At 31.3% G+C, this 53,974-nt stretch carries 47 protein-coding genes and 1 rRNA gene; 19 read left to right on the top strand and 29 right to left on the bottom strand.

The annotated features are described in order from the left end of the window. Positions 1-5 precede the first annotated feature (5 nt). Positions 6-1,436: a pyridoxal phosphate-dependent decarboxylase family protein gene (locus DPIF8902391_RS12240; protein ID WP_058884945.1), complete on the top strand. Its 1,431-nt coding sequence runs from the start codon at positions 6-8 to the stop codon at positions 1,434-1,436. A 66-nt stretch (positions 1,437-1,502) separates the two neighbouring features. On the opposite strand, the gene DPIF8902391_RS12245 is transcribed toward DPIF8902391_RS12240, so the two are convergent. From DPIF8902391_RS12245 to DPIF8902391_RS12255, 3 genes are all read right to left on the bottom strand, one after another. Continuing rightward, positions 1,503-2,774 (bottom strand): adenylosuccinate synthase, encoded by a 1,272-nt coding sequence (locus tag DPIF8902391_RS12245; RefSeq protein WP_172506002.1) that lies wholly within the window; start codon positions 2,772-2,774, stop codon positions 1,503-1,505. 29 nt (positions 2,775-2,803) lie between these two features. Then, entirely contained in the window at positions 2,804-3,253 is a 450-nt protein-coding gene (locus DPIF8902391_RS12250; protein WP_058884947.1) for a Fur family transcriptional regulator, read from the bottom strand. Positions 3,254-3,328: 75 nt separating this feature from the next. Next, positions 3,329-5,545: a RelA/SpoT family protein gene (locus tag DPIF8902391_RS12255; RefSeq protein WP_172506027.1), complete on the bottom strand. Its 2,217-nt coding sequence runs from the start codon at positions 5,543-5,545 to the stop codon at positions 3,329-3,331. 634 nt (positions 5,546-6,179) lie between these two features. Here DPIF8902391_RS12255 and rpsF point away from each other — a divergent pair. From rpsF to rplI, 3 genes are read left to right on the top strand one after another with little or no spacing between them, the layout of a single operon-like run. Then, positions 6,180-6,521: a 30S ribosomal protein S6 gene (gene rpsF, locus DPIF8902391_RS12260; protein WP_101902032.1), complete on the top strand. Its 342-nt coding sequence runs from the start codon at positions 6,180-6,182 to the stop codon at positions 6,519-6,521. 3 nt (positions 6,522-6,524) lie between these two features. Then, on the top strand, positions 6,525-6,827 hold the full coding sequence (gene rpsR / locus DPIF8902391_RS12265) for a 30S ribosomal protein S18 (RefSeq protein WP_058884950.1): 303 nt from the start codon (positions 6,525-6,527) through the stop codon (positions 6,825-6,827). A gap of 15 nt (positions 6,828-6,842) precedes the next feature. Beyond that, positions 6,843-7,292, top strand: a complete 450-nt coding sequence (gene rplI / locus DPIF8902391_RS12270; RefSeq protein WP_172506003.1) for a 50S ribosomal protein L9 — start codon at positions 6,843-6,845, stop codon at positions 7,290-7,292. Positions 7,293-7,755: 463 nt separating this feature from the next. Here rplI and lysA read toward each other — a convergent pair whose 3' ends face one another. The 4 genes from lysA to DPIF8902391_RS12290 all read right to left on the bottom strand — a co-directional run bounded on the left by lysA (position 7,756) and on the right by DPIF8902391_RS12290 (position 12,181). After that, positions 7,756-8,964, bottom strand: coding sequence for a diaminopimelate decarboxylase (gene lysA / locus DPIF8902391_RS12275; RefSeq protein ID WP_172506004.1), 1,209 nt, complete (start codon positions 8,962-8,964; stop codon positions 7,756-7,758). A 274-nt stretch (positions 8,965-9,238) separates the two neighbouring features. Continuing rightward, complete coding sequence (pepT, locus tag DPIF8902391_RS12280; RefSeq protein ID WP_058884953.1) at positions 9,239-10,477, bottom strand: peptidase T; 1,239 nt, start codon at positions 10,475-10,477, stop codon at positions 9,239-9,241. Positions 10,478-10,521: 44 nt separating this feature from the next. After that, complete coding sequence (locus DPIF8902391_RS12285; RefSeq protein ID WP_172506005.1) at positions 10,522-11,094, bottom strand: hypothetical protein; 573 nt, start codon at positions 11,092-11,094, stop codon at positions 10,522-10,524. Between the two features lie 16 nt (positions 11,095-11,110). Further along, positions 11,111-12,181 (bottom strand): DUF3810 domain-containing protein, encoded by a 1,071-nt coding sequence (locus tag DPIF8902391_RS12290; RefSeq protein ID WP_058884955.1) that lies wholly within the window; start codon positions 12,179-12,181, stop codon positions 11,111-11,113. Between the two features lie 139 nt (positions 12,182-12,320). Between DPIF8902391_RS12290 and dnaB the strand changes: the two genes are divergently transcribed. From dnaB to bshA, 4 genes are all read left to right on the top strand, one after another. Then, positions 12,321-13,847 carry a replicative DNA helicase gene (gene dnaB / locus DPIF8902391_RS12295; RefSeq protein WP_172506006.1) on the top strand — a complete coding sequence of 509 codons (1,527 nt, stop codon included), beginning with the start codon at positions 12,321-12,323 and terminating at the stop codon, positions 13,845-13,847. A gap of 159 nt (positions 13,848-14,006) precedes the next feature. Next, a complete protein-coding gene (locus DPIF8902391_RS12300) occupies positions 14,007-15,191 on the top strand; it encodes an asparagine synthetase B (protein WP_172506028.1) in 1,185 nt (394 codons plus the stop codon). A gap of 76 nt (positions 15,192-15,267) precedes the next feature. Continuing rightward, complete coding sequence (locus DPIF8902391_RS12305) at positions 15,268-16,113, top strand: transketolase (RefSeq protein ID WP_172506007.1); 846 nt, start codon at positions 15,268-15,270, stop codon at positions 16,111-16,113. 118 nt (positions 16,114-16,231) lie between these two features. Then, a complete protein-coding gene (bshA, locus tag DPIF8902391_RS12310; RefSeq protein ID WP_172506008.1) occupies positions 16,232-17,359 on the top strand; it encodes an N-acetyl-alpha-D-glucosaminyl L-malate synthase BshA in 1,128 nt (375 codons plus the stop codon). 95 nt (positions 17,360-17,454) lie between these two features. On the opposite strand, the gene DPIF8902391_RS12315 is transcribed toward bshA, so the two are convergent. The 3 genes from DPIF8902391_RS12315 to DPIF8902391_RS12325 are packed head-to-tail and all read right to left on the bottom strand — an operon-like array spanning position 17,455 to position 21,223. Next, on the bottom strand, positions 17,455-18,342 hold the full coding sequence (locus tag DPIF8902391_RS12315) for a 3-hydroxyacyl-CoA dehydrogenase family protein (RefSeq protein WP_172506009.1): 888 nt from the start codon (positions 18,340-18,342) through the stop codon (positions 17,455-17,457). A 39-nt stretch (positions 18,343-18,381) separates the two neighbouring features. Then, complete coding sequence (locus DPIF8902391_RS12320) at positions 18,382-20,208, bottom strand: fibronectin type III domain-containing protein (RefSeq protein WP_172506010.1); 1,827 nt, start codon at positions 20,206-20,208, stop codon at positions 18,382-18,384. Between the two features lie 49 nt (positions 20,209-20,257). After that, complete coding sequence (locus DPIF8902391_RS12325; protein WP_058884961.1) at positions 20,258-21,223, bottom strand: Gfo/Idh/MocA family protein; 966 nt, start codon at positions 21,221-21,223, stop codon at positions 20,258-20,260. A gap of 318 nt (positions 21,224-21,541) precedes the next feature. Between DPIF8902391_RS12325 and DPIF8902391_RS12330 the strand changes: the two genes are divergently transcribed. After that, positions 21,542-22,183 carry a protein-L-isoaspartate(D-aspartate) O-methyltransferase gene (locus DPIF8902391_RS12330; protein WP_058884962.1) on the top strand — a complete coding sequence of 214 codons (642 nt, stop codon included), beginning with the start codon at positions 21,542-21,544 and terminating at the stop codon, positions 22,181-22,183. A 51-nt stretch (positions 22,184-22,234) separates the two neighbouring features. Here the strand turns inward: DPIF8902391_RS12330 and DPIF8902391_RS12335 are convergent, their stop codons facing one another. The 5 genes from DPIF8902391_RS12335 to DPIF8902391_RS12355 all read right to left on the bottom strand — a co-directional run bounded on the left by DPIF8902391_RS12335 (position 22,235) and on the right by DPIF8902391_RS12355 (position 25,921). After that, positions 22,235-22,399, bottom strand: a complete 165-nt coding sequence (locus DPIF8902391_RS12335) for a hypothetical protein (RefSeq protein WP_158508511.1) — start codon at positions 22,397-22,399, stop codon at positions 22,235-22,237. Positions 22,400-22,427: 28 nt separating this feature from the next. After that, a complete protein-coding gene (locus DPIF8902391_RS12340) occupies positions 22,428-23,288 on the bottom strand; it encodes a substrate-binding domain-containing protein (protein ID WP_058884963.1) in 861 nt (286 codons plus the stop codon). Then, positions 23,289-24,158, bottom strand: a complete 870-nt coding sequence (locus DPIF8902391_RS12345; protein ID WP_172506011.1) for a nucleoside phosphorylase — start codon at positions 24,156-24,158, stop codon at positions 23,289-23,291. 333 nt (positions 24,159-24,491) lie between these two features. Further along, positions 24,492-25,202, bottom strand: coding sequence for a hypothetical protein (locus tag DPIF8902391_RS12350; RefSeq protein WP_172506012.1), 711 nt, complete (start codon positions 25,200-25,202; stop codon positions 24,492-24,494). A gap of 20 nt (positions 25,203-25,222) precedes the next feature. Continuing rightward, entirely contained in the window at positions 25,223-25,921 is a 699-nt protein-coding gene (locus DPIF8902391_RS12355) for an HmuY family protein (protein WP_058884966.1), read from the bottom strand. A 69-nt stretch (positions 25,922-25,990) separates the two neighbouring features. On the opposite strand from DPIF8902391_RS12355, the gene DPIF8902391_RS12360 reads away from it, so the two are divergent. After that, a complete protein-coding gene (locus DPIF8902391_RS12360; RefSeq protein WP_172506013.1) occupies positions 25,991-27,025 on the top strand; it encodes a cytochrome-c peroxidase in 1,035 nt (344 codons plus the stop codon). Between the two features lie 342 nt (positions 27,026-27,367). Here DPIF8902391_RS12360 and DPIF8902391_RS12365 read toward each other — a convergent pair whose 3' ends face one another. From DPIF8902391_RS12365 to DPIF8902391_RS12400, 8 genes are all read right to left on the bottom strand, one after another. Further along, a complete protein-coding gene (locus DPIF8902391_RS12365; protein ID WP_058884968.1) occupies positions 27,368-27,691 on the bottom strand; it encodes a translation initiation factor in 324 nt (107 codons plus the stop codon). Between the two features lie 26 nt (positions 27,692-27,717). After that, on the bottom strand, positions 27,718-28,665 hold the full coding sequence (locus tag DPIF8902391_RS12370; protein ID WP_058884969.1) for an isopenicillin N synthase family dioxygenase: 948 nt from the start codon (positions 28,663-28,665) through the stop codon (positions 27,718-27,720). Positions 28,666-28,727: 62 nt separating this feature from the next. Beyond that, complete coding sequence (locus DPIF8902391_RS12375) at positions 28,728-29,426, bottom strand: DUF6048 family protein (RefSeq protein WP_172506014.1); 699 nt, start codon at positions 29,424-29,426, stop codon at positions 28,728-28,730. Continuing rightward, positions 29,407-29,883: a DUF6452 family protein gene (locus DPIF8902391_RS12380; RefSeq protein WP_058884971.1), complete on the bottom strand. Its 477-nt coding sequence runs from the start codon at positions 29,881-29,883 to the stop codon at positions 29,407-29,409. Before DPIF8902391_RS12380 ends, DPIF8902391_RS12375 begins: the two co-directional genes overlap by 20 nt. 20 nt (positions 29,884-29,903) lie before the next feature. Beyond that, positions 29,904-31,355, bottom strand: coding sequence for a 23S rRNA (uracil(1939)-C(5))-methyltransferase RlmD (gene rlmD / locus DPIF8902391_RS12385; protein WP_172506015.1), 1,452 nt, complete (start codon positions 31,353-31,355; stop codon positions 29,904-29,906). Between the two features lie 102 nt (positions 31,356-31,457). Next, positions 31,458-32,153, bottom strand: a complete 696-nt coding sequence (locus DPIF8902391_RS12390) for an OmpA family protein (protein WP_172506016.1) — start codon at positions 32,151-32,153, stop codon at positions 31,458-31,460. Between the two features lie 67 nt (positions 32,154-32,220). Then, positions 32,221-32,709: a lipocalin family protein gene (locus DPIF8902391_RS12395; RefSeq protein ID WP_172506017.1), complete on the bottom strand. Its 489-nt coding sequence runs from the start codon at positions 32,707-32,709 to the stop codon at positions 32,221-32,223. Positions 32,710-32,927: 218 nt separating this feature from the next. Then, positions 32,928-34,109, bottom strand: coding sequence for a mechanosensitive ion channel (locus DPIF8902391_RS12400; protein WP_158508512.1), 1,182 nt, complete (start codon positions 34,107-34,109; stop codon positions 32,928-32,930). 456 nt (positions 34,110-34,565) lie between these two features. Here DPIF8902391_RS12400 and rocD point away from each other — a divergent pair, with 456 nt between their 5' ends. Continuing rightward, positions 34,566-35,810 (top strand): ornithine--oxo-acid transaminase, encoded by a 1,245-nt coding sequence (gene rocD, locus DPIF8902391_RS12405; RefSeq protein ID WP_058886253.1) that lies wholly within the window; start codon positions 34,566-34,568, stop codon positions 35,808-35,810. Positions 35,811-36,273: 463 nt separating this feature from the next. Here the strand turns inward: rocD and DPIF8902391_RS12410 are convergent, their stop codons facing one another. Next, positions 36,274-39,300, bottom strand: coding sequence for a DEAD/DEAH box helicase (locus tag DPIF8902391_RS12410; protein WP_172506018.1), 3,027 nt, complete (start codon positions 39,298-39,300; stop codon positions 36,274-36,276). A gap of 215 nt (positions 39,301-39,515) precedes the next feature. Between DPIF8902391_RS12410 and DPIF8902391_RS12415 the strand changes: the two genes are divergently transcribed. Then, a complete protein-coding gene (locus tag DPIF8902391_RS12415) occupies positions 39,516-40,328 on the top strand; it encodes a hypothetical protein (RefSeq protein ID WP_172506019.1) in 813 nt (270 codons plus the stop codon). A 209-nt stretch (positions 40,329-40,537) separates the two neighbouring features. On the opposite strand, the gene DPIF8902391_RS12420 is transcribed toward DPIF8902391_RS12415, so the two are convergent. The 3 genes from DPIF8902391_RS12420 to DPIF8902391_RS12430 are packed head-to-tail and all read right to left on the bottom strand — an operon-like array spanning position 40,538 to position 41,512. Beyond that, on the bottom strand, positions 40,538-40,870 hold the full coding sequence (locus DPIF8902391_RS12420; protein WP_172506020.1) for a CCC motif membrane protein: 333 nt from the start codon (positions 40,868-40,870) through the stop codon (positions 40,538-40,540). A gap of 21 nt (positions 40,871-40,891) precedes the next feature. Continuing rightward, a complete protein-coding gene (locus DPIF8902391_RS12425; protein ID WP_232122788.1) occupies positions 40,892-41,185 on the bottom strand; it encodes a DUF2752 domain-containing protein in 294 nt (97 codons plus the stop codon). A gap of 3 nt (positions 41,186-41,188) precedes the next feature. Beyond that, on the bottom strand, positions 41,189-41,512 hold the full coding sequence (locus DPIF8902391_RS12430) for a YbaB/EbfC family nucleoid-associated protein (RefSeq protein ID WP_058884980.1): 324 nt from the start codon (positions 41,510-41,512) through the stop codon (positions 41,189-41,191). A gap of 124 nt (positions 41,513-41,636) precedes the next feature. Here DPIF8902391_RS12430 and DPIF8902391_RS12435 point away from each other — a divergent pair, with 124 nt between their 5' ends. The 4 genes from DPIF8902391_RS12435 (at position 41,637) to DPIF8902391_RS12450 (ending at position 45,919) form a co-directional block, all read left to right on the top strand. Next, positions 41,637-43,823, top strand: coding sequence for a S9 family peptidase (locus tag DPIF8902391_RS12435; protein ID WP_394810791.1), 2,187 nt, complete (start codon positions 41,637-41,639; stop codon positions 43,821-43,823). Between the two features lie 101 nt (positions 43,824-43,924). After that, entirely contained in the window at positions 43,925-44,944 is a 1,020-nt protein-coding gene (locus DPIF8902391_RS12440; protein ID WP_172506021.1) for a PLP-dependent cysteine synthase family protein, read from the top strand. A 39-nt stretch (positions 44,945-44,983) separates the two neighbouring features. After that, entirely contained in the window at positions 44,984-45,382 is a 399-nt protein-coding gene (locus DPIF8902391_RS12445; RefSeq protein ID WP_172506022.1) for a GlcG/HbpS family heme-binding protein, read from the top strand. A 102-nt stretch (positions 45,383-45,484) separates the two neighbouring features. Further along, positions 45,485-45,919, top strand: coding sequence for a hypothetical protein (locus DPIF8902391_RS12450; RefSeq protein WP_058884983.1), 435 nt, complete (start codon positions 45,485-45,487; stop codon positions 45,917-45,919). Positions 45,920-46,614: 695 nt separating this feature from the next. On the opposite strand, the gene DPIF8902391_RS12455 is transcribed toward DPIF8902391_RS12450, so the two are convergent. Continuing rightward, complete coding sequence (locus DPIF8902391_RS12455; RefSeq protein WP_058884984.1) at positions 46,615-47,397, bottom strand: alpha/beta fold hydrolase; 783 nt, start codon at positions 47,395-47,397, stop codon at positions 46,615-46,617. 220 nt (positions 47,398-47,617) lie between these two features. Here DPIF8902391_RS12455 and DPIF8902391_RS12460 point away from each other — a divergent pair, with 220 nt between their 5' ends. Then, positions 47,618-48,931, top strand: coding sequence for a DEAD/DEAH box helicase (locus DPIF8902391_RS12460; RefSeq protein WP_172506023.1), 1,314 nt, complete (start codon positions 47,618-47,620; stop codon positions 48,929-48,931). 382 nt (positions 48,932-49,313) lie between these two features. Here DPIF8902391_RS12460 and DPIF8902391_RS12465 read toward each other — a convergent pair whose 3' ends face one another. Beyond that, positions 49,314-50,267 carry a tRNA dihydrouridine synthase gene (locus DPIF8902391_RS12465; RefSeq protein ID WP_101955866.1) on the bottom strand — a complete coding sequence of 318 codons (954 nt, stop codon included), beginning with the start codon at positions 50,265-50,267 and terminating at the stop codon, positions 49,314-49,316. A gap of 143 nt (positions 50,268-50,410) precedes the next feature. On the opposite strand from DPIF8902391_RS12465, the gene pbpC reads away from it, so the two are divergent. Further along, on the top strand, positions 50,411-52,756 hold the full coding sequence (gene pbpC, locus DPIF8902391_RS12470; protein WP_172506024.1) for a penicillin-binding protein 1C: 2,346 nt from the start codon (positions 50,411-50,413) through the stop codon (positions 52,754-52,756). 1,037 nt (positions 52,757-53,793) lie between these two features. Further along, positions 53,794-53,974: ribosomal RNA gene (locus DPIF8902391_RS12475) — 16S ribosomal RNA — on the top strand; the annotation flags it as partial.

Here is a 53,974-nt window from a genome sequence, read left to right on the forward strand (position 1 = left end):
CATTTATGAGCGCCCATTTTGATTTATCCTTAGAAGAAATGAAATCTTATGGTTATAAGATAGTAGATCTAATTGCTGAACATTGGGATACTTTAGAGAATAAAAAACCTGTAACCTCGGCAACACGTCAAGAAATGGACGATTTGTTTTTAGAGCAAGTTCCTGAAAAAGGCATGAATCCAACAGAAGTTTTAGACTTTGTAATTGATAATGTAATACCGAATAGTACGGTTATTTCGCATCCTAAAGCCTATTCATTTGTGCCAGGACCAAGTAATTTTATTAGCACCATGGCAGATAGTTTGGCTACTGGTTTTAATATTTTTTCAGGAGGTTGGGTAGTTTCTCCTGCGGCTGCAGAATTAGAAATTGTAACGATGAACTGGTTATTAAAAATGTACGATTTTCCTGTTGAAAAAGGTGGTGGTATTTTTACAAGTGGTGGTTCTATGGCAAATTTAACGGCATTAGCAACAGCTAGACGTATAAAATGTGGCGATGATTTTTCGAAAGCAATCATTTATCTGTCTGATCAAGCGCATTCTTCAAATATTAAAGCAATTAGAGTTTTAGGTTTTAAAAAAGAACAAATACGTATTTTACCTACCGATATTGAATTTAGAATAAGTATCAATAAATTAAAAAATGCCATTGCTAAAGATCGTTTAGAAGGGTTACAGCCTTTTTGTTTTATTGCATCCGCAGGAACAACAAACACAGGAACGGTTGATCCTTTAGATGATATCGCTGATATTTGTGAAGCTGAAAATTTGTGGTTTCATATTGATGGAGCCTATGGTGGCGCTGCTATTTTATCTGAAAAAGGCGCAAAAGCATTGCGAGGAATTCAAAGAGCGGATTCGTTAACGGTAGATCCGCATAAATGGTTTTATCAACCTTATGAAATAGGCTGTTTATTGGTGAAAGACTCTTCTTGGTTGAGTGGAACTTTCAGTGAAAAACCAGAATATTTACGTGATATTGAAGGAAATGAATCTGAAATTAATTTTTATGATTATGGAATTCAATTAACCCGTCGTTTTAGAGCATTAAAATTTTATATGTCGATAAAAACATACGGATTAGATACGTTTAAAAAAGCGGTAACCTATAATATTGATTTAGCCGATAGGGTTGAAAAAGTGTTGCGTAAAAGTAGGGATTGGGAAATTGTTTCGCCAGCAACTTTAGCGATTATTAATTTTAGATATAATCCGATTGGAGCAAATTTATCAGAAAAAGAAATTGATGTGTTAAACAATCAAATTTCTAAAAAAGTAATGGATTCTAAAGAAGCATTTTTAGTAACCACTATTTTGAATAAACAAGTAGTTTTAAGAATGTGTTTAATCAACCCAAAAACTACCATTGATGATGTAGAAGAAACATTAGCATTGTGTCATAAATTTGGGCAAGAAATTTTATCAGAAAAATAAGTTTCAATAAATAAAAAAAAAGCCTTCATCAAAGATGAAGGCTTTTTATATAAAATAGAAATAAATTTATCTATTAATTGTTTGCATTCTATCTGGACCTACAGATACAATTGTTACTGGAACACCTGTTTCTTTTTCAATAAAAGCAACATAGTCTAATAAGTTTTTAGGTAACTGATCAGCCGTTGTCATTTTTGTTAAATCATCTTCCCATCCTTTGAATTCTGTATAGTTTACAGTTACATTTTCAGGTTCAATATTGTAAGGTAAATGTGTAATTTCTTCACCTTTATAATTGTAAGAAGTACAGATTTTTAAAGTATCAAATCCTGAAAGAACATCTCCTTTCATCATCATTAACTTAGTAACTCCGTTTACATCAACTGCATATTTTAAAGCAACTAAATCTAACCATCCGCAGCGTCTTGCACGACCAGTTGTAGCTCCAAATTCATGCCCAACTTTAGCCATTTCAGCACCATCTTCATCGAATAATTCAGTAGGAAAAGGACCAGAACCAACACGAGTAGTGTAAGCTTTGAATATTCCGAACACATCTCCAATTCTGTTAGGAGCAATTCCTAAACCAGTACAAGCACCAGCGGCAGTTGTATTAGAAGATGTTACAAACGGATAGGTTCCAAAGTCAATATCTAATAAAGAACCTTGTGCTCCTTCGGCTAAAATTGTTTTTCCAGCTTTAATTGCACTGTTTAAATATTCTTCAGAATCAATAAACTGTAATGTTCTTAATTTTTCAATACCTAAGTCAAATTCAGCTTCTAATTCGTCTAAATCATATTCAACTTGAACATCAAAAAAGCTAAGCATACTTAAATGCTTTTTTGTTAAAGCTCTGTACTTATCTTTCCAGTTATCTAGCTCTAAATCACCAACACGCATTCCGTTTCTACCGGTTTTGTCCATGTAAGTAGGACCAATTCCTTTTAAAGTAGAACCAATTTTCGCTTTTCCTTTTGAAGTTTCAGAAGCCGCATCTAATAACCTGTGAGTAGGTAATATTAAGTGAGCTTTTCTAGAAATTAATAATTTAGAAGTATAATCAACTTTATGAGTATCTAAATTTTCTAATTCTTTTTTAAAGATAACAGGGTCGATTACTACACCATTACCAACTACGTTTAAAGCGGTTTTATGAAAAATTCCAGAAGGAATTGTATGTAAAACATGTTTGTTACCGTCAAAAATTAATGTATGACCTGCGTTTGGTCCTCCTTGAAATCTTGCAATAATATCGTAATCTCCTGTTAAAACATCTACGATTTTACCTTTTCCCTCGTCTCCCCATTGTAATCCGAGTAATAAATCTACTGCCATTTAGTGTGTTATTAAGTGTATTTGTGTTGTTATTGTTTTTTTCTTTTTGTTCCGTAGAAATAAAGAGAGTGGTTGTGAATATCAATATCAAAAACTTCTTCTATTGTTTTTTTGATAATTTGAATTCGGGGGTCACAAAATTCTTTTACCTCTCCAGAATCGGTCATAATTAAATGATCGTGGTTTTTATCGAAGTAACTTTTTTCATAACGTGCCATTGATTGCCCATCAAACTGATGTTTACGAACCAATCCACAGTCTAAAAGTAAATCTATCGTATTGTAAAGCGTAGCTCTACTTACACGATAATTTTTATTTTTCATTTTGATATAAAGTGACTCTATATCAAAATGTTCTTCCGCAACATATATTTCTTGTAAAATAGCGTAGCGCTCTGGTGTTTTACGATGCTTGTTTTCTTCTAAAAAAGTAGTGAAAACTTTTTTTACAACTTCTTGATTTTCGATTGAACTACTCATTATATTTTAAAAATTTACGGACGGACAAATTTACAGTTATTTATTGATAAAAAAAGCAGTATCTTAAAAATGATACTATAATGTGTTAACACGTGCTACTTTTTGTACCCCTTCTATTTTTTTCATCGCGTCAATTATTTTATTTAACTGTACTTTATTCTTGATACTTAACGAAATTTTCCCATCAAAAACACCTTCAGATCCGGTAAAATTAATGCTATGTATAAAAACATCCATACTATTAGAAATAATACGGGTAATATCGTTTATGATTCCTTTATTATCAATTCCTGATAGGTGTAAAATAGCGGTAAATTCTTCTTTAGTTGAATCAATCCATTTTGCCGACATAATTCGGTATGCGTAATTCGATTGTAAAGAAATGGCGTTTGGGCAGTTGTTTTTATGAATTTTAAGCCCTTCATTTATTGTTGTAAAGGCAAAAACTTTATCGCCAGCAATAGGGGTGCAACATTTCGCTAAGGTATAATCAAGAGTTTGTTCGTCTTTACCAAATACAAGCGCGTCATATTTATGGTTAACTTCTTGTTTTTCTGAAACATCTTTAGTAGGAGCACGGCGAAAAGTATTTTTAATAAAGCCCATAATAAGCCCACTTCTTTGCGCAACAAATTCTTTTAATTTTGCGTTATCAATAGCGCCGTTACCCACTCTAAAAAATAAATCGAAGCTTGTTTTTAATTCGAAATAATTAGCAAGTTCGTTAATTATTTTTTCGCCAGACCCTAGTTTTAAATGACGTAATTTTCTAAATAAAATTGCTTTTCCTTCTTCGGCAATAATTTTTTCTTCGGCTTTTAATGCCGATTTAATTTTAGTACGTGCTCTAGCGGTAATTACAAAGTCTAACCAGCGCACATTGGGTTTATTATTGGTAGCGGTTTGAACCTCTACCTGATCACCACTTCTAAGAGTGTGGCTTAAAGGAACTAATTTTCCGTTTACTTTTGCGCCACGGCATTTTAAACCAACATCGGTATGTACGGCGAAGGCAAAATCTAAAGCGGATGCTTTTTTAGGCAATGATTTTAAATCACCTTTTGGGGTAAAAACATATATTTCTTTGGCGTATAAATTCAGTTTAAAATCTTCTACAAAATCGACTGCGTTAATACTTTGATTTTCGAGTGTTTCTTTTAAACGATTTAACCATCCGTCAAGTCCATTTTCTTTTGCTGCACCTTGTTTGTATTTAAAATGTGCTGCATATCCTTTTTCGGCAATTTCGTCCATTCTTTGAGAGCGAATTTGCACTTCTACCCATCTTGCTTGCGGTCCCATAACGGTAATATGAAGGGCTTCGTAACCTGTTGATTTTGGTTGCGAAATCCAATCACGCAAACGAGCAGGATTGGGTTTAAAGAAATCCGTGGCAATAGAATATATTTTCCAAGCATCAAATTTTTCATCCGTAGAAGTAGGCTCATAAATAATACGAATCGCAAATTTATCATAGACCTCTTCAAAAGTTACGTTTTGTTTTCGCATTTTTCTTCGGATAGAATAAATGGATTTAAAACGTCCTTTAATGGTATAGTTAAAACCTTCTTTATTTAATGACTCTTTTAAGGTTCCTGTAAAAGTATCAATATATTTTTGTTGCTCTTCTTTGCTGTCTTTAATTTTAAGTAAAATACTGTTGTAAATTTCAGGCTCGGTATATTTTAAACCTAAATCTTCTAGTTCGGTTTTAATATTATACAACCCTAAACGATGTGCTAAAGGGGCATAAATATATAAGGTTTCCGAAGCAATTTTAACCTGTTTATAACCAGGCATTGCATCCATGGTTTGCATATTGTGCAGGCGGTCGGCAATTTTGATTAAAATTACACGTACATCGTCGTGCAAAGTAAGGAGCATTTTTCTAAAATTCTCTGCCTGTATAGAATAATCTTGTTCCTTTTTTAAATTAGATATTTTGGTAAGTCCGCTAACAATACGGGCGATGTTTTCGCCAAACAAACGTTCCATATCATCAATGGTATAATGGGTGTCTTCTACAACATCATGAAGAAGCGCCGCTGCAATTGAAGTAGCACCTAAGCCAATTTCATCTGCTACAATTTTAGCCACCGCTATTGGATGGTAAATATAAGGTTCACCTGTTTTTCTACGTTGTTTTGAATGTGCTTCAACAGAAATGTCAAAAGCTTTACGAATCAGTTTTTTATCTTCTTCGGATAATGTTTGATAGGTTCCTTGTAATAAATTTTTATACCTGTGGGCTATTTCTTTGTTTTCCTCCTCTATCGTTGCGTTATAACTCATCATATGCTTGCCTCTTTATATTAGCGCTGTTTCATAATAAAAATAGTCTAAAGAATTTTACTGAGCAAGTTTTAAAGCGAAATGTTTTGGGCTAGTTTAAAAATTAAATAAACTGTCAGTTCGAGTGATATTATCAAAAAAAACTCAAAACCCTAGCCCCGATTGAAGCGTTTGTTTGAGCTCTTTTTTGTTTTTTCTTTTAAAAAAATAAAAAAAGCGAGTGCGTAAAGCGGGAAATAGCTTCAAAAAAAAAGACTATTTTTACAATAAAAGCTAAAGAAATGGAAACTATTGATATTAGGTAGCTTTATTTTTTACGCTCTTTTCTTTTGGATAAGTGTTGGTGATTTCGGGTTTGGGAATTTTGATTTTTCTGAGCTATGTTTTTTTATGAATGGGTTTACAAAATTTTTAATTCCTACAAATATTTACAATCCTTTAATAGATAAAACCTTTGTAATAGGTTGGTCTTGGTTGCCTTTTATTTTGGGTAAAATATTTTTATCAATAGGTATTTATGAAATTATAGTTTCATTTAGAAAATTTAAATCTTAAGTTTTTATGAATAAGAGTTTGTCAAATTAATTAAAAAACAGTAGATTTGCAGACTTATAAAAATTTAAACAATTCAATTATGAATCATTACGAAACTGTTTTCATTTTGAATCCCGTTTTATCTGAAACTCAGGTAAAGGAGACAGTAAAAAAGTTTGAGGACTATTTACTTTCTAAAGGTGCAGAAATGATTTCTAAAGAAGATTGGGGCTTAAAAAAATTAGCGTACCCAATTGAAAAGAAAAAAAGTGGATTTTACCACTTATTAGACTACAAAGTAGCTGGAGATGCTATTGCTCCTTTTGAATTAGAATTTAGAAGAGATGATAGCGTTATGCGTTATTTAACTGTAAAGTTAGACAAGCATGCTGAAGCGTGGGCTGAAAAGAGAAGAGAACGTGTTAAATCTGCAAAAAAGTAAGAAATGGCGTCAACAACTATAGATCAACAAGCAAAAGGAAGTAAGCAAGGTGAAGTACGTTACTTAACTCCGCTTGATATTGAAACAAAAAAAGAAGCAAAATACTGTCGTTTTAAAAAGAACGGTTTTAAATACATCGATTATAAAGATGCTGACTTCTTAATGTATTTAGTAAACGAACAAGGTAAAATTTTACCAAGACGTTTAACAGGAACATCATTAAAGTATCAACGTAAAGTGGCTCAAGCTATCAAGAGATCTCGTCACTTAGCGTTAATGCCATACGTTGGTGATTTATTAAAATAATAAAGAAGTAGAAACATGGAATTGATACTAAGACAAGACGTAGAAAATTTAGGTTTTAAAGACGATGTTGTAACTGTTAAGAATGGTTATGGTCGTAACAGCCTAATTCCTAAAGGATATGCAATATTAGCTACTTCTTCAGCTAAAAAAGTATTAGCTGAAAACTTAAAGCAACGTGCTTTTAAAGAAGCTAAATTAGTAGAAGAAGCAACTGCGGTTGCCGAAGCTATTAAAGGATACGAAATCAAAATTACTTCTAAAGTAGGTTCTGGTGATAAATTATTTGGTTCAGTAAACAACATTAATGTTGCTGAAGCATTAGCTAAAGCTGGTACTGTAATTGATAAGAAATTTATCAAAGTTACTGGAGGTAGTGTAAAAAGATTAGGTAAATATAACGCTGCTGTACGTTTACACAGAGCTGTTGTTGCTGATATCGTATTTGAGGTTGTTGCTGAAAAGTAAGAATTTTAAATTAAACTATATAAAAATCCTACTCATTTATTTGAGTAGGATTTTTTTGTTTCAAACTTTTAGATTGTTTTTTTGAAGCTATTTCCCGCTTTCCGCACTCGCTTTTTTTTGAAGAAAAATCAAAAAAAGAGCTCAAACAAACGCTTCAATCGGGGCTAGGGGTTTTAGTTTCTTTTTATAATTTGTATTTATTTAATATTTTTAAGAACCTGTTTAAATTAAAAACATTTTATAGCTAAAAAAATCGAATCCGTCAAACTGAATTTATTTCAGTTTCTCATCCTGATTTGCCGTAGTTCTTCGCTTTATGCGATGCTGAAATAAATAGACCTCACAGGTTTTTAAAACCTGTGAGGTCTTAGGTTTACTTAAATATAAAGCATAAAAAAACCTGAACAATATTGCTCAGGTTTAGACATTTTAATCTTTTTTTATTGCTATAAATTATATAAGTTTAATCAATTTTAATGTTTTCTTGATTTCTAAGAATATCATCTATAGTTTCTCTTTTTCTAATTAAGTAATCTTTTGCTTTGTAAATCATTACTTCGGCAGGCTTAAACCTTGAATTGTAATTTGATGCCATCGAGTAGCAGTAAGCACCTGCATTGCTAAAACATAAAATATCTTCTTCTGATATTTCATTAATACGCCTGTTAGAACCGAAGGTATCTGTTTCACAAATATAACCGACAATGCTATAAAAACGTTCTCTTCCTTTTGGGTTAGATAAGTTTTCAATACTATGGTACGAATTATAAAGCATCGGACGAATTAAATGATTCATTCCGCTATCAATTCCTGCAAAAACAGTTGAGGTTGTTTGCTTAATTACATTAACTTTTGCTAAAAACTTTCCTGATTCGCTAACTAAAAACTTACCAGGTTCAAACATTAAAGTTACATTTTTACCGTAGTTTTTACAGAATTTGTTAAATCTATCAGATAATTTTTCACCTAATTCAACAATATCAGTAGAAATATCATCTTTTTTATAAGGAACTTTAAATCCACTTCCGAAATCAATAAAATCAATATTTTTAAATTGTCGAGCAACATCAAATAAAATATCTGAAGCTCTTATAAAAGTATCAATATCTAAAATATCAGAACCTGTGTGCATGTGAATACCGTTAATGCGCATGCCTGTATTTTCAACAACTCTTTTTATATGCGGTACTTGATGAATTGAAATCCCAAATTTAGAATCGATATGCCCAACAGAAATATTACTATTTCCACCTGCCATAATATGCGGATTTATACGAATACAAACAGGAGTTTTCGGGTGTTTTTGCCCAAACAACTCTAAGATAGATAAATTATCAATATTAATTTGAATTCCTAATTTTGAAACTTCTTCAATTTCTTGTAAAGAAACCCCATTTGGTGTATAAATAATATCTTTAGGAGAAAATCCGGCAAGTAAACCGAGTTTTACTTCTTGAATAGAAACGGTATCTAAACCGCTATTTAAGGTTTTAAAAACCTTTAAAATATTGATGTTAGAAAGTGCTTTTACAGCGTAGTTTATTTTTAAGTTTTTAACCTTAGAGAAAGCAGTGGTTATATTTTTATACTGATTTATTATTTTTTCAGTATCATATACATAAAGCGGCGAACCGTATTTGTTTGCTAAATTTAATAATGCTTCTCTATTCATTGTACTTGTATTATTTTAGGAATGTTTTTATACCCGACAAATGTAGAAAAGGAATTTTCTTCAAAAAATTAATTGTAAAAAATAGACAAATCGAGTTTTTTTTGTGAAAAAAAATAGTTTATGCGTTAATTTGTTTAAATTTTGCATTTGCCGTAATTATCCTATTGATGCGATGCTGAATTCAATTTAGTATAACGTTTATAATTTTTAATTAAAAGTATAAAAAAAACGCTAGCAATATTGCCAGCGTTTTTAAAAATATTTTAACTATTTTTTATTTGAATTTAACCGCTACTTTTTGAGCAATACCAACAATTACTTCGGTTGCTTTTAAAATACTCTCAACAGGTACGTATTCATAACGTCCGTGAAAATTATGCCCACCTGCAAAAATATTAGGACATGGTAAGCCTTTGTAAGATAATTGAGAACCATCAGTACCACCTCTAATTGCTTTAATTAATGGTTTAATACCTAAATCGTTCATAACTTCTTCGGCAATATCAACAATATGCATAACAGGAGTTACTTTTTCCTTCATATTATAATATTGATCTTTAATTTCAATATCAATTAAATCTTGCCCTAATTCAGCGTTCATTTCTGATACTAAATTTAACATAGCTTGCTTACGACCTAGAAATAATTCCATATCATGGTCTCTAATAATATACTGTAAAACAGTTTTTTCAACCTTACCTTCTATGTGGTGTAAGTGAAAAAATCCTTCATACCCTGTTGTTTTTTCAGGAACTTCATTTTTAGGTAACTTATTAATTAATTCGCTAGCAATAGTCATTGAATTAATTAATTTTCCTTTGGCATAACCAGGATGTACAATTTTACCATTTACAGTAATCTTAGCACCTGCAGCATTAAAGTTTTCATATTCAAGCTCTCCAATTTGACTTCCGTCCATGGTATATGCCCACTTAGCCCCAAACTTTTCGACGTCAAACATATGTGCTCCTTTACCAACTTCTTCATCAGGTGGAAAACAAACTCTAATTTTACCGTGTTTAATTTCAGGATTTTGGATTAAGTATTCCATTGCCGAAACAATTTCGGTAACACCTGCTTTATCGTCGGCACCTAAAAGTGTAGTACCATCTGTAGTAATAATTGTTTGTCCTTTATATTGTAATAAATCTTCAAAATAATCAGCAGACAACACAATGTTTTCTTCTTTATTTAAAAGAATGTCTTTTCCGTCGTAATTCTCATGAATTTGAGGCTTTACATTTTTACCCGTAAAATCTGGGCTAGTATCAATATGTGCAACAAAACCGATAGTTGGCACTTCGTAGTCTAAATTACTAGGTAAAGTAGCCATTAGGTAACAGTTTTCGTCTAATTCAACGTCTTCCATCCCCATTTCTTTTAGCTCTTTTTCAAGAACTTTTGCTAAATCCCATTGGTTTTCAGAACTTGGAAACGCAGGATTGTTAGGGTTACTTTCGGTATCAATAGTTACGTATTTGATAAAACGATTGATAATATGTTGTTTGTTCATTGTGTTTTTATTTATGTTATTTTCTATTAAATGTTCTAAAAATATTAATTTAGGTTTATTTTTTCAATTAATTCGATGGCTTTGCAGAAGCGTTCTGTAACCAAAGAATCGCCATAAACTTCCGTTTTAACGTGTAAAAAATTATCGGTGTTTATTTTTGTAAAGGTATTTAAAATATGATAGGAATGTTTGCCTTTTTTTCCTTGGGCATAACTATAATAAGAAGGTTTCTTAAATAATTGTAAGTGCTTTGTTTTAAGTTCTGTTAAGCCCATTTTTTTGTTATCCGCTGTAATTTTTTGGGCAAAAGTTTGATCAATATAAACAGTATTGTGTACCAATGTTACATCAATAAGCGTTGTTTTTGTTAAATTAACAGTGGTATCTGCGGCGTAAATAGATGTTTTTTTAGTGTCGTAATATAAATTTACTTTCCAATTTTTAGGGAAGTAGGTTGTAAAATATTTTCGAAAATCTTGCTGTTCTTTAAGAGTGTTTTCCTGATAAAAAACATCATTTTTACAGGTGAAATCTTTTTTTAATTCGGAAGATGAATTACAAGAAGTTAGTAAAATAAGGCTTGCAGAAAATGCAACAAAAGCTGAAAAATAGTTCATAAATAAGTAATTAATTTTAGTTTTTTTGAGTAAAATAAGCAATGAGCAAATCTACTACATAACTGTACGATTTTATACCATTTACTTGGTTGTTTGCCTTTAAATAAGCGTTGTATCCTTTTTTAAAATACGGTTCAATAGGGTTTTTAAATTGCTGCCAATGTAAGTAACTGTCGTTGTAATCTTTATAAATCCCTTTATTTACGGTGTTTTTTAGCTTTTTAGCGCTGTTTTTATCTCTTTTATAAACCTGGTTAATACAATAGGTGTACGCCATTCTGTATCCAGAATATTTAAAATATATATCTTCATTTGAAATAGCCGCCAAAAAGCCTACAAAATTGGCATCATTTTCAGCTGCCCAACCAATTTGATGCGCCATTTCATGGCAAGTTGTTGCAGGATAACCTGTTTTAGGAAGCAGGTCATTTATTTGTGCTTCGCCAGTAATAGGGTTGATATAGCCGCCAGTTCCGTTATAAGATTGAAATAAGCTAACTACCGAGCTTTTTATTGATGGAAATTGATATTTTAACTGCGGATATTGTTTCTCTAACTGCTTGTATCCGTTAGTGGCTAAGCCATATATTTGTTTTCGAGTGTGAGGAACAGTTACTTTAATAGTATCATTATGGGTAATATCTAGATGTGTTTTATTTAATTCAAAAATAATTTTTTGCGTAGTTTCAATAAGTTGTTCCGTGCTATAATTTGCTTGTTTTAATCCTAAATTTTCAGCCAAAGGTTCTCTAAAATAATTCAATCCCCAAAAGGCATAAAAACAAAAATAAAGCAGCGATAAAATACCTGTAAACTGTAAAAATTTTGAAATACTATTTTTAAAGTTATTTTTAATCAAAGAGTAACAGGCTTTTATCATTAGAAATAATAAAATTAAACCCAATATATCGCCTACAGAAAAAGGAATCCAACCTAAAATCAGCCGTAGTGTTTTAGAAATAGAAGGATAAACTCCGCTACTATAATACTCTTCTATCCAGTGTGGTTTTTTGCTTAAAAAATGTATAAGAAATAGTTGAATAGGCAGGGTGAGCGCTATAATTATTTTTATTTTAGCCTGTTTCATACCCTCAAAAATAAGAAAGTTACTGGTAAAAACACTAGGTTTTAAGTAAAATAATGACTATTTTTTGTAGGTTAATTTTTGATAAATAAAGTTAAAGACAGCTACTAAAAATATCAGTTGAAAAAATTATCTTTGCACCATGGAACGAACTCAATCTGACAGAGGAAGAAAAACGAATAACAGTAGAACTGTTAATCTTGAAAAAGGAAAATTACCGCCACAAGCCTTAGAGCTAGAGGAGGCAGTTTTGGGGGCTATGATGATTGATAAAAAAGGAATTGATGAGGTAATTGATATTCTTACTCCTGAATCTTTTTATGATAAAAGACATCAAGAAGTATATCAGGCAATTTATACACTTTTTCAAAATTCTGAACCAATTGATTTACTTTCAGTATCAAATCAATTAAAAAAGACTGGAAAATTAGCCGTAGCTGGAGGTGATTTTTTCTTAATCGGTTTAACTCAAAAAGTAGCCTCTTCGGCACATATTGAGTTTCACTCTCGTATTATTTTAGAAAAATACATTCAACGTAGATTGATTACCATTTCTTCGGAAATAATTGAAAATTCTTATAATGAAACTGTTGATGTTTTTGATTTATTAGACGAAGCCGAAGGGAAATTATTTGAAGTAACTCAAGGAAATCTTAAAAAAGGAGCAGAAAAAGCCGATTCATTAGTACAGCAATCTATTAACAGGATTCAAGAAATTTCAGGAAAAGGCGGAATGAGTGGTTTGCAAACAGGTTTTACAAAGCTAGATGCTTTAACATCGGGTTGGCAACCTTCCGACTTAATTATTATTGCAGCCCGTCCTGGTATGGGAAAAACAGCATTTGTAATTTCGATGGCTAAAAATATGGCTATTCAGTTTAATAATGCGGTTGCTATTTTTTCATTAGAAATGTCATCGGTACAATTAATTACCCGTATGATTTCTTCTGAAACAGGTTTAACATCTGAAAAATTACGTAAAGGAAATTTAGAACCCCATGAATGGGAACAGTTAAATGTAAAGGTTAAAAAACTTTCTGATGCTCCTATTTTTATTGATGATACACCAGCACTTTCTATTTTTGATTTACGTGCAAAGGCACGACGTTTAGTATCGCAGAACGATGTGAAAATAATTGTGATTGATTACTTACAATTAATGACCGCAGGAGGTTCGTCAGGAAATCGTGAACAAGAAATATCAACAATTTCTCGAAATTTAAAGGCATTGGCAAAGGAATTGAGTATTCCTGTAATTGCATTATCGCAGTTATCACGTGCCGTGGAAACTCGTGGAGGTTCAAAAAGACCATTACTTTCTGATTTACGTGAATCAGGAGCAATTGAGCAAGATGCTGATATTGTTTCGTTTATTTTTCGTCCTGAATATTACGGAATGACCGAATGGGATGATGACGACCACTCGCCATGTGAAGGACAGGGAGAGTTTATTGTAGCAAAGCATCGTAATGGTGGAATGGATAATATTCGTTTGAAATTTACAGGACATTTAGCCTTATTTTCTGATTTAGATGAAGGAAATAGTAGTGAATTTGAATCGAGTATGAATGGTGGTATTGCCGGCAGTTTTAATAACGAAGTAGCCTCTAGTAATTTTGCTTCGCCAGAAGATGCTTTTGGTCCTAGCGATGACGATGTGCCGTTTTAATTTTTAAAAAAAATCATAAAAATATATAAAATACACAATTGCTACTTGGTAATTGTGTATTTTAGTTTTTGATATAAAAAGGAGATGAAAAAAACACTACATATCGTATTATTTTTATTGATTTCGAACTCACTTTGGGCATCTTTTTTGTATGTTCCGATGAGCAACGAAAATCAGAAAAATCATTTAAAAGCCTACGGAATTGTTTATTATGCTTTAGAAAATGGCTTAAAATCAAAGTGGTTGTTAAACTATGATGGTGGTGCTTTTTTACTAGAAAATAATAATTCGCTAGAAAAAGAATGTAAAATTAGAGGAGTTTCGTATCAAGTAATTTCAGATGCTAAAGCTCAAATAATTTTAGAAGAAATTTCATCACCTTCAAAGAATCAAGAAGCCGTTACCCTTGAAAAAGCTCCTAAAATAGCGGTGTATTCTCCAAAAGGAAAAATGCCTTGGGATGATGCGGTAACCATGGTGTTAACCTATGCCGAAATTCCTTTTGATGTAATTTATGATCAAGAAATTTTAAATGATAAATTGTTATTATACGAGTGGTTGCACTTGCATCACGAAGATTTTACAGGGCAATATGGTCGTTTTTACGGAGCTTTTAGAACAGCTCCTTGGTATATTCAGCAGAAAAAAGATGCAGAAGCATTGGCAACCAAATTAGGGTACGCAAAAGTATCCGAAGAAAAAAGTGCTGTTGCTAAAAAAATTAGAGATTATGTAATTGGTGGTGGTTTTATGTTTGCCATGTGCTCAGCAACCGATAGTTTTGACATCGCTTTATCCGCCGATGGCGTAGATATTTGTGAAGGAATGTTTGATTCAGATGCTTCGGAAGCTAATTATCAATCAAAAATAAATTTTAATAAGACCTTTGCTTTTAAAGATTTTGAATTGATTCGCAACCCAACAACCTACGAATTTTCTTCTATTGATATGACTCGTAAGCGTAAAATAAAAAAAGAAGTAGATTATTTTACCTTGAAAGAGTTTTCGGCAAAATGGGATCAAGTGCCTACCATGCTTACCCAGAATCATACGCAATTAGTCAAAGGGTTTATGGGGCAAACTACTTCGTTTGATGGTAATACAATAAAATCTACCGTGCTAGTTTTAGGTGAGAATCCGACCAATGGAGAAGCGAAATATATCCATGGAACAAAAGGAAAAGGGATGTTTTCTTTTTACGGAGGACATGACCCTGAGGATTATCAGCACAGAATTGGCGATCCAAAAACCGAATTAGAGTTACATCCAACATCACCAGGATATCGTTTAATTTTAAATAATGTGTTATTTCCTGCGGCAAAAAAGAAAAAGCAAAAAACTTAAAAAAAGTAATTGGCAATTGTTTTATAAACCGTTACTTTTGCCTAGATATAACAAGACACATCAAAACAACACAACAATGCCAACAACACAACAACTACAAGATTTTACACAACAAGTTCGTAGAGATATCGTTCGAATGGTACACGCAGTAAATTCAGGACACCCAGGAGGTTCTTTAGGATGTGCAGAATTTATTACCTGTTTGTATCAAGAAATCATGGAATATTCTACTGATTTTAAAATGGACGGAGATAAAGAAGACTTATTCTTTTTATCAAATGGGCATATATCGCCAGTTTTTTATAGTGTTTTAGCACATAGTGGATTTTTTCCAGTAGCAGAACTAGCTACTTTTAGAAAATTAAACACCCGTTTACAAGGGCATCCAACAACACACGATCATTTACCAGGTATCCGTATTGCTTCGGGTTCTTTAGGGCAAGGAATGAGTGTTGCTATTGGTGCAGCAGAGGCTAAAAAGTTAAACGGTGATGATAAAATTGTATATACATTACATGGTGATGGTGAATTACAAGAAGGGCAGAACTGGGAAGCAGCAATGTATGCATCAGCAAAAAAAGTGGATAACCTAATTGCTACAATCGATGTAAACGAAAAGCAAATTGACGGTACAACAGACCAAGTATTAGCTATGGGAAGCTTACAAGCGAAATTTGAAGCTTTTGGTTGGGATGTATTAAAAATTAAAAAAGGAAATGATGTAGAAGCTATTTTAAAAGGAATGGCTGAAGCAAAATCTCGCAGCGGTAAAGGAAAACCAGTTTGTGTATTATTATATACAGAAATGGGGAATGGAATTGATTTTATGATGAATACACACGCTTGGCACGGTAAAGCTCCAAGTGATGCGCAATTAGCAGAATCATTAGCTCAAAATCCTGAAACATTAGGAGATTACTAAATTATTTTTTAGATAAAAAATTAAAATCTCGCTTTATAGCGGGATTTTTTTATGCTTTTATTCACAGAAAAACATAAGAAATACTGTAAATTTACTGTTATAATCATCAACTTTAATTATGAGAATAGGAATTGTTTGTTATCCAACTTTTGGAGGAAGTGGCGTCGTGGCGACAGAATTAGGAATGGCACTTGCCGATAAAGGACATGAGGTTCATTTTATAACCTATAACCAACCTGTTCGATTAGATTTTTTTTCACATCGATTGCATTTTCACGAAGTTGTTTTAGAAGAGTATCCGTTATTTCAATATCAACCTTATGAATTGGCATTGTCTAGTAAAATGGTGGAGGTTGTTGAAAAACATCAACTAGAAGTTTTACATGTACATTATGCTATTCCGCATGCTTATGCGGCGTATATGGCGAAGAAAATGCTGGAAGAAAAGAATATTAATATAAAAGTAGTAACCACGCTTCACGGTACCGATATTACGCTAGTTGGAAGCCATCCAACCTATAAAACAGCGGTTGAGTTTAGTATAAATCAATCGGATGAGGTAACTACGGTTTCCAACAGTTTAAAAGAAGATACGCTACGTTTGTTTAATATTGAAAAAGATATTAAAGTAGTTTATAATTTTATTGATGGTGAAAAATACGATCAGGCTCATCAAGGCGAATGTAAACGTATTGCTTTGGCTACTTCTGAAGAAAAAATTGTAACTCATGTTAGTAATTTCCGTCCTGTAAAACGAACCGAAGATGTTATTGAAATTTTCAATAAAATTCAAAAAGAAGTTCCTTCAAAATTATTGATGGTGGGTGATGGTCCTGAGCGTTTAAAAGCAGAAAATTTAGCGAAAAAATTAAATATTGAAGACAAAGTATTGTTTTTAGGAAATAGTAATGAAGTAGCTAAAATATTATGTTATTCTGATGTTTTTTTATTGCCTTCGCAAACTGAAAGCTTTGGTTTGGCAGCCTTAGAAGCAATGGCAGCTAGCACGGCGGTTATTTCAACAAATTGCGGTGGTTTACCTGAGGTGAATATCCATGGAAAAACAGGGTATTTAAGTAATTTAGGCGATGTAAATGATATGGCAACAAATGCGATTAAAATTTTAAAAAATGAAGCTATTTTAGCAGAATTTAAAGAAAACGCAAAACAACATATTAAAGTATTTTCGTTAGAAAAAATATTGCCAATGTATGAAGATATTTATAAAAAATGCTCTAAGAAATAATCTGTAAAAGAGGTGTTAAGTTTTAAAAAAAATCAGCAAAATTTTCAATAGAAAAAGTTGCTGATTTTTTATATGAATCAATAAAAATAAAAAATTTAAGAAAACATTTTAGCAACTTTTTCTGCCTTTCTATTTTCGGAATAATCATAAAAACCTTCACCCGATTTTACGCCTAATTTACCTGCATTAACCATGTTTACCAATAAGGGGCAGGGTGCATATTTAGGGTTTTTAAAACCGTCGTACAATACGTTTAATATAGATAAACAAACATCTAAACCAATAAAGTCAGCTAGTTGTAACGGTCCCATTGGGTGTGCCATTCCGAGCTTCATTACTGTATCAATTTCAGAAACACCAGCAACGCCATTATATAGGGTTTCAATAGCCTCGTTAAGCATTGGCATTAAAATACGATTTGCTACAAAACCTGGGTAATCGTTTACTTTAACAGGTGTTTTTCCTATTTTTTTAGATAAATCAACGGTGAAATTCAATACATCATCAGCAGTATTGTAACCGCTGATAATTTCTACCAATTTCATAATCGGCACAGGGTTCATAAAGTGCATACCAATTACTTTTTCAGGTCTGTTGGTAATCGCTGCAATTTGTGTAATAGAAATAGAAGAAGTATTGCTTGCTAAAATGGTTTTTTCAGGGCAAAATTCGTCTAATTCTTTAAATATTTTTAATTTCAACGCTAGGTTTTCGGTAGCAGCTTCTACCACTAAATCGGCATTTTGAACGCCTTTTTTGATAGAAGTATGTGTTGAAATATTTTGTAAGGTATTTTTTTTATCTTCTTCGGATATTTTCTCTTTACCAAGCATTCGGTCTAAATTTTTGGTAATCGTAGCAATACCTTTATCTAAAGCAGTTTGAGAAATATCAATAAGTTGAACGGTGTATCCGAATTGAGCAAAGGTATGTGCAATACCATTTCCCATAGTTCCAGCTCCTATTACAGCGATGTTTTTCATATTCTTAATGATTTTTTTAATGTGTTATATATAATGAATTTAATTACTATCTATATGAAAACTATATGGAATTCGGTATGTTTTTCCAGCATCATTAAATACAACATAACCTTGGTTTACAATAACATTACCTCCAAAATTATTTACGATATAATCATATTTACTATTAGATAATTTATTACTTAAAATAGAAGAAGAATAGGTTTGAAAATTATTCATAAACATGGTAGAAGCAAAAAAAGTTTCCACATCAATATCACTGATTTTTTCTGAAAATTTAACCCTAATTTGACCAGGGAAATAGGTGCTGTTTTTAGCATATAAAATAGCCTCTGTAATTTTTATAGTTGGATGTAATGGATAATCTTGGGCTGTTGTAATTATTTTTTCTATCGTTTTTGAAGCGATGTAATTATTAAAACCGCTATCAGTAACAGTTGCTTTTATACGAACTGTATAGCTTGTGTTGGGCTTTAAATTGTTTAAGTAGCGGCTTAGTTCAGTAGTAGCATCATCATAATTATTTAATTCTTTTATTGATATATTATAATAAACTCTTTTGTTTTCATTATTATGAGTATAGCTAACAGGTGTCCAATAAGCGATGGCTGATGTTCCTAAATTATTACTAAAATTAAGTATTAAATCACCATTTATTTTAGGGTAAGTTATGGTTTTAAATGTAATAGTATTCGAAAAAGTTTCCGTTCCGTTATCGGCAATTGCAACTAATTTAAGCGTATATTGACTAGCTTCTTTTAAGTCAGGAAGTGTACGGCTATCAATGAATGATAAAATATCATGTTCAATAATTTCATCATTTAAATAAAGATTATATTTAAACGAAACATCATCAGCAACGGTTGGTAGTGTCCATTGAATTTCCGTCCAATTTGGCTGAGCTTCTCCTTTTAATGACACTGTAAAATCAGAAGGAGGTGTTCCTAGGGTTTTAAATTCAATCTTTTTAGGTATTGAATCGCCATTTTTTAGCTTGGCAATTACTTTAGCGGTATAATATTTATTCGGTGTTAAGTTTTGTAAAAGATGTGTTGTTTCAGTAGTATTTTCAATAAGTAAAGTTCCGTTTAAATGAATATCATAAGTAATAATATTAGCATCTAAATAATTGACCGTTGAAACATTCCAATCAATATTCGCTGCTGTTTGTGTAATATTTTTAGAAGTTAATGTCAGCTCTTGAAAACTGGTAGCCAAAGCATTAAAGCTAATTTCTTTAAATGTTTGTTTATTTTTATCGGTTATTGCAATAACTCGTATAATATATTCTTTATAAGGAGCTAAATCGGTTATTTTATAGAAGTTTCCTGCGGTATTTTCGACAATATTCTCTTTTTTAACTTCACCATTAACATAAATGCTATAGGTTAAAGTTGCTTGATCTAAAGTTTTAGGTGTTCTCCAGGTAATAACGGCACTTTCAGAAGTTATTTTAGTGGCTAAAACATTAAAAGATAAAGGATCAGGATAGTCGGCAGTTGTAAAAGAAAATATTTTTTCAACGTTGGTATCGAAATTAGTTCTTCCGATAATTTTACCCGAATATTGAGTGTTTGGCGTTAAGTTAGATAATTCAAAAGAGTTCTTTTCATACCCTTTTTTAATTAATTTATCATTTAAATAAATATCAAAAACTGCTGTTGTTTTTTCTCCTGAAATACTTGAATACCATTTAAGCGTTGTGCTGTTAAATTGAATATTTTCAGCATCAATACTATTGATAAATATTGAGCGGTCTTCTTGCTCTTCTTCCGAACAAGAAGTTAAGGAGCTTAAAGCTATAAAAAAGAAGAAAATAAAAGATTGTATTGATAAACTAGGTGTGAAGGTTAATTTTTTTTTCATTGATATAATTAAAATTAGTTAAAATAACGCCAAAAACAAGGTTTGTGTTTTATTTTTTAAAGCAGTTAATAATCATGTGAGCTACGCGTAAAGCTTCGGTTCCTTGGCGTAAAGAAACAATAGGAGTTGTTTCATTATTAATAGCATCGGCAAATGATTCTAATTCATCTAAAATAGCATTATTTTTAACAACGTTAGGATTGTCAAAATAAATTTGCTTTTTAACACCTTCGGCATTTTGTAAAATCATGGCAAATTCATCAGGATTTTCAGGAACATCCTTCATTTTTACAACTTCAGATTTTTTCTCTAAAAAGTCAACAGAAATATAGGCATCTTTTTGAAAAAACCTACTTTTACGCATGTTTTTCATTGAAATTCTGCTTGCTGTTAAATTAGCAACACAACCATTTTCAAACTCAATACGTGCATTGGCAATATCAGGGGTATCAGAAATTACGGCAATACCACTTGCGTGTACACTTTTTACTTTTGATTGTACTACAGATAAAATAATATCAATATCATGAATCATTAAATCTAATACCACAGGCACATCGGTTCCTCGAGGATTAAATTCGGCTAATCGATGAGTTTCAATAAACATTGGTGTGTTTATCATGTCTTTTGCTGCGGTAAAAGCAGGGTTAAAACGCTCTACATGCCCAACCTGTCCTTTAATATGATATTGACTTGCCAATGTTCGAATAGCTTCGGCTTCTTGCACGGTGCTTGTAATTGGTTTTTCAATAAAAATATGCTTTCCTTTTTCGATAGCTTTTTGAGCGCAGTCAAAATGAGATAATGTTGGGGTAACAATATCGATAACATCTACGGCATCTATTAATTCTTCAACAGAATTAAAAAGTTTGTAGCCAAATTCTTGAGCTACTTTTTTAGCATTTTCAGTAAAAGGATCGTAAAACCCTACTAATTCATATTTTTCAGATTCTTGCAACAAACGCAAGTGAATTTTACCTAAATGACCTGCACCTAAAACTCCAGCTTTTAACATAATGTGTTTAATTTTGTGTAATTATTTTTATGTGATTATTTTTGAAATTTCAATAAAAAAACCTCTTTAAATAACCGTGTTTTTAATTTAAAAATTGCTTCGGATGTACCGAAAAAAGCAATACAAACAAAGATACAATTTTATACATATTTATTACTACTTTTGAAATGTTGAAATTAAATTATTACAGACAATTCATATCAAGTACTATCGTATAGTATCATACATTTTTCATGCTTTAATTTTTGTTGATAATTAGCATGTTACTTGTTGTGATACTTTTGTCATAGTATCAAATTAAATATTATATTACAAGGAATGAAAGACACCACTAAGCATCAAGGATTAAGAAATAAGCTAGCAGTTGTTTTAGCATCAAAAGGAATTACTGATCAAAAGGTACTAAATGCGGTGCGTAAAATTCCCAGACACTTATTTATTGATAGCAGTTTTGAGGCACATGCCTACCAAGACAAAGCATTTCCTATTGCTGCCGAACAAACAATTTCACATCCATATACGGTAGCGTTTCAGTCGCAGGTTTTAGCTGTTGAAACTGGCGATAAAATACTTGAAATAGGAACAGGCTCAGGATATCAAACAGCGATGTTGTTGGAATTAAAAGCAAAAGTATATTCTGTTGAGCGTCAGCATGAATTGTTTAAAAAAACATCACTTTTTTTACCTAAAATAGGCTACCGTCCAAAGCGTTTTATTTTTGGTGATGGTTATATTGGTTTATCCGAAGAAGCGCCTTTTGATAAAATTATTGTAACCGCAGGTGCGCCTTTTGTGCCAAAACCCTTGTTGAGTCAATTAAAAGTAGGAGGAAGGTTGTTAATTCCTGTAGGCGATAAAGAGCAAGTAATGACTTTGTTTATTAGAAAATCAGCAAAAGAATTTGAAAAACATGAATTAGGTGATTTTAAATTTGTACCAATGTTACAAAAGAAAAACTAAAAAATCCGCCTTAAAAAAGCGGATTTTTATGATACTTGATACATCAAATATTTATGCGGTAAGTTCAGTTGCGTTATCGGCAACAATTATTTCTAATTGCTGTTGATTTTGTTTTGTTTGCTCAGTTTTAGCTAAACCACAAGGGCTTGTGCTTCCACATGAAGTAAAACCGATAAGACTAAGCGTACAAATGGCAATAACTACTAATTTTTTCATTTTGTTTGGTTTAAAAATCTTTAAAAAATCAAAGATACATATTTCTGATTAACTCAGCTGAATCTTTCTTAGTATCAATAACGTTAAAACCTTGCATTTTATTTTGTATGCTGCTTATTAATTTTTCAGTAATAGGTTCGCCATCATTCCATTGGGTTATTGAAAGCCACTTTTGAATGTCATCTAATTGTTGCTCATATCTATGGGCTAGTATTTTATCAATATCAGGGGTGTCTTTAAAATTACCTGTATATTGATTAATAATAGCTAAGACTTTTTTTACTTCTTCAAAATTATTTTCTAACACTTCGTTTCTAACGGCAATAACAAAGCAAGGCCAAGGTGTTGGACAATCTCCTAAGCGTCTAAAAGTAGCGTTGTCAACTAAGGGTTTTGTGGTGAAATGTTCCCACATAAAATAATCAGCATCGCCGTTTGTTAAGGCATCAATTCCGCCCTGTAAACTACCAACAACTTTAAATTTTAATTGGTCAATATCCCAACCGTTATTATGCGCATTTACAATGGCCATTAAATGTGATCCTGAACCAAAACGACTAATAGCAACCGTGGCATTTTCGAGGTCTTCAATTTTTTTAAAGCCTGAATTTGCAGCAACATGAATACCCCATATTAAAGGGCTTTTCACGAAGGTTTGCGTTATTTTAGACGGGTTTCCATTACTAATATCTTTAATAATTCCTTCGGTTAAAACAATAGCGATATCTACGTCTCCAGCACGTAATGCTTTACACATAGCACCTGTTCCACCAGGGAAATCTTGCCAACGCAAATTGATATTTTGCTTGGTAAATTCTTTGTTTTTTAAAGCAACATACCACGGATAATTAAAGTGTTCTGGTACACCACCAATTTTTAAGGTTGTCATTTACGCAACTAATTTATTTAATGTATATATAATTAAATCGGCAACTACTTTATTAGGGTTTTCACTAAAAGTACCATTTGCTCTGTTGGCAATTATCGCATTCATTGATGCCGCATTGTGTCCTAATAATTTTGATAGACCATAAATAGCAGAAGTTTCCATCTCTAAATTAGTGATTTTATTTTGCTGGTACTCAAAACTATCTATTTTATTATTTAAGCTAGCGTCTTGCAAAGCCAAACGCAATACACGCCCTTGAGGTCCGTAAAAACCTCCTGCGGTAGCAGTAATTCCTTTATAAATTTTTGCTGAGGTTAATTTATCTTCTAGAAATGTACTGTTAGCAACAATTAAAGGCGTAGGTTTTTTAGCACTCCAATCGGTGTGTTTTATAAAAGCATCTTCCATTTCTGGATGAGAAATTTCAGTTACTTGATATGAATGTAGCATTCCGTTTAAATCTAAAGCGTGAGTGCTTAGTAAAAAACTATCAACAGGAATACTTTTTTGCAAAGATCCTGAAGTTCCAATACGGGTAATATTTAACGCAGTATGCTGTTCTTTTATTTTACGTGTTTCTAAATCAATATTAACTAAGGCATCTAATTCGTTTAAAACGATGTCAATATTATCAGGACCAATACCTGTTGAAATTACGGTAAGTCGCTTGCCTTTATAAGTTCCTGTGGTGGTTTTAAACTCTCTTTTTTGTGTGGTAAACTCAATAGAATCAAAGTGTTCGGTTACTTTTTCTACACGGTTTTGATCGCCTACAAAAATAATATCAGTAGCTATATGTTCTGGTTTTAAATTTAGATGATAAATGCTACCGTCAGGATTTAAAATAAGTTCAGAATTTTGAATGTTCATTTAATGTAATTTTTAATTGCGTATTTATTTTATATATAAATCGCTTTTTTTAAGGGGGTGTAATATATAAAAAATAGCAGGTATTTCGGTAAAGAATTTATTTAGATTGTTCGTTTTTTTAAAAAAAAGCACTGTTTTTGTCTTTTTTTAATAAGTGAGGTTTTTTAGCCCCGATTGAAGCATTTGTTTGAGCTCCTTTTTTGATTTTTTTTCAAAAAAGAGCGAGTGCGGAAAGCGGGAAATAGCTTCAAATAATTATAAAAAAAATAGGACTGCTATTACACAGTCCTATTTTAAACATTTAGAAAAATTATGAGAAACTAAAATTAAAAATTATTGTATTTTTTCATCTAAATTAGGGTTTCCTTTTTCAGGATTGTAATAATATTGAATTACATAGTCAATATCTTCCTTTTTGTCAAAATCAGTATTTGTTCTAACAATTGATTTTACTGCCATTTTAGCAAAATGCCCATCGTGAGTTTTAAAGATAAAAACAACTGGTTTTAATAATAAAAGATCACGGTTTTGAGACGATCTAAAATACCAGTTTTCTCTAGGGTCAGCACCACCTCTTCTAGGTAACCAACTAATTGCAGAAGTATAGCTTTCATAGCCCATATTTAAAGCATCTTGCTTGTAGATATGATCTGGTAAACCAAGGGCAGAAGTACGAGTTTCAAACATGTCATTTTGTTCGGTAATTGCAACATTTTTAGTCCTTTTAGGTTCGTTAATTAATCCGATTTTTTCGCCACCACCGTATTTTGATAAACCATTTATTAAGAAAACACGTCCTCTTATAGCAAAATCCCAAGCATCACTAGTTGCCTCTAAAGCACCTTCTTTAAAACTGAATTTTTGAAAGTCACCAGTTTGTTTTGCTGTTTGGGTTTGGTCACCAATAGCACTTGTTGTAATTTCTAAAGTTTTGGCATTTGTTTTTACTACGGGTAAATCATCTCCACTGTCTGAACATGCTGTAAAGGTTGTAAAAAGAAGTACTAAAATTGCTTTTGTTAACAGAATTCCTGTTTTTTTCATGACTATTTATTTATGATTATTTAATTAAGTTTTTTGTTTCCTGCAACAGGGTTTAAAAAATATTTGAAGGTATAATATGGGTATTTATGCCCAAGAACCTCATTCATTGTACCAGAGGTATCACCGTTTTTATAAATATCTTCAATAGCTATTTTAGCGTAGTGTCCATTTTTAGTTTTTACTAATAAAGTACGGTTCTTTTTTACTCTAAGTGTGTGATCGGCGTGCATTGCATAAGGGTCAAACATCCCTTTTCCAAAATCATCAATAGCTGTTTTTCCAGCGCCATCTTGCTTAAAAACAGCATCGGTAGGAACTACAGATATATTTTGATAATCATCTTTAATAATAGCTGCGGAGGCATTTTTTGTTCGCATTGGTTCATGCACACCTCCAGAGGTATAGCCTTGGGTCCATTCGCCACCATTTATAATGATAATTCTACTTGCAAATGCAATATCCCAAGAATCATCAGTTACATATTTTGCCTTTTCAAGATCAAACTTGGTATATACAAGGTCTTTTTTTTCATTTTCAGGAGAGGTAAACATGTTTTTAACATATACCGTATTCCCTTTCTTGGTGATTTCGGTGAAATCTGTAATTCGGGAGTCTAAAAATGACACTTCTTCTTTTTCAGTTACTTTTTCGTCTTCTTTACTACATGAAATATTTAGTAAACTGGCTAAAATAGGTACTAAAAGATATTTAAATTTCATTCTATCTTTATTTAGATTAATTATATATTTGCAAATGTATTTAATTTAAACTAAAATCAAATAAAAATAATGAAAAACAAACATTTTTTTAATATAAGAATAATATTGATAGTTGGGTTTGCTATTTTTTATTCGTGTAGTAAAAATAAAGAAGTGGTTGAAATACCTGAAAAAGACGATTATAAAAATTTATTATCGGAAGCAACTAGAATTTTTTCGCCATTGCCAGCAAACGATTATGTTTCTTTTAATGAGCTTACCAACGATAAAGTATTTTTAGGGAAATTATTATTTGAAGAAAAAAGGTTATCAAAAGATAATACGATTAGTTGTGCATCGTGTCATGATTTAGAAAATTTTGGTGCCGACACGCAAGCGGTATCAAAAGGAGTTGATGGTAAAACAGGAACTAGAAATGCGCCTACGGTATTTAATTCGAGTTTGCATATTGCTCAATTTTGGGATGGGCGAGCAAAAACGGTAGAAGAACAAGCAGGAATGCCCATTTTAAACCCGGTAGAAATGGCAATGGAAAGTGAACAAGCCGTTGTTGATAAAATTAGTAAAATTGAAAAATACCAAGATTTATTTAAAAAAGCGTATCCAAATCAAGCGAATCCAATCAGTTTTGATAATTTAACAAAAGCCATTGGCGCTTTTGAGCGAACTTTATTAATGCCTTCAAAATTTGACGAATATTTAAAAGGAGATCAGCAGGCGTTAAATCAGCAAGAGAAAAAAGGCTTGTTTGTTTTTATGTCTCGAGGTTGTATTTCTTGCCATGATGGTCCGGGAGTTGGTGGCGGAAAAATTAGAGGTTTTGGTAGTGATATAAGACCTTATTGGGAGCATACTAAAAGTAAAGTAATTGATAAAGGTGTGTTTTTATTAACAAATAAAGAGGTTGATTTGTATGCTTTTAAAGTGCCGTCATTACGAAATGTAGCAAAAACAGCGCCTTATTTTCATGACGGAAGTGTTGCTGAATTAGAAGATGCCATCAGAATAATGGGGAAAGTTCAGTTAGACAAAGATTTAGAAGAGTCTGATATTAAGAGTATAAAAGCATTTTTAGAAACTCTTACTTCAGATAAAAATAGTTAGTTTTTTTCAGGTATTTATTTGAAGCAATTTCCCGCTTTCCGCACTCGCTCTTTTTTGAAAAAGATCAAAAAAGGAGCTCAAACAAATGCTTCAATCGGGGCTAGGGGGTTTTGCTATAAAGAAAATTTTAAACTAAATTCTTGTCATGCTAAATTTATTTCAGCATCGCATCAACAGGAGAACTACGGAAAATCAGGATGCGAACCTGAACTAAATTCAGGTTGACCGATGCGATTCCTTATTTTTCTGTTATATTTTTTTTCAAATAAAATTTAAACAGGCTCTTAAAATAAAAAAAGTGTTAGAATTTATAAATTCTAACACTTTTTTTTATGATTTAGATTAACCTCCAACACGTTTTACGTTAAAGCCTTTATCTTTTAAAATTTGCATGATTTTATCGCGATAATCACCTTGGATAATTATTTTATCATCCTTAAAACTACCACCAACACTAAGTTTGGTTTTAATTTCTTTGGCTAATTTTTTAAAATCTTCGGTAGCGCCGGTGTAGCCATCTAAAATAGTAGTAGGTTTTCCTTTGCGTTTTTCATATTTACAAAGTATTGGGTCGTCTTGTAGCCAAATTTCTGACTTTTTTTCAACCTTTACTTCGCTTTCTTGATGATCGGGAAATAAGTTTTTTAATTGATCTTTAAAATCCATGCTTGTTTTATTGTTGTTTTTTACGCTTATTTTTTTAAGCCTAATTCACGTAGGCGTTCGTCTAAAAATTCACCAGCAGTAATATCTTCAAATTGTTTTGGGTTTTGCTCGTCAATACAATTTTCTAAAACATCTAATTTCATATCAGAAACAGGGTGCATAAAAAATGGAATTGAATAACGTGATGTTCCCCATAATTCTTTCGGCGGATTGGTTACTCTGTGTATAGTTGACTTTAATTTATTATTACTATGACGCGACAACATATCGCCCACATTAATCATCAATTCATCAGGTTGCGCAACGGCATCAAGCCAATCACCATTATTGTTTTGAACTTGCAATCCTTTTCCTTGCGCACCCATTAATAAGGTAATTAAATTAATATCGCCATGAGCAGCTGCTCTTTCAGCACCTTTAGGTTCGCTTTGAATAGGCGGGTAGTGGATAGGACGCAAAATACTGTTTCCATCTTTAATGAAATTATCAAAGTAAGTTTCCTCTAAATCTAAATGTAACGCTAATGAACGTAGCACATATTTGGCTGTTTTCTCTAGCATTTGATAGGTTTTTTTACCTATTTCATTAAACTTAGCAAGTTCTTCAACGTTTACATTTTCAGGATATTCTTTAGCGTATTTAGATGCCGCATCTACATACTGCCCAAAATGCCAGAATTCTTTTAAATCGCCTTCTTTTTTTCCTTTAGCACTTTCTTTTCCAAAAGAAATATAACCTCTTTGTCCGCCAATACCAGGAATTTCATATTTCTCTTTTATCTGGGTAGGTAAATCGAAAAAGTTTTTAATTTCAGTATATAAATTATCAACTAACTCATCATCTAAAAAATGACCTTTTAAAGCTACAAAACCGATGTTTTGATAAGCATCACCAATTTCATTGATAAATTTTTGTTTTCTATTTTTATCTTCAGATAAAAAATCTGCTAAATTTACGCTTGGAATTTTATTCATTGTTAATAAGTTTAATGATTACAAGGTGTAAAGGTAGTTAAAATAAGGCTTAGTAGCTTAAATTAGTTATTAACAAAAGGAATAAAGTAGGAAATGCTGTAATTAAACCCAAAACCAGTATTGCTTTCAAAAACACGATTGAAGCCTGGGGCATATAATGTTTTAAAGTTTTTTTGATCGTTTAAATGAAGCATTACCTTATAAGAAACGCCTGCGCTTAAAAATAAGTTTTTAAACGTTTCGACTTTAATACCTAGTTGAATTTCAGTCCAATGTGCGGTAAGCCCTGTTTCGGTAATCGGTTTTTTTATAGTGTTTGAAGGAAAATAAGGCGTGCCAACATTTGTTTTATAGCTATTTAAAGTTTGATCAAAAAGCGTCGCAGCATACCTAAAACCAACATAAATTTCGTTATTCATGTCTAGCCAATTTTTATAGGCATTGTAGTTAGCACCAAGCCGAATAAAATTTCCTTTGGCGGTTGAACAGGTAAAATCTTCAAAGCTAATTTCTTCTTCGTAGCCTGCTTCGGCGGCTATATACCAATTTTTAGAAACACGATAATCACCTACAAATTCTAAACCACTGTAACTTTTATCAACAATTGATAATGCGGGTTTGCTAATATCAACACCTAAACGCAAACCTGTACGTGTTTTATAGGTTAGCGTGTCTTTTTTTATTTCAGATGATGCTGTTTTCTGAGAAAAACCATTTACAGAAACAAATAATAAATAGCTACTAATAATATACTTGTACATGTGCTTTTGTTTGATTGTCAATAGTCGTAATTTCAGAAGTTGATATGTTATCAATCCAACCTGTATGCTTTAAATTTACATCATTAAAGATAACTTTATAGCCACACGAACGAGAAACATAAGCTTGTTCGGGCTTATAATTTATAGTTAATGTCGCTATTTTGTTATTGATTGCTAAATTATCGGTAGCATTCATTTTTAAGGTATAAACAGTTTGGGTAGCCAAACTGTTTAAAGGGATATTTATTGAATCAGCTTCTTGATTTACAAAAAGACTGTCTTTACCTTGTGCTATAATAGAAAAACGGGTAACCTTCTTTTTTTTAGAAGTATCTTTTTTATCATAAAAACGCAACACTAAATTAGGTGTTACAGGGTTTTGAATACAGAAATCATCTTTTTCACAAGCTGAAAATCCTATAAAACAACTACACAAAAGAAGGATATATTTTTTCATTTAATTATAATGTAAAAGGTTTATTTTTCGAATAAAACAACAGTTTCTATATGTGCTGTGTGCGGAAACTGATCTACTAAACTAATCTTTTTTAGTTTATAACCAGCGTTCATTAATTCTTCAGTATCACGAGCCTGTGTTGCAGGATTACAAGAAACATAGACCATTCTATCGGCATTTAAGCGGATAATTTTACGCAATGTTTTTGGCGCAATACCAGCACGAGCAGGATCTAAAATAATGGTTTTAATTTTATTTTGATACTGAGGATGTTCATATAAAAATCTACCAACATCGGCAGCATAAAATTGTAAGCCTTCAATATTATTTCGTTTGGCATTTTCTTTGGCATCTTCAATTGCAGAGGCCACAATATCAACCCCAACTATTTTGGCGTTTTCACTTCTTGATGCTAAAATTTGCCCGATAGTTCCTGTTCCACAGAATAAATCCATTACAACGGTGTTGTCAATAGCTTCTTTGTTTTCTAAAGCATAATCAACAACTTTTGTGTATAGTTTTTCTGCCGATTTAGGATTCGTTTGAAAAAAGCTTTTCATACTTATTTCAAAATTCAAACCTAATAATTCTTCCACAATTTTATCTTTACCAGTAACAAGCTCAATACTTCCTGATGTTGCAATGGTTCTATCGCCAACTTCATCGTTAATTGTATGTAGTAATCCTGCTAAACGATCGCCAAAAATATCTTTTAATAAACTCACAAAAGCGGGCATGTCAAATTTTGGTAAATCAGCAGAAGTAGTTACTAAATTAAATAATAATTCGTTGGTTTTGTACGATTTACGCACTACGAAATATCGGAAGAAACCTTCTCTTTTTGGTCCGTGCCAAGGTGCTAAACCTGTTTTTTCGCAATATTCACGAATTACTTTTAGGTTGTCTTCAACTTGAGCATCAAATAAACCAGAATCTTTGTTTAGGTTATCGCCCATCCACCAAGTTCCACGACGTTTAAATCCTAGGGTAAAAAAATCGGCATCGGTTTTGTTAACTCTATCGTATCCAATTGCTGAAAAACCATATTCCATTTTATTTCTGTAGTGAAATACGTTTGGAGAGCTGATAAATTCATCAAATAAGTCTTCAATATTTTCAACTTTACCAATCCTTTTAAATAACGATAAGGTACTTTCTTTTTTATATTGATGTTGTAATTCAATGGGTAATTGAATATAAGGTGCTCCTGGAATGTCTTGAAAAGGCAGGGCAACTTCATCTTTTGACGCTTCTAAAACATCAATTAATTTTGCTTCGGCATATTTTTTACTCGATTTGCTAATTTGTGCTTTTACCAATTGACCTGGTAACGTATTAGGTACAAAAACAACAAAACTACCTTCTTCGGATTTTATTCTTGCGATTCCTTTTCCTCCAAAAGCATAATCTTCAATTCTTAATTCTAAAACTTGATTCTTTCTTACAAATTTATTTCGTTCTCTACGTGGCATCTTCTGTTATGTATAAGTTTGCAAAATTATGAAAAGTTATGGATTGATTGCACAAAAAAGGCTACTCATTTGAGTAGCCTTTTATATAAAATAACCAAATTCTTATTGTTTTACTTCTTGTTTTGCTTCTTTAATCATTTGTTGGTTAGCTACAATAGCAAATTCAACACGCCTGTTTTTACTTCTTCCTTCTTTTGTTTGGTTAGAGGCAATTGGGTCGTTAATTCCTAAACCTTTGGTTTTAAATCGGCTTGCTGAAAGTCCTTTACTAGCTAAGTAATTTCTTACCGCATCGGCTCTTTTGCCCGAAAGAGTTAGGTTGTATTCAGCTCTACCAGTACTATCGGTATAGCCATAAATTACAATATCGGTATTGTTATAGCTTTCAAAAACAGGAACTAATTTGTCTAAATTTTCTTTAGCAGCTGTTGTTAAGCTCGATTTATTGGTGTTAAAGCGAACGGCACTTTCACCTAAAGTAAGCATAATTCCTTCACCAACTCTTTCTACTTCAGCTCCCGGTAAAACTTCTTTAATTTCACGGGCTTGTTTGTCCATTTTATTACCGATAGTTCCACCGGCAACACCACCTACAACGCCTCCTAAAACAGCGCCTAGTTCTGAGTTTTTACCATTTCCTAAATTATTACCAAGAACAGCGCCTAAAATTGCGCCTGCAGTGGTACCAATTACGGCTCCTTTTTGGGTGTTATTAGCATTTTTAACAGCGCCACAAGAAGTAAGCAAACTACTTGTTAGAACTAAAACCGAAAAGCTATAAATAATTGTTTTTTTCATGATGTATTTTTTAAAAATAATGTTGTTTTTAAAAGTATGTAATTATTACTGCTAAATGAGTGTTGTATTATTTTCTTTGAAAAGAGTAAGTGATGTTTTTGATGCTACCAGCAACGTTAATTTTATCAACTAAATCAAAACTTGTTTGTGTTAAGTTATTGATGTTTAAAACAAAGCCATTATTTACGTTTTTCGCTTTATGACTGTTGATTATTTTTAATACAAAACTTCCATCTTTGTTAATGTACCAAGTAGTTGGCGAATTAAAATCAACACAAGAAGTACTCGGGTTGTTAAGGCTCATTTGCCCTTTATTATTGTTAGAAATAAAACTCCAATTACTTCCTACAAAACAGTTAGAATCGGCAATATTAAACGAGGTTACTTTAAATAAGTTAGCACCTGTGTAATTGACTGCGCTAATAGTCCAGTTTCCTTTTAGGATTTTTTCGGTTTTATTGTCTAGTTTGGTGTTTACCGCCGATGCGGTCGTTTTACAGCCAATAGTTGTTGAGATTGTAGCTAAAAATAGCATAAAAAGTAAGGTCTTTTTCATGTTTTTTATAATTTTATTTAGATTTATAAGAATTTAAGTAAGTTGTTTTTTTGATGAAAAAATAGGGGTGTTTATGTGCTGTATAGTACAGCTGATTTCACAGTTTAAAGGTCACTTAAAAATACTTGTAAACCAATTAAAATATCCATTTTTATTAAAATAAAAAAGCACCTCAATTGAGGTGCTTTTGTAATTAGTTGATAGCCGTTGTTTTAACCTTATTTTTTATCGGCAACATCGTTTGTGTTTTTGCTAAATTTATTTAATATTTTTTCCATTTGTTTACCGCCAGCCTCACGACCACCTAATCCAAAAGAAAGTACTACTGTTAATGCTACTGCGCCAAGTGTTATTCCGAAGGCTAAATTGATAATATCATCAGCAATACCCATTTTCCCTAATCCGATTGCTAAGAAAACTGCCAAAATAGCAACTTTAACAATACTTCCTACAAATTTATTGTCATCACTTTTCATAAAGTTTTTAGAAGCGATAGTTGCAATCCAATTTCCGATTGCTAAAATAAGTAATCCGAATAAAATATTTCCTGCAAGGTTTAAAACGGTATTCATAATTTCAGAAAGCTTGCTGAATTCTAATTTGTCAATAGCAGTCATTACACCAAATAATACGATAAATGCATATACAATATTTGAAATTAATTTTTCAACATTTGCTTTACCTGTAAAAGAATCTAAATTAGCGCTTTTTAATATTTCGTTTAAGTTTAAACTATCTAATAAATCTTTAATTAAATTACTTAAAAACTTACCACCAATAACAAAAATAATTAAGATTAATGTAGCAACTAATATTTTAGGAATTGCAGCAAAGAAAATCTCTAGCATGTTTGTTGCTGGTTCAGAAATAGATTCAATATTTAAAATATTTAAAGCGGCAATTAAAAGCGGAATAAATATAAAAATAAATACAACCTTTTTAAGGATAGTAACAATATTAATATTTTCAGGTAGGTTTAATTTTGGTGCAAATTTTTGAATTGTTCCTCCCGATAAGCCTACTAATTCAGAAACTATAGTAGCTAGCATATAACCAATATAGCCTACAAGCCCTGCGCCTACAATATTAGGAATAAATTGAGTAAACCCGTTTAATAATCCTTTAATTGGCTCTAAAACGCTTGTCATTCCTAGTTTGTCTAGAGCTAACATAAAAACAAAGATCATTATTAAATAGTATGCTAATTTTGAAATTAAGTCACCAAAACGCACTTTGCTATTGCTTAGCGTATTATTTAAACCACTGCTGTCGCTTATTTTATCGATTAGTGTTTTTATTAATTTGGCAATTAGCCATCCTAGCACAATAATAAGTAAAGCGCTAATTGGTTTACCAAAACTGCCTGTAATTTGATTGTAAGTATTTAATATCTGATTCATAATATTTTGGTTTTTAGTTATCATTATGACCCTTATTTTTCTTTTTAGTCACTTTTATACTTGGTTAAATAAATTTAATTTTAATTTTTAATTAAAGAAAATAATTAAACAAAATATACTTGTAATAGATTGATTTATAACCGCTAATTAAAACTGTAAAAGCGGGTGCTAAAAGATAAGAATACGATGAATAAACGATGAATAATTAGAAGTTTTGTTTTTGTTAAAAAAATGTAAGACCAAGGCTTTAAAAGCTATTTAATATTTAGTAAATTGCAACTCTTTTTAGGGATGATTTCTTTCCCACGCTGAATTTTCGAAACCTCTTCGGAAGGATAAAGGTAGATAAGGAACGCTTATTTTACTTGCTTAGCGAGATTTATAAATGTTTGCATGGTAAATATGCTAAACGATGCTTTGTTTAAACCAAAGTACAAACCTAAAATTATTTTTAAAATGGCTGATTTAAAACAATTAACGTCGCAAGAAGCGATTGAATTAGAAAACAAGTACGGAGCACACAATTACCACCCGTTACCAGTAGTACTGAGTAAAGGTGAAGGTGTACACGTATGGGATGTTGAAGGAAAAAAATATTATGATTTTTTATCTGCTTATTCGGCAGTAAACCAAGGGCATTGTCACCCAAGAATTGTTGATGCAATGGTAAACCAAGCGAAAACATTAACGTTAACTTCTCGTGCTTTTCATAACGATATGTTAGGGAAATATGAGAAATTTGCTACTGAACTTTTTGGTTTTGACAAATTATTACCAATGAATACTGGTGCTGAAGCTGTTGAAACGGCTTTAAAATTATGTAGAAAATGGGCTTATGAAGTAAAAGGAATTAACGAAAATGATGCGCAAATAGTTGTTTGTGAAAATAACTTTCATGGGCGTACTACTACCATTATTTCTTTTTCTAATGATCCTGTAGCTCGTAAGAACTTTGGTCCATTTACAAACGGATTTATTAAAATAGAATATAATAACTTAAAAGCTTTAGAAGAAACTTTAGAAAGCGATAAGAATATTGCTGGTTTCTTAGTAGAGCCAATTCAAGGAGAAGCGGGTGTTTACGTACCTTCAGAAGGATATTTAGCTGCGGCAAAAGCCTTGTGTGCAAAACACAATGTATTATTTATCGCTGATGAGGTTCAAACAGGAATTGCACGTACTGGTAAAATGTTAGCTATTGACCATGAAAATGTAAAAGCAGATATTTTAATTTTAGGAAAAGCGATTTCAGGAGGAGCATATCCTGTGTCTGCTGTTTTAGCTGATAACAACGTTATGGATGTTATTAAGCCAGGGAACCACGGTTCTACTTTTGGTGGTAACCCAATTGCTGCTGCTGTAGCAACGGCTGCTTTAGAAGTTATATTAGATGAAAATTTAGCGGATAATGCAGAGCGTTTAGGGCAGATTTTTAGAGCTGAATTAGCTGAGTTTGCTAATGAAACTGATTTAGTTTTATCTGTAAGAGGAAAAGGGTTATTAAACGCTGTTTTAATTAACGATACTGAAGAAAGCTCAACTGCTTGGGATATTTGTATGAAGTTACGTGATAACGGATTATTAGCAAAACCAACACACGGAAATATTATCCGTTTTGCACCACCTTTAGTGATGACTGAAGCGCAATTAATGGATTGTATCGCTATTATTAAGAAAACTATTTCTGAGTTTAAAAAATAAGCTTCTGAAATTTTTAATATAAAAGTGAGTATATAAAAGGAACGATTTTTTAATCGTTCCTTTTTTTTTGTGCGTAATTTTTTGTGTTTTTTTTCTTCGGATGAAATAATTATTCAATATTGAAAGAATAAAAAATAGAGTACAAATGCCTAGCCCCGATTGAAGCATCTGTTTGAGCTCTTTTTTTGATTTTTCTTCAAAAAAAAGCGAGTGCGGAAAGCGGGAAATTGCTTCAAATAAATCTTTTGTAGTGCCTGTTTAAATTTTATATTCTGATTTTCCGCAGTTATTTGTCAATTCGAGTGATTTTAATGACTAAAAGGAATTAAAAATGTATCGAGAATTTGAATTCTTTTATATTGATAAATTTTAATTGACTTTACTATTAAATAAGTTCTCGATACAATTTTTTTTGAAGAAAAAAATGACTCGAACTGACAGTTTTACTTCTGACAATTATATATTACTTCTCCATTTCATAAATATGTAAATGCTTTTTTAAAATTCCAGATGGTGTGTTTTTTGATGCGTCAAAAATTCGAGTATCGCCAAATAAAATAAAACTATCCTTTGCTCTTGAAACCGCAACATTTAAAATATTAGGTTTGTTATCTTTTTCAAAAAATAGCGTTCCTTGATCTTCGTTCGAATATACCGAACTGAATAAAATAATGTTACGCTCAGCACCTTGTAAGGCGTGAACGGTTCCTAATTTAATATCGTTTACTTTAAAACCTGCCTGGGTTAATGCTTGTGATAATTCTCCTTTTTGACTAGCAAAAGGCGTAATAATTCCTAAAATACTTTCAATATTTTCAACATTATAAGCCTTTTGAATTTTTTCTTTGTTTTGCTGTAACCAGGTAATAATGGCATTTACTTCGCTAATATTACAGCGACTGTTAAATTTACGTTCGCTAATTCCTGCTACATGATACGCCATCATTGATGGGAAAATTTGATTCTCTTTTGCCTTTCCTTTCATGGGTTTTAAAATACCGTTGTAGGCGAGTTCATTACAGAAATTGATAATTTCATCGTTGCATCTTCGGTGTTCTAATAAAACCAATCCCTGTATTTTTTCTTCGGATATTGCTGTTTCAAATGCACAGGCATTTTGTGCCATTTTCATAATGCTACCGCTTGAGGCTAAAAAACCTTTATTTTTTAAATATTTTTCATCTTCTTCATTTTGAAGCATATTAAGAGTGGTTAAATTTCCAATATCAATTTTTGAAGGAATCGACCAAATTGGTTCAATTTGTTTTAAATCGCCAATAACAAAGGCTTTTTTTGCCAAAGAAAACATTGGAATGCTAACCTCGGGAGTTACCTGCCCAGCTTCATCAACAATTAGAAGGTCTAAAAAATTATATAAAGGTAAATAGTCGAAATCAGGTTTTCCGTTGTCATTTTCGCCCAAAAATTGGCTGTATAAAAAATGACTCGGTGCCATGTAAAAAGTGGCGACAAAACAGGGGGTTAGCATGGCTCTGCGCTTCCATTTATTTTTAATCGAATTTTCGCCAGTTCCTTTTTCAGTGTTGTTGTCTAGAGCGTATTTTGTAGCAATTAACCAACGAGCTTCCCAATAATGAACAGCGAATAAAAATGCTTTATGGCGTAATTCGATATCTATTTCATCGTAAAAAAAACGAGGAGTATGATTGTTTGAATTTATTTTTTCGTACTCGTTATCCCACATTTTAGCCTCTGAAATATAAGGGAATCCTTTAATACTATTTTGAGTTTTCCAGTTTTTTAACTGCAAATTTGATTGCAAGGCGGTGTTTAAATTTGCAATACATTCTTTGATTAATAAAATGGTTTTATCAAAATCAGCACTTGTTTCTTCGGATATTTTAAAAATAGCTTCGGATGAATTATTGGCATGATTATTAGCGTTAGAAATAGTACTTTCTATTTTAAAATATTGAATTATTTTATCGGTAAAATTAGTTTTATTTATTGTTGATTTCAGGCGAGTTATTACAGTGCGCCATTCTTTTAATTTGGCAATTTTAAAGGCGTCTTTTTGAATATAATCTGCTTTATTTAAAAGAATTGTATTGATAAAATTAATGCTACTTATATAATCTTTTGAAAAATTAACACCTTCAATTAAGGTGTTTTGAATGGTAATTATTTCATCTTGTAAATGGTCGCAAACATCTTCTAATGAATTGGTTTCTGTATTAAAATAATAACAGTATTTGGTTAAAAAATAATATTCAGCTTCATAGATATACTGTTCATTTTCTAAATCGCATAAAGTTCCTTCATTGCCAAACATATTTCCTTTTAAAAAATTAATATCTTTTAAAGATTTTTCATTTTTAGAATTGGAAGGTAAATAGGTTGCGTATCCGTTAAAATTAGGAATCCAACGTGCCGATAATTCTTCTAATGAACTTTTAGAATTGATAAAACTATCAATAATATTGGTAACCGCTTGGTTGTTGTTTGAACAGGCTAAAATTACTGGCGCATCTTCTCCTTGTATTGCTGCTTTTACAAATTCGGTAGCCACTACGCTTTGTAAAAGAGTGGTTTTTCCTGTTCCCGGAGGACCATTTACTGCTGTTACGGCATTTTCTTGGGATGTTAAATAAGATAATAGGGTTTTACGTTGGCTGATAGATAGCGGAAATTTATTTGACATTTGCCCTAAGTGCAAGTGATTGTAATTTAAAAAATCAGCATCGGTAATGGGATGTTTTTTATCTTTTTCATCTTTGGTAAAAGGGTCAATTATTTTTGATAAAACAGGTAATTCATCCTTGTATTCTTCTTCTTTTAAGAGGTTTTCATATAAAAAAAGAATGCTTTTTGCTGTAGAAATTTTTGAACTAATAGCAAAATAAGTCAATTGATATTGCGTGTTGTATTTTTCTACTTGATAGTTTTGTAAACTATTTGTAGTAATTTGTGAAAATACATCATTTATATATGCCCAATATTCCGCCCAAGATACCGTTTCGTCTTCATAATCAGCTTGGGGTACTTGAAGATCTTTAGCATCTAAAACGGTATCAATTTCAGAAAAAATAAAATCATTTTTAATATCGGCAATTGGTGTTAAATAATTGCGGACAATTAACGGGAATAATTCTTTAGGAGCTTTTAATTCTCCCGAACGGTTTACTGTGGCAATTATCCAAAACGGATAAATATCTTTAGGTTTGTGTTTTAAATTCTCGTTAGAATTATCGGTTTGATATGTTAAATGAAAAGGAGATAAAACTATTTTTGTTTGTGCTACTTTGTACCATTTAGGGTCGTCTTTTTTACGAATTCCTTTTATTCGGTTAATTCGTCTTTCTTCAATATCCAACAATTCATTGGCTTGTTTTGTGTTGATAATCGCATTGCTTAAATCAGTTGTTTCTTGTTGAAATAAGTTTTTTATTTTATCAATATCAATGGCTAAGTTTTCGCTATCAGATAAACTATTCTTATAATATTGTAACCAAGTTTTTTCGTTTTTCATGCTTTTTTGAAAGAAGTTTTGAAAGTGATTTTGAAAGAAGCACAGCGTTTGTGAATTCTGTGATAAAATAGTGGGCAAAATTACGTTATTTTTTTAGTATCAAAAAACAACATAAAGACGATGCGATGCCTCACGTTTCTAAATGGTCTTAAAGATTGTAGCATACAAAAGTGAATTTTATGTATATTACACTAATTTTTTAAAAAAAATAGCTTGTGGGATTGTATATTATGTATGTTGTTTTTTCTTCTTTTATAATTTTTATAATGGTCGTTGTTTTTAAAAAAGTGAGTATTTCTCATGCTGAAATTAATACCTTTAAATTTTCAGTAAAAAACGAAGAGGATATTGAACATCAGCAGATAGTAAAAAAAAATAGTCGCTTTAATATTGTTGTTTATGCCTGTTTAATTGGAATAGCTGTTTTAAATATATTATTTTATGGAGTCGGTAGTGCTCAAAATGAAACCACTTATTTTAATTATTTACTAAATGGAATACAGTTTCAAGTAGTATCGTCTATTCTTTTTATAATATTAAGTGTTCTAAATCCTTTTATTGTATTTCCAGAAGATATAATTCAAAGAATTACACAAGAAAAGCGAAGTGGAATCTTACGATATGTGATTGTAAATAATAGTAAATCGATGGCAATTCGAATATTTTTATCGGTATTACTAATAACCTTTTTTGTGTATAAAAAATGGCTAGTTATTATTCCTTTTTTACCAGAATACCTGATTTTACAAGGAATTAATATAATGATACTACTGTTCATTTTTAAAAACATCTATATCATGAAAATGCATCCTATAATTTTTTTTAGATTAAATATTGTAAAATTTGCAAAGGGAGTGCTTTATATTACAATTTTTACATTTGTATTGATTCCTTTAGTGCCTTTTACTATGATGACATTAATAGTATTGGGCATCGATGAACGTAATTTTTCTATTTGGCCATTGCTTTTTATTGTTTTTAATAGTTTATTAATGGTGTTAGAACTGAAAACAAGCAATTTAAAATAAAATGATAGTTGTAATGCAGTACAGACGCGATGCCTCGCGTCTTTTTTTATGGCGTCTTTTTTGATGATTAATATTTTTGATGATATTTATTATGTTTTGAAATTATTATGAGAGACGTGATAAATCGCGTCTGTACTAGATTAAAAATTTAAGCATAAAAAAAGCAACTTATTATAAAATAAGTTGCTTTTTATCAAAAATAATAATATTTATTGATTTTGTAATTCGTTTAATCTTTCTAGCATTAACTCTTCATTTCCTATAGCATCCCACCCGATTATTGAAAATACATATACAATACAAAGAATATAAAGAACATTAAGTACAATACCAATAATTCCTAGTATTTTACCTGCGCTTGCATTTTTAACACCCGTATATTGTTCTGGGTTTTCAGCATCTAATTTTACGGCTTTATTTCCTAAAATAACGGCAGTGATACCTAAGGGTAAACCTATAACTCCGTAAAAACAACAGGTTAAAATTGATAAAATCCCTAAGACTAAAGCAACGGTTGCGTTTGGTAATTTTTCTTGATCCATAGTTTCCATAATTTTTATTTTTTAAAGTAGTTGATTCATTTTCATAACATAACTGATTGCTATAATAAGCACATTTATTACAGCTAAAATACGAATTGTTTTTTGAGCATTTTTAACATCAAAAAAGAAGTTGATAACAAGTACTAATGCTAGTAATAAAAGCGTGTAAATAGCAGGGTATATTTTAAAGGCAGCGGTAAATTCGCCTTGTATAATAAAGCTTAAAGCCCGCTGAATGCCACAGCCTAAACAGTCAATTCCGAAGAATTTTTTGTTTAGGCAAGGCAACATATAGTTTTCTAATTGTAAAAACATTTTTTATTTAAACATATCCATTCCTGGAATGTTTGGCATACCATCTTTAGCGGCAACAGCTAATTCGTGTTCGTTAATTTGTCCTGCTCTTTTTAATGCCTTATTTAAAGTTAAAATTAAATAATCTTCTAACTCTTCCTTATCTTCTAATAAAGATTCGTGAATTGAAATTGCTTTAATTTCATTATTAGCTGTTACTGTAATTTTTAAACTTCCGCTATCGGTTGCTTCGTCAATTAAAACGGTGTTTAACCTCTTTTTTGTAGCTTCTACATTTTTTTGAGCATCTTTAATTTTACTCATCATTCCTGAAATATCTCCAAACATTTGTTTTCTATTTTATGGTTTATAGTAATAGCAAAAATAGTACTTTCACAAGCAAATTAATAATTTAATTTATCCGAAGAAAAAGGGAAATAATAAGACAACAATTTAACTGATTTTAACTAAAATGAAAAAAAACATACCGTATATCATTGCTTTTAGCCTTATTTTTGTTGGTTGCAAAACCAAAGACATGAATAAAAATAATATAAAAAATAATCAAGAAAATAGTACTGCTCCAATTGCCGATAAGCAACCAAAAACCTTAGAAAAGCACGGAGATATACGTACCGACGATTATTTTTGGATGCGTTTAACAGATGCGCAAAAAAATGCAGAAGTTAAAGACGCACAAACTCAAAAAGTGTACGATTATTTGAATGCTGAAAATACTTTTTACGAGCAAAAAACAAAGCATACCAAGGGTTTTCAAGAAGAATTATTTGAGGAAATGAAAGGGCGTATTAAAGAAGATGACCAATCTGTACCTTATAAAAGTAATGGTTATTTTTATATTACACGCTACGAAAAAGGACAGCAATATCCTATTCACAGTCGTAAAAAGGAAACTTTAGAGGCTGATGAACAAATTATGTTCAACGTAAATAATGAAGCGAAAGGATATGATTATTTTCAATTAGGAGGTTTAAGTATTTCTCCGGATAATAAATTAACAACATTTGCCACCGATACGGTAAGTCGTCGTCAATATAGTATCAAAATAAAAAATTTAGAAACAGGTGAAATTTATCCTGATAAAATAGAAAATACTACAGGTGGGGCTGTTTGGGCAAACGATAATAAAACAATTTTTTACACTAAAAAAGATCCTGAAACCTTACGTAGTTCACAAATTTACAAACATATTTTAGGAACTGATACGGCTGATGATGTATTAATTTTTGAAGAAAAAGATGAAACTTTCGGTGCTTTTATCACCAAAACAAAATCGAAAAAATACCTAGTAATGGGTTCTTATAGTACGGTTTCTAATGAATATCAGGTTTTAGAGGCCGATAATCCTAACGGAACTTTTAGAATGATTCAACCTCGTGAGCGTGACTTAGAATACGATATTGCACATTACCAAGATCATTTTTATATCAAAACAAATAAAGATGGCGCAACGAATTTTAAGTTGATGAAAACCCCTGAAGATAATACGTTAAAGGAAAACTGGGTGGATGTAATTCCGCATAGAGAAGATACGTTATTTGAAGATTTTTCAATTTTTAAAGACTATTTAGTTTTAGAAGAAAGAACCAATGGTTTAAATAAAATCCGTATTAAACGATGGGATAATACCGAAGATTATTATTTGCCTTTTACAGAAGAAACGTATTCGGCAGGAGTACACGGAAATCCAGATTTTGATACTGATGTAATTCGTTATTCATATAATTCAATGACTACACCAAGTTCTGTGATTGATTTTAATATGAGAGATCAATCCAAAGAAATTAAAAAAGAACAAGAGGTTCTAGGTGGGAAGTTTGATAAAAATAATTATGTAAGTCAGCGTATTTGGGTAACAGCTCGTGATGGTAAAAAAGTAGCGTTGTCAATTGTACATCATAAAGATACCAAGCTTACCAAAGATACCCCAATTTTACAATATGCGTACGGTTCTTATGGGCATACAATTTCTGACGGATTTTCAACAACACGTTTAAGTTTGTTAGACAGAGGCTTTGTATATGCCTTGGCACATATTCGAGGAAGTGAGTATTTAGGACGCGCTTGGTATGAAGATGGTAAAATGCTAACCAAGCAAAATACATTTAACGATTTTGTAGATTGTTCTAAGTATTTAATTGATAATAATTACACATCGCCAAAGCATTTATATGCCATGGGTGGTTCTGCAGGAGGTTTATTAATGGGAGCAATTATTAATATGAATCCTGAATTATATAACGGAATTATAGCGGCTGTTCCTTTTGTAGATGTAATTTCAACCATGTTAGACGATAGCATTCCATTAACCACAGGTGAATATGACGAATGGGGAAATCCGAATGATAAAGAATATTATGACTATATGAAATCATATTCTCCTTATGACCAAGTAGCTCCGAAGGCATACCCGAATATGTTAATTACTACAGGACTGCACGATAGTCAAGTACAATACTGGGAACCAGCAAAATGGATTGCTAAGCTTAGAGATGTAAAAACAAACGATAATATGTTATTTCTACATACCAACATGGATGCAGGTCATGGAGGGGCTTCTGGTAGGTTTGATGCCTTAAAAGAAATAGCAGAAGAATATAGCTTCTTTTTAATGTTAGAGGATAAGTTAGAAAAATAATGATACTTTTGTAGCTAATTTAGTGCAAGCGTCATTGTAAGAATTCAATTTTTATATTTTTAGAATGACTTTTACAATGACGCTTTCTTATTAAGAGAACAATGAACAGACACAAAGGAATTACCAATTCAATTTTAGATTTAATAGGGCAAACCCCTATGGTAAGGTTAGCCAAAATAACAAAAAACTTTTTAGGAACGTATTACGCCAAAGTAGAAGCTTTTAACCCGGGGCATTCGGCAAAAGATAGAATTGCGTTGCATATTATTGAAAGTGCCGAGAAAAAAGGTATCTTAAAAAAAGGAGATACCATTGTTGAAACAACTTCAGGAAACACCGGTTTTTCATTAGCGATGATTAGTGTTATCAAAGGCTATAAATGTATTTTAGCGGTAAGCGATAAATCATCACAAGATAAAATTGATATGTTAAAATCAATGGGGGCTCAGGTACATGTTTGTCCTGCAAATGTTCCTGCGGATGATGCTCGCTCATATTACGAAGTAGCAAAAAGATTGCACCGAGAAAATCCAGGGTCTATTTATATCAATCAATACTTCAATGAGCTGAATATAGAAGCACATTATAAAAGTACAGGTCCTGAAATTTGGAAACAAACGAAAGGAAAGGTAACACACGTAGTTATTGCAAGCGGAACAGGCGGAACAATTTCGGGTACAGGGAAGTATTTGAAAGAGAAAAATCCGAAGATAAAAGTTTTAGGAGTCGATGCTATCGGTTCTGTTTTGAAAAAATATCATGAAACAGGCGAGTTTGATGAAAATGAAATATCACCCTATAAAATTGAAGGTTTAGGAAAGAATTTAATTCCAACAGCCACTGATTTTGATGTAATTGATATTTATGAAAAAGTATCAGACAAAGATGCTGCGCTTACTGCAAGAAAATTAGTAAAAACAGAAGGTTTATTCTGCGGATATACTTCTGGCGCTGTTTTACAGGCGACCGAACAATATAATGAAAAAGGATATTTTGACAAAGATAGTGTCGTTGTATTACTTTTACCTGACCACGGTTCTCGTTATATGAATAAAATATATTCGGATACTTGGATGAAAGAGCAGGGTTTTTTAGAATGTAATTCTTTCGTTGAGGTTTAAAAATAATTAAAATCAATTATTAATTAAAAATAAAACAGTATGAACATCACATTAGAACAAGCAGAAAAAATTATTGCAGCAGCAAAAGCAAAATCAATAGAAATTGACACAAAAATGAATATTGCAGTTGTTGATGCAGGTGCAAACTTAGTTGCTTTTGCTCGTATGGATGGTGCATGGTTAGGTTCTTTAGATATTTCGATTAAAAAAGCAAAAACTGCTCGTTTTTTCGATATGAATACAGGAATTATTGGTGAATTATCTCAACCAGGACAACCCTTATATAATATTGAGCATTCGAATAACGGATTAATTACTTTTCCAGGAGGTGTGCCAGTAAAAGATGAAAACGGAACAATAATTGGAGCTATTGGAGTGAGTGGTAGTTCCGTAGAAAATGACCATACAGTAGCTGAAGCAGGAGCAAGGGCTATTTAAAAAGTAGTAAAATGTTTTTTTAGATAAAATCATACTTTTTTTCAAAAAAAACGTTATTTTAATGACTAAATAAAATATAGTAATATAAAATTTTTAAGATTTATGAAAAAATTAGTAGTAGTAGCAGCATTGTTTTTTTCAGCAATATCGTTTGCTCAAATTGAATTTGTTGAAAAAACAAAAATAGATGTTGTTGGGCAAGTAGAATTTGTTTACCTAGAAAAAGTAGGTAATGAGGCGTATAATTTGTTTTATAAAAACATTAACAATACGGTAAATGAATACATTTCGTTTTCATTTAAAAATGTAGATAACGACGCCGCTAAATTACATCAAATTATTGCTAGAGGTTTTGAGGAGTCTACTGGTAGTAGGTATCAAATTAAAGCAAACGGAGAAGCTGTTTACTTTAAGTATGTAAGAGAGCAAGGAATTGTTAAAATGAAAATTCAACAATACGTAAGTAGAGAGCCAGATGTTTTAACTGAATCTAAATTGTTAACCTTAGATGAGGTAAACAAATTATTTAGTATGTAATATGGTTATTACTATTTTTAAATAGTACTGATAAAAGCCTAAGCAATTATTTGTTTAGGCTTTTTTTTGATGATTCTTGTCAATTCGAGTGATTTTAATGACTAAAAGGAATTGAAATAGTATCGAGAATTTGAATTGTTTTCTGTTGATTTTTTTTGATGATAAAAAAGTTCTCGATACATTTTTTTGATGGTAAAAAACACTCGAACTGACAGTTTTTAAGCTTTTAAGAACTTGTTTTAAATTCTATTTAAATTTTCCATCCGTCAAACTGAATTTAGTTTAAGTTTTGCATCCTTATTTTCCGTAGTTATTTCCTTTTTTTTGATGATTCTTGTCAATTCGAGTGATTTTAATGACTAAAAGGAATTGAAATTGTATCGAGAATTTGAATTGTTTTATGTTGATTTATTTTGATGATAAAAAAGTTCTCGATACATTTTTTTGAAGGAAAAAAACACTCGAACTGACAGTTTATTTAATTTTTAAACAGGCGCTAACTAAAATTATCTTTTGAGTAGTCTTATTTGTTTGAAACTAAAAACCCTAGCCCCGATTGTAGCAATTGTTTGAGCTCTTTTTTGTTTTTTTTCTTCAAAAAAATAAAAAAAGCGAGTGCGGAAAGCGGGAAATTGCTTCAAATTATCTTTCGTTAGATTTTTCTTTAACTTGACTTTTTGATGAAAAAATAGGCGTTAAGTAATTGAATTAATATACTGAATCGTTTTATTGTTAAAAATAGTTGCTTTTTCAACATTAACAACGTGTCCGCATTTTTCAACAATTACTAAAGATGCTTTTAGGTGTTTTTCGACTATGTTTTTAATGCTCGGTAAGAATAAATAATCTTCTTCGCCCATAATATAAAGGGTAGGGATTTTAAGGTCATTCATTCTAAATAAACGCAATAACGGATTTATTTCAGAGGTTAGTTTAAACCATCGTAAAAATTCTTTTTGATATAATTTTTTAGCTTCATTCACAAAAAGTAATCGTGATTTTTTATGATTTTTATTTGGCATGATTACAAAGGCAAAAAGCTTATATAATAGCATGTAAGGAACAATAGATTTACATAAGTTTCCTGCAAAAATTAAAAAACGAGAGCGTAAGTTTAGCTTGATAATCGCACCGCCCATAATCATGCTTTTTACCAAATTGGGTTTTTTTTCGGCAAGGTTTCTTATTAAAATAGTCCCTAGTGAAATGCCTACAAAATGCGATTTTGTAATTTTTAAATGATTGATGACCTCTAAAATATCATCAGTAATAGCATCAAAAGTATATTTTTTCTGAAAAGGTGTTTTTAGTATTGATTTACTATCGCCATGACCACGTAAATCTAAAATTAAAACATTAAAATGTTTTTTAAATTCTCGAACTTGTTTGTACCAAATAGCGCTGCTTCCGCCTGCTCCGTGTACAAATGTTACCCATTGTAATGAACTTGTGTGCTCGTAAGAATAGTAATTTAACAAATTAAAAATATTTAAAATTCACGCAAAAATAATTCAATTAAACAACTTTACTGGTTAAAATTTTTATTGAATTGATTTAAAAAAATCAAATTAGGCTTCATTTTAAACAAGCAGCAACTAATAACGCGTGTTTTTAGGCTAAATTTAAGATAAATAAAGATACACTGCCTATCTTTGCGGCTTTAAAAGTTCATAAAAAAACTTCATAGATATAAATATTATGGCAATGACAGTAAAAACACAGGAAGATATTTTAGCAAAACTAAATATCTATGAGTTAAACGAAATGCAAAAAAAAGCCATTTCAGTAGTAGAAACAAACGCAAATACGGTTATATTATCGCCAACAGGAACGGGTAAAACTTTAGGGTTTTTATTACCAGCCTTGAAGTTAATTGACCCAGAAAATAAAGATATTCAGGTATTAATTTTAGTACCATCAAGAGAATTAGCCATTCAAATAGAACAGGTAATTCGTGAAATGGGAACAGGATTTAAAGTAAATGCTGTGTACGGAGGGCGCTCAATGGCAAAAGATAAAATTGAATTAAAACACATACCAAGTATTTTAATTGGTACGCCTGGTAGAATTTTAGATCATTTTGCAAATGAACGTTTTTCTAAAAATAGTATTCAAACTTTAATTTTAGATGAATTTGATAAATCATTAGAAGTTGGTTTTGAATCTGAAATGAGAGGAATTATAAATCAATTACCAAATCTGAAAAAACGTATTTTAACTTCTGCAACGCAGGAAACAGAAATTCCACAATTTGTAGGTTTAACCAAACCAACGGTATTAAATTATTTAACAGGAAAAAAATCAAGACAATTAACTTTAAAAACGGTTGTTTCTCCTATTAAAAACAAAAATAAAACCTTACATGAATTATTACAACACGTAGGAAATCAGCAAGGAATTATTTTTTGTAACTTAAAAGATAGCATCAATCACGTAAGCGAATTTTTAGAGAAAAATAAAATTGCACACAGTTGTTTTTCTGGAGGAATGGAGCAAAGAGATCGTGAACGTTCATTAATAAAATTCAGAAACGGAACAAGTCAAGTATTAATTGCAACCGATTTAGCGGCAAGAGGTATTGATATTCCTGAAATGAAATATATTATTCATTATGAATTACCAGAAAGAATTGAGGAATTTACGCATAGAAATGGTAGAACTGCAAGAGTAAATGCAAAAGGAACTGCATATATTTTAAAATGGCAAAAAGAAAATTTACCAGATTTTCTTAAAAATATTCCTAATGAAGATATTTCTCATAAACAAAAAATAAAAGCGCATTATTGGGAAACGTTGTTTATTTCAGGAGGAAGAAAAGATAAAATATCAAAAGGAGATATTGCAGGGTTATTCTTTAAAAAAGGGAATTTAACCAAAGAACAATTAGGAGTTATTGAATTAAAGCAAGATTGTGCTTTTATCGCAGTTCCTGTAAGTGAAGCGAAAAAATTAATTGAAGAATTAAATAATACGCGTTTAAAAAATAAAAAAGTACGTATTACTTTGGCGTAATAAGTAGTCAATTAATCAAAAATAATAAAAAAGGCTATTTCTTAAATTTAAGAAATAGCCTTTTTTTATAAGAGCTTGTTTAAGTTTCATCTGAAAAAAAATATAACAGAAAAATAAGAAATCGCATCGGTCAACCTGAATTTATTTCAGGTTCGCATCCTGATTTGCCAGAGTTCTTAGCCTTTTTTTGATGACTCTTGTCAATTCGAGTGGTTTTAATGACTAAAAAGAATTAAAATTGTATCGAGAATTTGGATTTTTATATGTTGATAAATTTCATACTAAAAAAGTTCTCGATACAATTTTTTTGAAGGAAAAAATCACTCGAACTGACAGTTTATTTAATTTTTAAACAGGCTCTAAATTAATTACAAAATAACGATTAAAGCTTTTTTTCATTACTTAAAATTTCTTTTACAGCTAGTTGATATTTTTTTTGATTTCCAGCTTTTTTAATCTGTTTGTAGGTTTTCTGCGGATTATCAAATGACTTTGAAAAATACTCCCAAAAACCTAACATTTTCATTTTTATAGGTGTTGGTCCCGATAAAGCTTCGTCATATTGCTGATAAATTTCATTATGAAAAGCTTCAAAAATTTTCCATCTATCTTCAGGATATTCCGTGGTATTGTCTTTAATCATTTGTGGTAAAAACGGATCGGCAATTAAACCACGCCCAATCATAAAATGACTAATACTAGGAAAACGCTCTTGCATCGCTTTAAAACCAGCAACATTAGTAATATCTCCGTTGTAATATAATTGATGTTTAGCAACATCAATACATTTTTGAAAAGCATCTAAATCAACACCACCTTTGTATAATTGCTTTCCTATACGTGCATGAATGGCGATGTTTTTTAAAGGATATTTATCTAAAATAGGGAAGGAGTTTAAAATTTCCTCACTATTTTCATAACCCATTCGCATTTTCATTGACACTAAAATATCCGATTCGTTGTGTGCTTTGTGTAAAACTTCATCAATTTTAGCAGGATTACAAATTAATCCAGAACCCATTCCCGATTTTGTAACCATCGGATACGGGCAACCTAAATTCCAGTTTAATTCTTTATAGCCTAAGCTTTGTACATATTTTGCAACGAATAAAAATTCATCAGGGTCATTAGTAATAACCTGAGGAATAACGGTTAACGTATTGTTGTTTTCGGGTAATAAATCACGCTTATAGCTCGATTTTATAACCATTTTGCCATTCAATCGAATATATGGCGCATAATAGGTATCAATACCACCAAAATATTTATGTTGTGCATTTCTAAATCTAAAATCGGTAAAACCTTGTAATGGTGATGAAAGTAACGTAAAACTCATGTAAAATTTCTGATGTTTAATAAGTCACAAAGATAACTTACTTATCCTTGATTTTTTACGCTTAAACTTTATACTTTTGAAAGTATACTTTTAAAATAAAGATTAGAAACATAATCTGTATTAAATCTGCATGAAAAATTTACATGAACACACTTTTTAACTTTTTAAAACAGTACAAATTAAAAATAATTATTGCCAGTATATTAATTGTTATTTATTATTCATGTTTACCGAAACAATTATTTTCAACACCAACATCAACCGTTGTAACTGCAAAAAACAATGAATTATTAGGAGCTGTTATAGCCAAAGATGGGCAGTGGCGATTTCCCGAATTAGATTCCGTACCTAAAAAATTTGAAGCCTGTATTTTACAATTTGAAGACGCTTATTTTTATCAGCATTTTGGTTTTAATCCAATATCAATAGGAAAAGCATTTATTCAAAATAGCAAAGCAAAACGAGTAATTAGAGGTGGAAGTACACTAACACAGCAAGTAATTCGATTATCAAGAAAAAATAAAAGTAGATCTTATATCGAGAAAATAAAAGAACTCGTTTTGGCAACTCGATTAGAATTTCGATTATCAAAAGAAAATATTATAAAGTTATATGCTTCTCACGCTCCTTTCGGAGGAAATGTCGTTGGCTTAGAAATGGCTTCTTGGCGCTATTTCGGATTACAACCACATCAATTATCATGGGCAGAAACAGCTACTTTGGCAGTACTTCCAAATGCTCCTTCGTTAATTTATCCAGGGAAAAATCAAGAAAGATTAAAAGAAAAAAGAAATAGATTACTTAAAAAATTATATCAACAGAAAATTATAGATAAAATAACCTATCAATTATCTTTAGAAGAAACTTTGCCTCAAAAACCTTACGGATTACCAAACTTAGCACCACACTTTGTGCAAGAAATAGCTAAAAAACATCAAGGAAAATATATACAAAGTTCTTTAGATATTCATTTGCAAAAACAAGTGAATACTTTAGTCAAACAACATTATGAGCGTCAAAAACAAAATGAAGTATATAATATGTCTGTAGTAGTTTTAGATGTTGTTACCAGAAAAGTATTAAGTTATGTAGGAAACTCGCCAACAGATAAAGCGCATCAAAAAGATGTAAACAATCTTATTTCGGCACGAAGTACGGGAAGTACTTTAAAACCTTTTTTATATGCACAAATGTTGCAATCAGGAGGTGTTTTACCCACACAATTAGTGGCTGATATTCCTATTGAAATTGCAGGTTACACACCAAAAAATTACGATTTAACTTTTGATGGTGCCGTTCCTGCCAACCAAGCCTTAACCCGTTCTTTAAATATTCCATCGGTTTTAATGTTAAAATCATACGGATTAGAAAAATTTAGAGAAAATTTAAAAGCGTATCATATTAATGACATCGATAAATCGGCAGATTATTATGGATTATCATTAATTTTAGGCGGAGCAGAAGCGAGTTTGTGGGATTTGTGTAAAACATTTGCCAGCTATGCGAGTATTGTAAATCATTTTGAAGCTACAAAACACCAGTATTATTCAAAGGAATTTATTGAGCCTAGTTATTTAAATTCGGATAAAATAAATTTCGGTAAAATTCAAGAAAACTACACACATATTGATGCAGGCGTAGCCTTTACAACATTAAATACTTTAACTCAAGTAAACAGACCTCTTGTCGATCAATCATGGAAATATTTTGATTCTTCTCAAAAAATAGGATGGAAAACAGGCACAAGTTTCGGTAATAAAGATGCTTGGGCAATTGGTGTAACCCCTAAATATGTTGTCGGAGTTTGGGTTGGAAATTCTGACGGAGAAGGAAGGCCTGATTTAACAGGCGTAGGAAGTGCCGCTCCTTTGTTGTTTAATGTTTTTGATGTGTTGCCAAAATCAGATTGGTTTTTAGAACCTTTTGAAGCATTAATTGAAGAAGAAATTTGCGAAAAAAGCGGTTATTTAGCCTTACCAATTTGTAAATCAGTTATAAAGAGAATTCCTAAAAACGGCGTAAGAGCAAAGCCCTGCCCATATCACAAGCAAATAACAGTTGATGCGTCAGAAATTTTTCAAGTAACCTCTAATTGCGAAGCTGTAAGTAATATAAAAGCGAAAACTTGGTTTGTTTTGCCTCCTTTAATGGCACATTATTACAAGCAAAAAAACGCAAATTACCGTGAATTACCAAGCTTTAAAAACGGCTGTAATGAGTTAGAAAATAATATGATGAGTTTTGTTTTTCCAACAAAATTTCGTTCTAAAATATCACTAACAAAAGGCGTTGAAAAATTAAATCCAATTATTTTAAAAGTAACTCATAGTAGTGCCGATGCTGTTTTATATTGGTATTTAGACGGTGTTTTTATAGGCAATACGACTCAATATCACGAGCAGGCGATAATTCCTAAAAAAGGAAACCATAAAATTATAGTAATAGACAATCTAGGAAATGAGAAAATTTGCTTTATAGCCGTCATTTAATTTTTTTTGAAGCAATTTCCCGCTTTCCGCACTCGCTTTTTTTGTTTTTTAAAAAGAAAAACAAAAAAGAGCTCAAACAAAGCGTCAATCGGGGCTAGGCATTTGTGTTCATTTTGATAATTTGATAAATCAATAATAATTTTTGCAAACCAAGCCAAACGACTATGAATTGGCTATTCGCGAGCATCTTTCAGGTGACGACAATAATCAAAATAACTTCAAATTTTAACACCTATATATATAAGGACAAAAATAAAGTAGGAGGTAAACCTATGTGTTCGCCTACCAGACTTGTTTGTATTTCATCTATTTATTCCTGTTTTTTTAGCTATTGTGAGCATTCTGCTCGTAATCGTAACGGTAACCGCAGCAATTGATTTATGTAAAACAGAAAACTGTAGGTATAAATCAACGGCAAATCAGGATGCTAAACTGAAATGAATTTCCTTTTTCGGATTAGATTTCTTATTTTTCTGTTATAAAAATTTTTGAAACGAAAATTAAACAGGCTTTACAAATTAAAATTATTGCTAAATGCCGCCTATTTTACCCCAAAATCCAATAACAAGAAGTCAGACTAAAAAACCAATTAGCTGATAATCAGCAATACATTAAATTTGTTAAAAATAAATGTATAAAAAAGCTTAAAAACACAAAAAAGAGTCGTAAGTTTGTAGTCCATAACAGCGATATTGATTATCGTAGTGTTATAAACGTTCATTTGAAACATTTTTTAAAATAAGTTAAATTTAGCTTGTTTAAAACAAATTAAAAGATGTATATTTGCAACCGCTTTAAGAAATACACTAAAGCAAAACGATCAAGAAATTTCGGAATGATTTTTAAGATAAAAATCAGTTAGTTCAATTCTAACATTTCTACAAAAAATGATAAGAGTAAAATCTCATCTGTAACTAAATAAGTTACGTTCATTGAAAATATTGAAATTGACAGCGTAAATAAGAGTAGAATAACCACGTTCTATTAAATTAGAACAAATTCTTTTGAAACTTATTCATTAATATTATTTAAAATATACAATGAAGAGTTTGATCCTGGCTCAGGATGAACGCTAGCGGCAGGCTTAACACATGCAAGTCGAGGGGTAACAGGTAGCTTGCTATGCTGACGACCGGCGAACGGGTGCGTAACGCGTATAGAATCTGCCTTGTACAGGAGGATAGCCTTTAGAAATGAAGATTAACACTCCATAATGTA

It is taken from the genome of Tenacibaculum finnmarkense genomovar ulcerans (assembly GCF_900239495.1).
Classification (GTDB): Bacteria; Bacteroidota; Bacteroidia; order Flavobacteriales; family Flavobacteriaceae; genus Polaribacter; species Polaribacter ulcerans.

Bases quoted from the DNA above. Each gene is read 5' to 3' on its own strand.
- dnaB (WP_172506006.1), top strand. From the start codon at position 12,321: ATGGAACGAACTCAATCTGACAGAGGAAGAAAAACGAATAACAGTAGA.
- DPIF8902391_RS12380 (WP_058884971.1), bottom strand. From the start codon at position 29,883: ATGAAAAAATATATCCTTCTTTTGTGTAGTTGTTTTATAGGATTTTCA.
- DPIF8902391_RS12430 (WP_058884980.1), bottom strand. From the start codon at position 41,512: ATGTTTGGAGATATTTCAGGAATGATGAGTAAAATTAAAGATGCTCAA.
- lysA (WP_172506004.1), bottom strand. From the start codon at position 8,964: ATGAATAGAGAAGCATTATTAAATTTAGCAAACAAATACGGTTCGCCG.
- bshA (WP_172506008.1), top strand. From the start codon at position 16,232: ATGAGAATAGGAATTGTTTGTTATCCAACTTTTGGAGGAAGTGGCGTC.
- DPIF8902391_RS12465 (WP_101955866.1), bottom strand. From the start codon at position 50,267: ATGAGTTTTACGTTACTTTCATCACCATTACAAGGTTTTACCGATTTT.
- DPIF8902391_RS12375 (WP_172506014.1), bottom strand. From the start codon at position 29,426: ATGTACAAGTATATTATTAGTAGCTATTTATTATTTGTTTCTGTAAAT.
- DPIF8902391_RS12370 (WP_058884969.1), bottom strand. From the start codon at position 28,665: ATGAATAAAATTCCAAGCGTAAATTTAGCAGATTTTTTATCTGAAGAT.
- DPIF8902391_RS12335 (WP_158508511.1), bottom strand. From the start codon at position 22,399: ATGAAAAAATTAGTAGTTATTGCCATTTGTACGCTTAGTCTTATCGGT.
- DPIF8902391_RS12345 (WP_172506011.1), bottom strand. From the start codon at position 24,158: ATGAACATTCAAAATTCTGAACTTATTTTAAATCCTGACGGTAGCATT.
- DPIF8902391_RS12395 (WP_172506017.1), bottom strand. From the start codon at position 32,709: ATGAAAAAGACCTTACTTTTTATGCTATTTTTAGCTACAATCTCAACA.
- DPIF8902391_RS12325 (WP_058884961.1), bottom strand. From the start codon at position 21,223: ATGTTAAAAGCTGGAGTTTTAGGTGCAGGTCATTTAGGTAAAATTCAC.
- DPIF8902391_RS12350 (WP_172506012.1), bottom strand. From the start codon at position 25,202: ATGAAAAAAACAGGAATTCTGTTAACAAAAGCAATTTTAGTACTTCTT.
- rocD (WP_058886253.1), top strand. From the start codon at position 34,566: ATGGCTGATTTAAAACAATTAACGTCGCAAGAAGCGATTGAATTAGAA.
- DPIF8902391_RS12315 (WP_172506009.1), bottom strand. From the start codon at position 18,342: ATGAAAAACATCGCTGTAATAGGAGCTGGAACTATGGGAAATGGTATT.
- DPIF8902391_RS12410 (WP_172506018.1), bottom strand. From the start codon at position 39,300: ATGAAAAACGAAAAAACTTGGTTACAATATTATAAGAATAGTTTATCT.
- DPIF8902391_RS12425 (WP_232122788.1), bottom strand. From the start codon at position 41,185: ATGTTTTTACAATTAGAAAACTATATGTTGCCTTGCCTAAACAAAAAA.
- DPIF8902391_RS12360 (WP_172506013.1), top strand. From the start codon at position 25,991: ATGAAAAACAAACATTTTTTTAATATAAGAATAATATTGATAGTTGGG.
- DPIF8902391_RS12400 (WP_158508512.1), bottom strand. From the start codon at position 34,109: ATGAATCAGATATTAAATACTTACAATCAAATTACAGGCAGTTTTGGT.
- rplI (WP_172506003.1), top strand. From the start codon at position 6,843: ATGGAATTGATACTAAGACAAGACGTAGAAAATTTAGGTTTTAAAGAC.
- DPIF8902391_RS12355 (WP_058884966.1), bottom strand. From the start codon at position 25,921: ATGAAATTTAAATATCTTTTAGTACCTATTTTAGCCAGTTTACTAAAT.
- DPIF8902391_RS12450 (WP_058884983.1), top strand. From the start codon at position 45,485: ATGAAAAAATTAGTAGTAGTAGCAGCATTGTTTTTTTCAGCAATATCG.
- DPIF8902391_RS12285 (WP_172506005.1), bottom strand. From the start codon at position 11,094: ATGAACTATTTTTCAGCTTTTGTTGCATTTTCTGCAAGCCTTATTTTA.
- rlmD (WP_172506015.1), bottom strand. From the start codon at position 31,355: ATGCCACGTAGAGAACGAAATAAATTTGTAAGAAAGAATCAAGTTTTA.
- DPIF8902391_RS12250 (WP_058884947.1), bottom strand. From the start codon at position 3,253: ATGAGTAGTTCAATCGAAAATCAAGAAGTTGTAAAAAAAGTTTTCACT.
- DPIF8902391_RS12445 (WP_172506022.1), top strand. From the start codon at position 44,984: ATGAACATCACATTAGAACAAGCAGAAAAAATTATTGCAGCAGCAAAA.
- pbpC (WP_172506024.1), top strand. From the start codon at position 50,411: ATGAACACACTTTTTAACTTTTTAAAACAGTACAAATTAAAAATAATT.
- rpsR (WP_058884950.1), top strand. From the start codon at position 6,525: ATGGCGTCAACAACTATAGATCAACAAGCAAAAGGAAGTAAGCAAGGT.
- DPIF8902391_RS12460 (WP_172506023.1), top strand. From the start codon at position 47,618: ATGGCAATGACAGTAAAAACACAGGAAGATATTTTAGCAAAACTAAAT.
- DPIF8902391_RS12420 (WP_172506020.1), bottom strand. From the start codon at position 40,870: ATGGATCAAGAAAAATTACCAAACGCAACCGTTGCTTTAGTCTTAGGG.
- DPIF8902391_RS12300 (WP_172506028.1), top strand. From the start codon at position 14,007: ATGAGCAACGAAAATCAGAAAAATCATTTAAAAGCCTACGGAATTGTT.
- DPIF8902391_RS12390 (WP_172506016.1), bottom strand. From the start codon at position 32,153: ATGAAAAAAACAATTATTTATAGCTTTTCGGTTTTAGTTCTAACAAGT.
- pepT (WP_058884953.1), bottom strand. From the start codon at position 10,477: ATGAACAAACAACATATTATCAATCGTTTTATCAAATACGTAACTATT.
- DPIF8902391_RS12320 (WP_172506010.1), bottom strand. From the start codon at position 20,208: ATGAAAAAAAAATTAACCTTCACACCTAGTTTATCAATACAATCTTTT.
- DPIF8902391_RS12240 (WP_058884945.1), top strand. From the start codon at position 6: ATGAGCGCCCATTTTGATTTATCCTTAGAAGAAATGAAATCTTATGGT.
- DPIF8902391_RS12435 (WP_394810791.1), top strand. From the start codon at position 41,637: ATGAAAAAAAACATACCGTATATCATTGCTTTTAGCCTTATTTTTGTT.
- DPIF8902391_RS12255 (WP_172506027.1), bottom strand. From the start codon at position 5,545: ATGAGTTATAACGCAACGATAGAGGAGGAAAACAAAGAAATAGCCCAC.
- DPIF8902391_RS12290 (WP_058884955.1), bottom strand. From the start codon at position 12,181: ATGAAACAGGCTAAAATAAAAATAATTATAGCGCTCACCCTGCCTATT.
- DPIF8902391_RS12440 (WP_172506021.1), top strand. From the start codon at position 43,925: ATGAACAGACACAAAGGAATTACCAATTCAATTTTAGATTTAATAGGG.
- DPIF8902391_RS12365 (WP_058884968.1), bottom strand. From the start codon at position 27,691: ATGGATTTTAAAGATCAATTAAAAAACTTATTTCCCGATCATCAAGAA.
- DPIF8902391_RS12330 (WP_058884962.1), top strand. From the start codon at position 21,542: ATGAAAGACACCACTAAGCATCAAGGATTAAGAAATAAGCTAGCAGTT.
- DPIF8902391_RS12305 (WP_172506007.1), top strand. From the start codon at position 15,268: ATGCCAACAACACAACAACTACAAGATTTTACACAACAAGTTCGTAGA.
- rpsF (WP_101902032.1), top strand. From the start codon at position 6,180: ATGAATCATTACGAAACTGTTTTCATTTTGAATCCCGTTTTATCTGAA.
- DPIF8902391_RS12340 (WP_058884963.1), bottom strand. From the start codon at position 23,288: ATGACAACCTTAAAAATTGGTGGTGTACCAGAACACTTTAATTATCCG.
- DPIF8902391_RS12245 (WP_172506002.1), bottom strand. From the start codon at position 2,774: ATGGCAGTAGATTTATTACTCGGATTACAATGGGGAGACGAGGGAAAA.